The following is a 49,802-nucleotide window of genomic DNA, read 5'->3' on the forward strand; positions in this document are numbered from 1 at the left end:
ACAAACTGAACCAGCTTCGTCACGTTCGTTTCTTCAAAGATATCAACGGATTGCATGAGCATATGAAGAAACACGCAGACATCCTTCGTCCGAAATTCGAGCTTGTTCTCGCAACACTGGATAAAGAGCTTAACGGACTTGGAATCGGTGAGTGGACCAAACCTCACGGCGGATATTTCATTTCCTTTGATTCTATGGAAGGCTGTGCGAAAGCCATCGTTGCCAAAGCAAAAGAAGCAGGCGTTGTTATGACTGGAGCAGGCGCAACCTATCCATATGGAAAGGACCCGAAAGACAGCAATATCCGTATTGCACCAAGCTACCCAAGCGTTGAGGAGCTTGGCAAGGCAGCAGAGGTATTTGTTCTCTGTGTGAAGCTTGTAAGTGTGGAAAAACTTCTGGAGAAATAAATCGATCACATCAGACTGCCCGGTATTTCAGCACGCGTAATACCGGGCAGTCATAACTATTGGAGAGAGCTCATGGATGAGGAAAAAGAAAAAATGAAAACAGGCAAAAAGTTGGTCATTGCACTGATCATGATCCTGCTGATCCTTACAGCAGGGGCTTATGGATATGGTGTACACTATTTTACAGATCATTTTTTGCCGGGATCTCAGGTGAATGGTTTTAACTGCTCCTATAAAACTGCAGATGAAACAGAAAAGCTTCTTGCAAAGGAAGTGCAGGCATATGTTCTTACCGTTGATACAAGAAACAACGGAAAAGAGAGCATTACCGCAAAAGAAGCCGGCCTGGTCTACAAGCCGGATGGCGGAGCCAAAAAGCTGATCAAGAAACAGGCCCGGTACAAATGGTTCCTTGCTTTTAATCAGAAGAAAAAATATACACTGGCAACGGATACTGCTTATGAAGATCAGAACAAGCTGACAGAGGCTGTGAAGAATCTGAAATGCATGCAGAAGGACAATATGGAAAAGCCTGCAGACGCATGCATTAAGGATAATGGCGAAACCTACGAGATCCAGCCGGAAAAAGAAGGAACGACCCTGGATACAAAAAAGGTTCAGAAGGTGATCCGTGCAGCTGTTTCCGCAGGAGACAAAACAGTTAGTCTGGAAAAGAAAAACTGCTACAAAAAACCATCGATATATAAAGACGATGAAGCTCTGAAAAAAGATTGTGACCAGATGAACAAGCTTACCAGCTGCGTGATCACCTATGATTTTTCGGACCGGTCGGAACAGCTTGACCGAAATACCATCAAAGACTGGCTGGTCAGGGACGCAAACGGAGATTATATAGTAAATAAAGATCAGGTTGCAGCTTATGTGAACAGCCTGGGATATAAATATGATACCTTTGGCTGCACGAGGACATTTACCACCTACGATGGTCGCCAGAAGACTATCAAGGGCGGTGATTACGGATGGGCTATCGATCAGACCACAGAGACTGAATGGCTTTATAATGCCATTCTTGCAGGAACTACAGAAGTGAGACAGCCGGCGTATGCTTACAGTGGACTTTGCAGAGATACCAATGATATCGGAAATACATATGTAGAGATTGACCTGACCAACCAGAGAATGGTATTCTATAAAGACGGACAGCTTCTGGTAGATACACCGGTAGTTACCGGCTGTGTCCGAAAGGGCCATTCCACACCAACCGGATGCTTTGCACTGGATGCCATGCGTTCACCGGCAGTTTTGAAGGGACCTGGATATGCATCACCGGTTACATACTGGATGCCGTTTTCCGGAGGAGTCGGAATCCATGACGCAAGCTGGCGTTCACAGTATGGCGGGCAGATCTATATCACAAATGGTTCTCATGGCTGTGTAAACACCCCGAAGGATAAGGCGGCAATCATTTATAATAATATTAGTGTAGGAGTACCAATCGTAGTTTATGAATAAGAGATTAAAAGAAATATTAAAACAATACGAAAAAAGAAAACACAAGATCATCAAGGGAGATGAAAGTATGAATATCGTTGTATTGGCAGGCGGAACCAGTACAGAAAGAGAGATCTCCATCGTAACAGGAACCGGTGTCTGCAAGGCACTTCGTAAAAAAGGCCATAATGCCATTCTTGTAGATATTTTCTGCGGACTGGAGCCGGTGGACTGGGATGAGCCCTTTGGAGATAAAGATTATGAGGTAGATTCTGCGGCAGAGTATATGAGAAGCTTCGATGATGATATCGAAGAGATCAAACGAACAAGAAGAAGCTTTTTCGGACCGAATGTACTGGAATTGTGTCAGGCAGCAGACATTGTATTTATGGGACTTCACGGTTCCAACGGAGAGGATGGAAAGGTTCAGGCAACCTTCGATCTTCTGGGGATCCGTTACACAGGAACCGGATATTTAAGCAGTGCCCTTGCTATGGATAAGGGTCTCACCAAGAAGATCTTTCTCATGGATCAGGTACCGACACCGAAGGGCGTCTCCATGCTGAAAGAAAACTGTACAAGAAACATCCATAATCTTGGTATGGAATTTCCTGTTGTTGTAAAAACATGCTGCGGTGGTTCCAGCGTAGGTGTTTATATTGTAAACAACCAGAAAGAATATGAGGATGCCATTGATGGTGCTTATTCTTATGAAGATGAGGTAGTTGTTGAAGAGTATATCAGGGGCCGTGAGTTTTCCGTTGCAGTTGTAGACGGAAAGGCTTATCCAATCATCGAGATCGCACCGAAGCAGGGCTTTTATGATTATAAGAACAAATATCAGGCAGGCTCCACAGTAGAAACCTGTCCGGCTGAGATCTCACCGGAACTGACTGAGAAGATGCAGCATTATGCGGAAGCTGGCGCAAAGGCTCTCTGCATTGAGGGCTATGCACGTTTTGACTTCATGATGAAAGAAAACGGTGATATGTACTGCCTGGAGGCAAACACACTTCCGGGAATGACACCCACCAGTCTGATCCCTCAGGAAGCAAAGGTCCTGGGAATCGACTATCCGGACCTCTGTGAAGAACTGATCCGCATTTCTTTTAAGAAATACAGCAAATAAAATATCTGACCGTAACTCCTCCTGTTGACAGGAGGAGTTTCTGGCAAAAGAAAGGATTTTATTCATGAAAAATCTTACATTGGAAAATATCACAAAAGTCTGCAATGGTATTTACCACGGCCCGCAGGAAAAACTTCAGGAGGAAGTGACTGCGATCACAACGGACAGCCGTAAGGTGGAAAAAGGAGGTCTTTTTGTACCGGTAGTAGGAGAGCGTGTGGATGCTCACCGTTTTATCCCGCAGGTAATGGAAGCAGGTGCACTCGCGACCTTATCCGAGAGAACTCTTGAAGGGGCGGATCATCCGTATATCCAGGTAGGCTCCTCCCTTCAGGCAGTAAAAGACATTGCGGAGTTTTATCTGGAGCAGCTTGATATTCCGGTTGTGGGAATCACAGGAAGCGTTGGAAAGACCAGCACAAAAGAGGTGATCGCCTCTGTGCTAAAGGAAAAATACCGTACACTGAAAACCCAGGGAAATTTCAACAATGAGCTGGGACTTCCACTGACAGTATTCCGCCTTCGTGATGAAGATGAGATCGCAGTTCTGGAAATGGGAATCAGTGATTTCGGTGAGATGACCCGTCTTGCAAAGATCGCAAAACCGGACACCTGCGTGATCACAAACATCGGAACCTGCCATCTGGAAAACCTTGGGGACAGAGACGGCGTCCTGAAGGCAAAAACAGAGATTTTTCAGTATGTGAAGAGAAATATCGTACTTAACGGTGATGATGATAAGCTCTCCACAGTAAAGGAATACAACGGCATGCAGCCAGTATTTTTCGGAAACGGAGAAAATGCTTCTGTTACCTGTGAAAATGTGGAAAGCCGTGGCCTGAAGGGAATGAGCTGTGACATCTGTCTGAAAGGAAAAATGGCAGAGAACGGAGAGCTCCAGACATTTCATGTAGATATTCCAATGCCGGGACGTCATATGGTATCCAATGCATTGGCAGCAGCAGCTGTGGGCAGACTTTACGGACTGAATGCAGAGCAGATCAAAAATGGCATCGAAAGCCTGGAACCGGTCAGCGGAAGATTCAATATGATCGAGACCGATAAATTCATGATCGTAGATGACTGCTACAACGCAAATCCCATGTCCATGAAGGCTTCCCTGGATGTTCTTCAGGACGGACTTGGAAGAAAGGTTGCCATCCTTGGCGATATGGGTGAGCTTGGAACGGATGAAGCTGCACTTCATGAAGGTGTAGGCGTTCATGCAGGTCAGTGCAGGATCGATGCATGCATCTGCGTAGGACCACTTGCAGCCCATATCGCGGAAAAGGCATCTCAGACCAATCCAGACCTGACAGTCATCCGGGAAAAAGATCTGGAAAGCCTTCTTAAGAACCTGAACACATATGTGAAACCTGGAGATACCATCCTCGTAAAAGCTTCTCACTTCATGAAATTTGAAAATGTAGTCAAAGCACTGCAGGAAATGTAAAAAGACCGAAAACAGGGGCAGCATTTGACGAACGAAAATTCTTTCCAGTTAAGTTATATAGAAGTATAATATTCCTAAGGCGATGAGCAGTGCGGCTATAGAACAAAAGCACGCTCAGGCACTGTGCGGCAGTGAAAAAGGGAGGGCTTATGCTGGAGATGATCATGAAGCTGAACATCCCGCTTTACGTCATGACATCCATGGGATGTATCGGCGGTCTGGGGATGCTGGCAACAAACCTTACCTACCGAAGAATGATCCGAAATACGCAGCGATTACAGAATCTCAAAGAAAAATGGCTGAACCTGTGGAAGTCAAGGGACAGGCTCTGGCATCGGATGAACCGATTTGTGTGGTATCCGTCACTGTTTTGTACATTTCTTCTGGGACTGTCTGTTTTTCTCAACAGCAGACTGGGATACAGGGAAGGATTGTCTATGCTTTATCTTTATATAGGGGCGGCAGTGCCGGTAGTACTGCTTCTTCTTCGTCAGGCATTGGACTTTTCTTATAAGGAAGAGCTTGTGATGGCTTCTCTTGCAGATTATGTGGAACAGGTCCGTACCTGGGTGGAGGAAGTACCGGTCGCAGAAAAGCCGGATCCTGTTCTGCAGGAAGAGATCGTAGATAAGATCACCAGAAGTATCCGTCAGACGGCTGCTACCGGAAGTCACTTCAGCAAGATGCTTTCTCCGGAGGAGGAAGAGATCATGCGGGAGATCATACGGGAGTTTATGAATGCAGAGTAAAAACATATCCCGGTATATTTGAGAAAATACAGAAATGTACACAAAGGTATCCCGGAATAAGGGAACCGGATGCAGTGATTTTTGGAAATGCTGAAGATTAACTGAATCAGGTAAGTCCCCTGCTTCAATTGCGAAAAGCAATAAGCAGCGGGGGGACTTTAGGATATCCGATTGACGAAATATATACTTATAAAAAACTCTCCGGCAGATACGATTCTCTGTATCCGCCGGAGAGTTTTTTATGTATGCAGTTGTGTAAGATAAGAAATTTATCAGCTATACCTTATCAACCCATGGAGATCGGGCCGCCACGGAGCTTGCCGGCTGTGGTGATCCTCTTGATCGCAACCATGTAAGCTGCCATACGGAGCGTTACATTTTTCTCCTGGCTGAGAGCATAAACTTCATTAAAGGCAGTAAGCATGATCTTCTGAAATATACCTCCCAGATTGGGAATTTTTAAAAAAAGAGAACGCAGGATAAGCATTCGTGGCTTTCCTGCGTCCTTTTATATGTTATTCAGTCTTCCTCGATCACCTGGATCTCCAGGTAGTCGAACTCAATATGTTCAATGAAATTATCCTGATAAAAACGGGCCTTATCATGCTTTTTGAAATCCCGCACTGTGGCATCCAGCCAGATAGGATTTCCCAGATCCATCTGATAACAGATTTCCTCAAGTCCGTGAAAGATCTTGTGGGTTCTGGTATCATCGCTGTCATCACAGACAACGGTGTCCTGAAGCATGCGATTGTCTTTCCATATTTTTCCCCATAAACGAAACATAAACAGTACCTCCGTATTGAAACTGCCACAGCCGGCAGAATATGAATATCCGTCCGATATGGTCTTCAGTATAGCGGATTTTGCAGGGAAAGTAAAGCACAGGGCAATAACGCTTGTACGCAAAACAATGCACCAGGTGTGTTCACTTTTATTGACTAATGTGTAAAAATCCTCTATAATAAACGAAATTATGAAAAAAAGAATCATTACAGATTGGAGGAACCGAAATGAAACTTTACGATACCGGCGTTTATCTTCAGAACGGACAGGAAATCATTCCCGAGAACCAGGCTGATCTGCCTGTAGCGAAAGAAGAGGCTGCTAAGAATACCATCGCATATTCTATTTTCAAGGCTCATAATAAATCCGATAACATGGAGAAACTTCAGATCAAATTCGATAAACTGACTTCCCATGATATCACATTTGTGGGAATCATCCAGACTGCAAGAGCTTCAGGACTTGAGAAGTTCCCGGTACCATATGTACTGACCAACTGCCATAACTCCCTCTGTGCAGTAGGCGGAACCATCAATGAAGATGACCACATGTTTGGTCTCACCTGTGCCAAAAAGTACGGCGGAGTTTATGTACCGCCTCATCAGGCAGTTATCCATCAGTTTGCAAGAGAAATGCTTGCAGGCGGCGGAAAGATGATCCTCGGCTCCGATAGTCATACAAGATACGGAGCACTTGGAACCATGGCTATGGGAGAGGGCGGACCGGAGCTTGTAAAACAGCTTCTCTGCCAGACATACGATATTAATATGCCAGGAGTAGTTGCTATTTATCTGAAAGGTGCTCCACGTCCGGGTGTAGGACCGCAGGATGTTGCGCTTGCCATCATCGGCGAGGTTTTTGCCAACGGCTATGTGAAGAATAAGGTTATGGAGTTCGTTGGACCAGGCGTTGCCAGCTTAAGCGCAGATTTCCGTATCGGTGTTGATGTTATGACAACAGAAACCACATGTCTTTCCTCCATCTGGCAGACAGATGCGAAGATCGAGGAATTCTATGCGATCCACGGAAGACCGGAGGATTACAAAGAACTGAAACCGGGCAACGTTGCATACTATGACGGCTGTGTAGAGATCGACCTCAGTGAGATCAAACCAATGATCGCAATGCCGTTCCACCCAAGTAACACCTACACCATCGATGAGCTGAAGGCAAACCTTGACGATATCCTTGCAGATGTGGAGAAGAGAGCACAGGTAAGCCTTGACGGAAAGATTCCGTTCACATTGAGAGACAAGGTAGTTGATGGCAAGCTTTATGTTGAGCAGGGAATCATTGCCGGTTGTGCAGGCGGTGGATTCGAGAATATCTGCGCTGCAGCAGATATCCTCAAGGGCAAAAATATCGGCCATGATGCCTTCACCTTAAGTGTATACCCGGCAAGTACTCCAATCTACATGGAACTGGCTAAGAATGGTGTTCTTGCAGAACTGATCGGAACAGGCGCAGTTGTGAAAACTGCATTCTGCGGACCGTGCTTCGGCGCCGGAGATACACCTGCAAACAATGCATTCAGTATCCGTCATACAACCAGAAACTTCCCGAACCGTGAAGGCTCCAAGATCCAGAACGGTCAGATCTCTTCGGTTGCACTTATGGATGCACGTTCCATTGCAGCTACAGCAGCAAACAAGGGATTCCTTACCTCAGCAGAGGAGTTTGACGGAAGCTATTCCGAGCATAAATACTACTTTGATAAGTCTATCTACGAGAACCGTGTATTTGACAGCAAGGGCGTGGCAGATCCAAGCGTAGAGATCCAGTTTGGACCGAATATCAAAGACTGGCCGGAGATGGCTGCACTTGCAGACAACCTGATCCTGAAGGTTGTTTCCGAGATCCACGATCCGGTTACTACCACTGACGAGCTGATCCCGTCTGGTGAGACATCCTCCTACCGTTCCAATCCGCTTGGACTTGCAGAATTCACACTGTCCAGAAAGGATCCGGCTTATGTTGGCCGTGCAAAAGAGATCCAGGCAGCACAGAAGGCAATCCAGGCAGGTAACTGCCCGGCAGAGGCTGTTCCGGAACTGAAACCGGTTATTAAAACCATCAACAAGACTTATCCGGATGTAGATAAGACCAACCTTGGCGTAGGAAGTACCATCTTTGCAGTGAAACCGGGCGATGGCTCTGCCAGAGAGCAGGCTGCATCCTGCCAGAAGGTACTTGGCGGCTGGGCAAACATTGCCAATGAGTATGCAACCAAGAGGTATCGTTCCAATCTGATCAACTGGGGTATGCTTCCATTCCTGATCCCGTCCGGAGATCTTCCGTTCAAGAACGGTGATTATCTGTTCTTCCCGGGAATCCGCAAGGCGGTTGAGGAAAAAGCAGACGTGATCAAGGGATATACTGTTGAAGGTGATTCTTTGAAGGAGTTCGATGTAACTCTGGGTGAGCTGACAGATGATGAGAGAGAGATCATCCTTAAGGGTTGTCTGATCAATTATAATCGTAAATAGATGCAGGGATTGAACACATATAGAGCGTGAAGGTGATGGAAGTGTGTTCATGAATATGCTGCAGAGCGGAATATAGTAATTTAAGAATTTCCGTGTTGTTTTGCAGACTGGTGACCGTTTTAATCGAGGTTGCCGGTCTGCTTTTTTACTTTTAAGGTTATGGATACTTATTTATGGGATGTGGATGATGCGGACGCGTGAGGTGTCCTGTGGGGAGCAGAGGCTGTCGTTTCGCCTGGTCATACTAAGCGTCTGAGGCAACCTGTGAAAAGGCCGGCCAATAACTCGCCATGTACGCTGATGCGTACCTGGCTCAGACAGATGGGCCTTATTCTGCGGCCTGTATCCGCAGAATACCTTTCCACAGGTCACCTCAGCCGCCAAGTATGACCAAAGGCTCACTCCGAAGCCCCTGCTCCCCACAGGACACCTCACGCTGACATTCCCAGAGACAAATCCCAGCCCCGGTAAAAATATCAAGAAAAGCTCAACAAATGATGACCGTCTCAACACTCTTCGTTATTCAATTTTTCTTCTTCGTTCTTTCGAATAAAGTTTATCTCAATCCCCTGCAAACATTGCAAAGTACAAACATTGCAATGTTTGCAGGGCCAATACAGTCACACAGAAACTTTTCTAACTAACTTTCCATGTTCGAAAGTCAGGGCGGGAAGGACGGGAGGGGCGGGTGACTCTGCAGGAGTCGTAGTACTTCTTAGGCCGCGGGGAGGCTGCGTTGCTGGAAAAATCCCAGCTGTTTGAGCGTTAGCGAGTTCTGGGATTTTTTCAGCGGTTTTAGCAGAATCCCCGCAGCCTTAGAAGCACTAGACCTCCGAAGCCTCACCCGCCCCTCCCGTCCTTCCCGACCGTCCGTTTGCAACATACCATCCCGTTCTTCACAACTTCACAATAGCATAAATTAACAGAAAATAATAAAAAATACAAACAAATTATAAAATATAAACACATAACAAAACAAATAAATAAAAATAATAGCATAAAAACACAAAAATGTATTGACAAATACCCGCAACGATGTTATTATAAGACCATCAAAAACAACAAGAGAAAAACAAAAAAGAAAATCATTCAATTCATAGCATAGATGCACATGAAGGATGAAGAAAGGAAAAGGTGATTCCAGTGGGAACATAAACAAACACCATCATCAATATGAGAGTGACAGGAACCGGATTTCCTGCAAGAAAGACCTGATACAGATCACATATGATACACCTTAAGAAAACAGAAGTTTCTTTTATGAAATATAAATAAGATCCTCTTAAATCTTACTTATATTTTAAGAAATCAGAAACAAAAGGAAATCAGTATTTCAGGTAATATAGAATCGGTAACTCATATTGAACAACTGTCACACACCTGATACAAAGATTTCAGGAAATATGTAAAGAAATATTTCCCGAAAGAGTAAAACCCTCAACTCACCGGTTCGTTGGAAAGAAGAGATTCCAAGAACAAACGTGAAGATGAGAACGATACTTTGAAATGCATATCAGAACCATTAGGATATGGATTGAAGCTTTGCATCAGAAGAATATCTGAGAGGATATTAAAAACAGAAGAATCGGGCAGGAACTTTTTTCCAGGATACTTTAAAGAACTGCAGAGGAGAAAATCCCAATAGGTCGATTTGAATCAGCAGATCGCAAAGTACAGAGATGACAAATGGTTTTGAATTTAAGAAGTTAAGTCCAGAATTGTTTAGTGAACAGGAAAAAGTATAACCACCGAAATTCTTCAGATAAACAGGAAATCAAACATCGTAAAAAATGATTTCTGGTCTATAAAACTTTCTAAATAATCGAAGAGATATACTTACATATATCAGTCGTTTATGAGCAGGAAATAAAAAAGAAGAGAGAATCTGAAAAAGAAAAATTTCAAAATTGAATAAAGAGAATCGAAATTATTTTATAAAGTATATAAAATCAAAGATTTCGATTGATATGTATAATAAGTATAACAAGAAAACTTTATTCGAAAGAACGAAGAGGAAGAAAAATTGAATAACGAAGAGTGTTGAGACGGTCATCATTTTTGGAAACTGTAAAAGTAAAAAAAGTGATGACCGTCTCGTTGTGTATATAAGATTGCATATATTAAGTATATAACCGTTCCGAAAAGCCCTGGATAAAATAATATGATCCGAGCAGAGAGCAAAATTTTCGATCAGAGATTTTTCCGAACAGTTATATTTATCAGTTGCCATCAAAAACATCATCAGTTATACTTCTGTGAGAAAGGAAGTAAGATGAGAAAATATGTGGAATTATCAGATTGAAGAAAATATTTTATATGAAGACAAAGAGATCCTTGTGTGCAGAAAAACAGCAGGAATGCCGGTGCAGGCAGCAAAAATAGGAACAATGGATATGGAAAGTGCCCTGAAAAATTATCTGGCACAAAAAACACCGGGAAAGATCCCATATCTGGGAGTAGTACATCGCCTTGATCAGCCGGTAGAAGGCATTCTTGTATTTGCGAAAACATCCGAAGCAGCAGGAAATTTGAGTAAACAGATGATGGCAGGAGGCGCCGGAAAATATTACCTGGCAGTAACAGAGGGAAAAGCAAAGAGCTCAGAAGGGACTCTTACAGACTATCTGAAAAAAAATGGAAAAGCCAACATGTCTCAGGTGGTGTCTGCCAATACACCGGGAGCAAAAAAAGCGATCCTTCACTATAAAGTTCTGGATCAGCAGGAGATAAACGGAAAATCCCGGACACTTCTTAAGATCAGGCTGGAAACAGGCCGGCATCATCAGATCCGTGTGCAGCTTTCTCATGAGGGACTGCCCCTTCTCGGAGACCGGAAATATAATCCTTCGGGAGAAAAAGGTACATCACTGGGACTTTGTTCCAGTTGTCTGGAATTCAAACACCCCAGAACAGGAAAAATGATGAAGTTTGAAACAGAGCCACAGGGAAGCGCGTTTCTGGATTTTGTGAAAAAAGTGTAAAAACTCTGGACGGAAATACGAAAAAGTGTATAATGTAAAAAGCAAGTAACCAAATGTAAGATTTTTGTAAAGTATAAGTTACTGTGGACGGACAAGGCAGACGATAAAGAACAGTAACCAGCGAGGAAGAGGAGATTACAATGAAAAGAGCTGCAGTAGCGTCAGCAGCCTTGTTGGCTGTGGCAACCCTGCTGACAGGCTGTCAGAAAGAAGAAGTAGAAAAGCTTGTTGCACCGATTGTAGCAGATGTCCAGGAAACCCCTGAAGCAACCGAAGTGGAAGAAGAAAAAAGCCCGCTGATCCCTGAGATCGATGACACTCTTTCTATTGAAGAAGGTGCCAGAATAGCTGTTGTCAGCAAAAGCAAAAAAGGCGAGTTCTGGAATAAAGTAAAAGAAGGAATGGAAGCTGCTGTCAAGGACGTAAATGAAGCGTATGGTTTCAAAAAAGACAAGCAGATCACGATGACCTTTGAGGGTCCGGATGATGAAGAGGACGTAGAAAGTCAGATCAATACTCTTGATGCAGTGATCGCTGAGAATCCATCTGTAGTGTGTCTTTCTGCCGGAGATATGGATTCCTGTCAGGCACAGCTGGAAGCAGCGAAAGAGAACGGAATTCCGGTGGTCGCATTTGATTCCAATGTCAGTGATACGAAGCTGGTCAGAGCTTTCCGTGGAACAGACAATACACAGATCGGCAAATATGCAGCATATAAGCTTGGCAGCGCCATTGGAAAAATGGGAAATGTGGCTGTTTTTTCCGCACAGGAGAAAACACAGAGCGCGCAGGAGCGTGTAAAAGGATTTCTGGATAATATTGCAAATTATACGGATATTAAAGTGGTGGAAACCGTATATTCTGACCAGGTTGATGATATGAAGGAAGCCATGAAGGAAGTTCTGGATAAATATCCGGCATTGGATGGCGTTTTCTGCACCAATGCCGAGGTTTCTGAAATGTTTCTGGAGGTAAATAAGGACACAGGAGAAAATAAAGTTGCTATGGTAGGCGTAGATGCAACCAGCAAACAGCAGGAAGCGATCCAGAAAGGGGAAGAACTGGGAGTGCTTTCACAGAATCCTTATGCGATGGGATATCAGACCATGTGGGCGGCTATTCAGTCTACTGCACCGAAGAAGGAAACAAAGATTGATAAGAAGGTTTTACTTGATCCGGTATGGATCGATGCTGAGAATATCAAAAGCGAAGACATTGCAAATTACCTGTACAATTAACAAATAGAACAGATAGCCACTGTAGGTCGGGTGAATAGGTTAGTCCGCATTCACCGTCTGTTCATAACTGAAAGCCATCAGCCCGATGAAGATGTAAAAAACATTTTCATCGGGCTGATGGCTTTTTTGAATAAAAATAAAAAATATGAATAGAATAAACAAATAAAAAGTGTGCGAAAAAATGGCAAAAATATAACATATATGACGACTTTTTGACACAATACAAATAAATTTATCGTTAAATTGCATAATAAACATTGTTTTGAAAAAGCGATTGTGGTACAATTTGGATATGCAGAGAGGCGGTGATCAGATGATCCAGGAAACGATCAAGGCAGTGAAAGAGGCGGAGGCAAAAGCACAGCAGAAGATAAAGGATGCATCCGTCCGTGCACAGAGTATCATCAGCGAAGCTGAGAAAGAGGCAGAGAATATTATCAGAAAGGCGGAAACAGCCGCCGGCGAACAGGCGGCATCTGATATGAAAGCAGCCGAAGAACGTGCACACAGTACAGAGAACACTGTCGTTGGACAGGCGGAGGAAGAGCTTGCAGCTTTGAAAAAGAAAGCGGAGTCGAAGCACGAGCAGGCAATCCAGACAGTAATGGACAGTTTGTTCTGAGAGGGGGAGTGCGAAAATGGCAGTATTGCAGATGCAGCGAATCAGTATCTGCGCAATGAAAAAGAACCGTAAGGCCATATTGGAAGAACTGCAGTCACTTGGAGTATTGGAGATCGATGCAGCGGAATTGGATCCGGAGCTTAAGACGATGGATACTATGAATGCCCGGCTGATCTTTGAGAAGAACGCATCCCTTTGTGATCAGGCAATCGAAATACTGGATGAATTTTCGAAGGAAAAGCAATCCATGCTGGCATCCCTGGCAGGGAAACCGCTGATCGGAAGGAAGCAGGAGGAAGAAGCTATCCGGGATCAGGAAGAGATCCTGAGAACAGCCAGAGAAATCCAGGGATACCGGAAGAAGCTTACAGAGAACAATGCGGCAGCAGTTAAGATCGAGCAGCAGGAAGCAGCTCTTGCTCCATGGCTGAAGCTGGATATTCCGATGAACTTCGGCGGTACAGCGAAAGCAGCGGTACTTGTGGGAAGTATTGATGGAAATATAACTCTGGATCAGGTATACAGTCAGCTGGCAGCGGATGCACCACAGCTTGAAGCCTTTGACATTCGGGAAATCTCAAATGACGCCGGTAAGCTGAGCCTGGTGGTTGTCTGCCTGAAAGCACAGGCACAGGAACTGGAAGAAGCGCTTCGGATGCAGGGATTTGCAAGACCGGCACAGCTGGTATCAGAGGTTCCGGCACAGGAGCTGGAGAACCTTAAGAATGAAGTGGTACGCATTCAGGAAGAGTCCGAACAGATCCGGGAACAGATACGTGCTCTTCACGACAGGAAGAGCTCTCTTCAGCTTTTGTCCGATTATTTCCGGATCCGTGCACAGAAATATGAGGTATTAGGACAGCTCCGCCAGTCGGAGAGCACTTTTTTTGTGACAGGATATCTTCCGAAGAAACAGGTTTCTGCAATGGAGAAACGGCTTACGGAGAAGTACGATATTGTTTTTGAAGCAGAAGATGCTGAGGGAGAAAATGTTCCGGTTGCCCTTCAGAACGGCAAATTCGGAGCAGCAGGAGAGGGAGTTCTGGCAGCATTTGGTCTTCCCGGAAAGGGAGAGATCGATCCTTCCATGATCATGACAGCCTGCTATGTATTTCTTTTCGGACTGATGCTGTCAGACGCAGCATATGGACTGATCGTCTTTGCAGTTTGTCTGGGAGTACTTCTGAAGTTCCCCAGGATGGAGAGCGGAATGCAGAAATCCATCCGGCTTTTTATGTACTGTGGATTGTCCACTTTGTTCTGGGGCGTGATGTTTGGCGGATATTTCGGAGATTTTATCGATGTATTTTCGAAGGTATATCTGCACAGGCCGGTCACGGTGAAGCCGGTATGGTTTGCACCGTTAAATGAGCCAATGAGACTTCTGGTGTTCTCCATGCTGTTTGGTCTGATCCATATGTTTCTGGGAATGGGTCTTAAGGGCTACATGCTGTTACGTGACAGAAAATATCTCGACTTTTTCTGTGACGTAGTACTCTGGTTCCTGCTTCTTATGGGACTGATCTTGATCTTTATCCCAAGCAGCATGTTCCGTTCTATTTCTCAGATGGATCTGAACCTTTCACCGGCAGTGATACAGGTCGGAAAATGGATGGCGATCATCGGTGCGGTGGGAATTCTCTTCATGTCAGGAAGAGATAAGAAGAATCCATTCCTGAGGCTGGCGCTTGGAGCCTATGATCTTTACAATATCACGGGATGGGTCAGTGATATCCTTTCCTATTCCAGACTTCTGGCCCTGGGACTTGCCACCGGAGTTATCGCATCAGTTATGAACCAGATGGGAAGTATGCTGGGAGACAGTATTCTGGGATGGATCGTATTTATCCTTGTATTTGTGATTGGTCATATCTTTAACCTTCTGATCAATCTTCTGGGTGCATACGTGCACACCTGCCGATTACAGTACGTAGAGTTTTTCGGTAAATTCTTTGAGGGCGGAGGAAAAGAGTTCCACCCCTTCCGCGAAAATACAAAATATGTAGATATTAAGGAGGATTAATATTATGAGTGGTATCGTTTGGGCATTATTGGGAGCAGCAATTTCCGTAGCTCTTGCAGGTATAGGTTCCGCCATCGGTGTTGGTACAGCCGGCCGTGCAGCAGCAGGCGTTGTAACAGAAGACCCGGACAAATTTGCTAAGGTTCTGCTTCTTCAGCTTCTTCCCGGTACGCAGGGTATTTACGGACTGCTGGTAGCATTCCTTGCACTTTCCAAGGTTGGTATCCTGGGCGGCGGTGTTGCTGATATTTCCCTGGAAACCGGTCTTATGATCTTTGTGGCTTGTCTTCCGATTGCTATCGCAGGTCTTCTTTCTGCAATCCATCAGGGAAAAACTTCCGTAGCTTCCATCGGTATCGTAGCCAAGAAACCGGAGCAGTTCGGTAAAGCCATGCTTTTCCCTGCAATGGTTGAGACATATGCGATTCTGGCTCTTCTGATCTCCATTCTTGCAGTCAGCGGAATTCAGGTTTGATTCATCAGGAGGGGCAGAGCATGACAGGATTAGAGAAGATGGTAAGCCAGATTCTTGAAGAGGCCGATGCTTCTGCAGCCGTTACGATCAGTGATGCGGAGAAAAAAGCCGCAGAGATCCTCAGGGAAGCCGGAGAAAAGGCAGATAAGATCCGGCAGCAGAGAGAAGAACAGTCCAGGGCAAAGGTGAAAAGCTATGAAGAGCGGACAGCTTCCGCTGCAGATATGAAGAAGCGTACCGCAGTTCTTGCAGCCAAGCAGGAGCTGATCGGAAATGTGATCGCAGATGCCTGTGACCGTGTGAAGAATCTGGATGAAGAAAAATATTTTGAGATCCTTAAGAATATGGCTGAGAAATATCTTCTTCCAAGAGAAGGAGAGATCTGTTTTTCAAAAAAGGATCTGGAACGTATGCCGGCAGGTTTCCGTGAGGAAATAAAGAGCCTGGCACAGAAAAAGGGTGGTGTGCTGGAAATTTCCGGTGAAACCCGAAACATAGACGGAGGTTTTATCCTGATATACGGCGGCATTGAGGAAAACTGTTCCATTGATGCCATGTTCGCAGAGAAGCGGGATGAGCTTCTGGATCAGGTAAGAAAGATTTTGTTTGCGTAAAACACCATCGCAAAAAGGAGGGCGTGAATGATGTTTGGTGAAGATTATGCCTATGCGGTGGCGCGGATACGTGTTCTGGAGACCGGACTTCTGAATCAGGCGGCGATCGAGCAGCTTCTGGCATGTCAGGATGAGCAGCAGTGCCTTCAGATCCTTACAGAGAAGGGCTGGGGAAACGGTGATCCTGCAGCCGGTGCGGACGCCATTCTTTCCCGGGAGAGAGAAAAGATCTGGGAGATCATGGATTCGCTGGTAGCGGACCGATCTGTTTTTTCTGTTCTTTCTTATCAGGATCTTTTCCATAATATGAAAGCGGCTGTGAAGGCAAGCATCCTGCAAGGGGCAGCGCCGAATATTTTTTTCAGCGACTGTTCCATTGACGGAGAGGATATGGTGAAATTCCTGAAGGATAAGGAATATGATCGTTTTCCTGAGGATATGCGGGAAGCGGCAAGAGAAGCCTATGAGACCTTTTTGCACACAAGAGACGGACAGCTTGCGGATATTATCGTAGACAGGGCAGCACTGGATGCCATAAAAAAAGCCGGAGGACGATCAAAAGAAGAGATCGTCCGGCAGTATGCGGAATCCACGGTAGCGGTAGCAGATATCCGGATCGCAGTCCGTGCCTGCAAAACAGGAAAAAGTTCGGACTTTATGAAAAAAGCCATGGCAGAATGTGACACACTGGATAAGGAGAGACTGATCCACGCGGCAGTAAGCGGAATGGATCAGATCATGGGTTATCTGGCAGAAACGAAATATGGGGACGGAGCTCTGGCACTGGCGGAATCAGCTTCCGCTTTTGAGAGATGGTGTGATAACCAGATCATGGAGACCATCCGCCCTCAGCTGTATAATTCATTTTCACTGGGACCGCTGGTAGCCTATGTGCTTGCCCGTGAAAATGAGATCAAGACGGTGCGGATCATTCTCACCGGAAAGCGCAGCGGCCTTCCGGAAGAGTTTATCCGGGAAAGGGCAAGGGAAATGTATGTATAAGATCGCAGTTTTAGGTGATTATAACAGCATTTACGGGTTTGCGGCTCTTGGCCTTGATACTTTTCCGGTGGAGGATCCTGCAGAAGGTAAAGAGAAGCTTAACCGTCTGGCAGCCGGTGAATATGCGGTTATTTATATTACGGAACAGCTGGCGGCCCAGCTTTCCGCAGAGATCAGTAAATACAGTGAGGAGCTGATGCCTGCGATCATTCAGATTCCCGGAATTTCCGGAAATACAGGTGCAGGTATCGAAAATGTAAAGAAATCCGTGGAGACGGCAGTTGGCTCCGATATTCTTTTCAGTAATGAGTGACAAGAAAGCAGGTGATTGGTTCAGATGAGCAGAGGAACCATTAAGAAGGTGGCAGGACCGCTGGTAATTGCCAAGGGTATGCGGGATGCAAATATGTATGACGTGGTTCGTGTAAGCAGCCAGCGTCTGATCGGTGAGATCATTGAGATGCATGAAGATGAGGCTTCCATACAGGTATATGAGGAGACTTCAGGACTTCGTCCGGGAGAACCGGTAGAGTCCATGGAGGTGCCCCTTTCCGTGGAGCTTGGTCCTGGCCTTATTACAAGCATTTACGATGGAATACAGCGTCCGCTGGATGACATCATGAAGGTAGCAGGCAGCAACAACCTGAAACGAGGCGTTGAGGTTCCTGCCCTGAAGCGGGACAAAAAATGGAATTTCATTCCGGTTGCGAAGGTGGGAGATCCGCTGGAGGGCGGCGATGTTCTTGGAACCGTTCAGGAGACTATCGTTGTTACACAGAAGATCATGGTACCTCCCAATATGAAAGGTACTCTGAAGGAAATTAAATCCGGCGAGTTTACCGTGGATGAGACCGTTGCAGTTCTTTCCACAGCAGACGGCGATAAAGAGTTGACCCTGATGCAGCACTGGCCGGTACGACGTGGCCGTCCATATAAGAAGAAACTTCCGCCAGCTAAACCTCTGGTAACAGGACAGCGTGTTATTGATACCATGTTCCCTATTGCCAAGGGTGGTGTGGCAGCAGTTCCCGGCCCGTTCGGAAGCGGTAAGACGGTTATCCAGCATCAGCTTGCAAAATGGGCTGAGGCAGATATCGTGGTTTATATCGGCTGCGGTGAGCGTGGAAATGAGATGACAGATGTTCTGAACGAGTTCCCGGAGCTGAAGGATCCGAAAACAGGACAATCCCTGATGGAGCGTACGGTTCTGATCGCCAATACCTCAGATATGCCGGTTGCAGCTCGTGAGGCGTCGATCTATACAGGTATTACAATTGCGGAGTATTTCCGTGATATGGGATATTCCGTAGCATTGATGGCAGATTCTACTTCCAGATGGGCTGAGGCTCTCCGTGAGATGTCCGGACGACTGGAGGAGATGCCAGGCGAGGAAGGTTATCCTGCATATCTTGGTTCCCGTCTTGCACAGTTCTATGAGCGTGCCGGACATGTGATCTGCAGTGGAAAAGACGGAAGAGAGGGTGCCCTGACAGCGATCGGCGCCGTATCTCCTCCAGGTGGTGATATCTCCGAGCCGGTTTCCCAGGCGACACTTCGAATCGTAAAGGTATTCTGGGGACTGGATGCAAACCTTGCATACAAACGTCATTTCCCGGCGATCAACTGGCTGACCAGCTATTCTCTGTATCTGGACAGCGTTGGCGGATGGTTTGACGAAAATGTAGCGAATGACTGGATGAAGCTCCGTCAGAGAATGATGACCCTTCTTCAGGAAGAGGCAGAGCTGGAAGAAATCGTAAAGATGGTAGGTATGGATGCGCTTTCTCCGGGTGACCGACTGAAAATGGAAGCAGCCCGTTCCATCCGAGAGGATTTCCTCCACCAGAACTCTTTCCACGAGATCGATACCTACACATCTCTGGAAAAACAGCACAATATGATGCGTCTGGTACTTGCATTTTATGATGCGGGTCTGGATGCGCTGAAACAGGGCGCAGATATCAATGATATCGTAAAGCTTCCGGTACGTGAGCAGATCGGCCGTTATAAATATACAAAAGAAGATCAGCTGGCAGCAGAATATGAGAAAGTAACCCGCCAGCTGGCAGCAGAGACTGCAGAACTTCTGGGAAAGGAGGGCCTGTAAAATGCCAAAAGAATATAGGACCATACAGGAAGTTGCCGGCCCTTTGATGCTGGTACGGGGCGTTGAAGATGTAGCATTTGACGAGCTTGGTGAGATCGAGCTTGCCGATGGCGAAACAAGAAGATGCCGTGTTCTGGAGATCGACGGAAGCAATGCTCTGGTGCAGCTGTTTGAGAGCTCCACAGGTATCAATCTTTCCAACAGCAAGGTACGTTTCCTGGGACGGAGCATGGAGCTTGGTGTATCCGGCGATATGCTGGGTCGTGTTTTTGACGGACTGGGACGTCCCATTGATGACGGCCCGGAGATCCTTCCGGAGGAAAGAAGAGATATCAACGGACTTCCCATGAATCCGGCGGCCAGAAGCTATCCGGAGGAGTTTATCCAGACGGGTGTATCTGCGATTGACGGACTGAATACTCTGGTACGCGGACAGAAGCTTCCGATCTTCTCCGCATCCGGTCTTCCCCATGCACAGCTTGCGGCACAGATTGCAAGACAGGCGAAGGTTCGCGGAAAAGATGAGCAGTTTGCCGTTGTATTTGCAGCCATGGGTATCACTTTCGAGGAGTCAAACTTCTTCGTAGAGAGCTTTAAGGAAACCGGAGCTATAGATCGTACTGTTCTGTTTGTGAACCTGGCAAATGACCCGGCTGTTGAGCGTATCGCTACTCCGCGAATGGCACTGACAGCGGCTGAATATCTTGCCTTCGAAAAAGACATGCACGTATTGGTAATCCTTACGGATATCACAAACTATGCGGATGCTCTCCGTGAGGTTTCCGCGGCTCGTAAGGAGGTTCCGGGACGTCGTGGATATCCCGGATATATGTACACAGATCTTGCTTCTCTTTATGAGCGTGCAGGCCGTCAGAAAGGAAAATCAGGAAGTATCACCATGGTTCCGATCCTGACTATGCCTGAGGATGATAAGACCCATCCGATCCCGGACCTTACCGGTTACATCACAGAGGGACAGATCATCCTGAGCCGTGAGCTTTACCGTAAGGGAATCACACCGCCCATCGATGTTCTTCCGTCTCTGTCACGACTGAAGGATAAGGGTATCGGTGAAGGCAAGACAAGAGCAGACCATGCCAACACCATGAATCAGCTGTTTGCCGCATATGCCCGTGGTAAAGAGGCCAAAGAGCTGATGACCATTCTTGGTGAGGCAGCTCTCTCCGATATTGACCTGATCTATGCAAAATTTGCGGATGCTTTCGAGAAGGAATATGTTTCCCAGGGCTATCAGGCTAACCGTGATATTGAGGAAACACTGGCCATCGGCTGGAAGCTGCTTTCCATTCTTCCGAGAAGCGAGCTGAAACGTATCGATGACAAATTCCTTGATCAGTATTACGGAAAAGTATAAAGGGGGGATGATTTGTGGCATCAACACAGGTGAATCCTACCCGTATGGAGCTTACGAAGCAGAAAAAGAAGCTGGTGACTGCAGTACGTGGCCATAAGCTTCTGAAGGATAAGCGGGACGAGCTGATGAGACAGTTCCTGGATCTGGTACGGGAGAATATGGAGCTGCGAAAAAAAGTAGAAGCCGGTATCCGAAGCGCCAACACCAATTTTGTCATTGCAAAAGCAGGAATGTCGGAGGAGACGCTGAATACGGCATTGATGGCTCCCAAGCAGGAAGTTTATCTGGAAACCGGAAAAAAGAATGTCATGAGTGTGGATATTCCTGTTTTTGAATACAAAACAAGAACACCGGATGCCAACGATATTTATTCCTATGGCTTTGCTTTTACATCCAGTGATCTGGACGGAGCGGTAAAATCCCTGGCAGACATCCTGCCGGATATGCTTCGTCTGGCAGAAGTGGAAAAGGCCTGTCAGCTTATGGCTTCCGAGATCGAAAAAACAAGGCGTCGTGTAAATGCCCTGGAGCATGTCATCATACCGGAAGCACAGGCAAACATCAAATACATCACCATGAAGCTGGATGAGAACGAGAGAAGTACCCAGATCCGACTGATGAAGGTGAAAGATATGATGCTGGAGGAGGCACATCATTATAAGGAGCGGGAGGCAGAGCGCGGAGCGTAAAGCGCAGCCATCCTGAAAGAAAAAGAAAAGTTTATATAGAAAGTTTTAAGTAACGGAAAGGAGATGTCCCTGTACTGTGTGAAATTTCGGCAGTGCAGGGGCGTTTTATTTATAAAATATTTAGCTTTTGTTATCAGAAAATCAAGAAAAATACAGTATAATAGATAATAAGCAAATCAGACAGCTGCAGATGCAGAAATATAAAAGAAAGCTGCTCTGTCTGCTGAAAAATAAAGAAATGAAAAATAAAGAAAGAGGAGAAAGCTGATCTGACCAGGTAAACTGCCGGGCAGCTGCATGGCTATGAACAGCTGGCAAAGCAGATTGCGGTAGCGTCTGATCAGTAAGAGGTATATGAATATTTTACAGTCAATACAACAGCTGGACGGAGAAATCCTTCTCCTGATCCAGCGATATTTAAGAACGGATATGCTGACACCATTTATGAAATCTGTTACATTTCTGGGAAACGGAGGATGGTTCTGGATCCTCTGTGCAGTTGTTCTTCTTGCTGTTCCAAAGACGAGAAAAACAGGCTATGCGGCAGCCTTGTCCCTGATCTTCGGGGCGATCGTTACCAACCTGCTTCTTAAAAATATAGTGGCAAGACCAAGGCCTTTTGCGGAAATCGAAGCTCTCATCCCTATGATCACCAAACCGAAGGATTTCTCTTTTCCGTCAGGTCACACCACAGCATCCTTTGCCGTTGCTCTGGTAATGCTCCGGATGCTTCCGAAGAAATTCGGAATCCCGGCAGTAGTTCTGGCAGCACTGGTGGCATTTTCCAGACTGTATCTTGGTGTCCATTATCCGACAGATGTTCTGACCGGATTCGTGATCGCGCTGGTGGGAAGCATGTTGTCAGTATGGATCGTGCGAACGAAACCGGAAGACAAACAGGTACACTAGCATTGTCCATAGGAAATATGAAACACTTTACCTGGACAAAGTATTGACACGCTGAAGCAAGACGGGGTAAAATTGTAGACAGTACAACAGATTCTGGCTATGGTAGAAATAATGATATGAAACCCTGTAAAATCGGATAAAAGGAGAGAGCACAAAATGATATCAGAAAAAATGAAACCCTACGTAAAAAATAATTCCGCCATCCGTATGATGTTTGAGGAAGGAAACCGCCTCCGTGCGAAATACGGCGCAGACAAGGTTTTTGATTTCAGTCTCGGAAATCCAAGTGTACCGGCACCGGACAGCGTCCGCGAAGCAATTATCGAGCTTGTAAACACTACGGATCCGACAGTTCTTCACGGATATATGAGCAACGCAGGCTTTGAGGATGTACGCCAGACCATCGCAGAATCCCTCAACAGACGTTTCGATACGAAATTTTCCGCAAAGAATCTGATCATGACCGTCGGTGCTGCAAGCGGACTGAATGTGATCCTGAAAACAATCCTGAATCCTGGAGAAGAGGTGATCGTTTTTGCGCCATATTTTCTGGAATACGGTGCATATGTCCGCAATTATGATGGTGTCCTTGTGGAAATCTCTCCAGATACCACAACCTTCCAGCCAAATCTCGCTGAGTTTGAACAGAAGATCACACCGAAGACAAGAGCGGTTATCGTAAACACCCCACACAATCCTACCGGAGTTGTATATTCAGAAGAAACGATCAAGAAGCTTTCCGCAATCCTGGAAGCAAAACAGAAAGAGTTCGGAAGTGTGATCTACCTGATCTCCGATGAGCCATACCGTGAGCTGGCTTATGATGGCGTGGAGGTCCCATACCTGACGAAATATTATAACAATACTGTTGTGGGCTATTCCTACAGCAAATCTCTTTCCCTTCCGGGTGAACGTATCGGATATCTGGTGATCCCTGATGAGGCAGACGGAAGCGAAGAGCTGATCTCTGCAGCAACCATTGCAAACCGTACACTTGGCTGTGTAAATGCACCGTCCCTGATCCAGAAGGTAGTTGCAAAATGTGTAGACGCCAAGACGGATCTTGTAGCTTATGATAAAAATCGGCAGGCACTTTATAATGGCCTGAAAGAATGCGGATTTGAGTGTATCAAACCACAGGGTGCCTTCTATCTCTTTGTAAAATCTCCGGTTGAAGACGAAAAAGCCTTCTGTGAAGCCGGTAAGAAATATAACATTCTTATGGTACCGGGAAGCTCCTTCGCATGCCCCGGTTATGTGAGACTTGCATATTGTGTATCCTATGAGACAATTGTGAATTCTCTTCCTGAATTTAAAAAACTTGCAGCAGAGTATGGCTTGAAATAAACGGTCATTACAAAGCAGTTGAATAAAAGATCCCCGGTACAGTCTGTTTATGCAGCCCTGTATCGGGGATCTTTTGCAAGAGGGAATAAGCAAATGAAACGTAGTCGGGAGTGAATAGACTCCCGACTGTGTTTCATTAAAAGGATGTTCCACATTTATTTGGCTTTTTTCTTTTCTTTATTTGGCATTTCTCCGTAGTAAGCTTTCAGATAGATATCTTTCAGCTCGGATACAAGCGGATATCTCGGGTTGGCACCGGTACACTGGTCATTGAAGGCCTGCTCGGACATCTCATCCAGAGTTTCCAGGAAATGTTTCTCATCTACGCCGTAATCACGGATCGTCGGCAGGATCTCGATAGTTCTCATAAGCTCATCCAGTTTAGCAAGAAGTTTTTCGAATACTTCTGCATCGTTCTTGCCTGTAAGACCTACAGAACGTCCGATCTCAGCGTAGCGTGCAAGTGTCTTCGGATACTGATACTGTGGGAAAGTACCCATCTTAGTCGGAACCTCAGCACTGTTGTAACGCATAACATCCAGAAGAACAACTGCGTTTGCGATACCGTGTGGCAGGTGGTGGAAAGCACCGAGCTTGTGAGCGAGAGAGTGGTTAACGCCGAGGAATGCATTGGCGAATGCAAGACCTGCCATGCAGGAAGCGTTAGCCATGTGATCTCTGGCCTCTACGTCATTGCCATCTTTATATGCACGCGGCAGATACTCAAATACAAGCTTGATCGCTTTCAGTGCAAGACCATCGGTGTAATCGGAAGCCATCATGGAAACATAAGCCTCAATGGCATGTGTCATAACATCGATACCGGAAGCACGGGTAAGTCCCTTCGGTGCGCTCATCATGTTATTGGTATCTACGATCGCCATATCCGGGAGAAGCTCGTAATCAGCCAGTGGCCATTTAACGCCGGTATCCTGATCTGTGATGATGGCGAAAGGAGTAACCTCGGAGCCTGTACCGGAAGAGGTCGGGATCGCTACGAAGTAAGCTTTTTTACCCATCTTCGGGAATGTATAAACTCTCTTACGGATATCCAGGAAGTCCATGGACATATCGGAGAAGTCAGCGTCCGGATTCTCATAAAGCATCCACATAACCTTGCCGGCATCCATTGCGGAACCGCCGCCAAGAGCGATGATGCAGTCTGGCTCAAAGGCTGTCATAGCCTTGGCACCGGCTTTGGCGGAAGCGAGAGACGGGTCAGGAGCTACATCAGAGAAGCATGTATGAACGATGCCCATCTGATCCAGTTTATCTTCAATCGGTTTGGTGTAGCCATTCTTGTAGAGGAAGGAGTCTGTTACGATGAAGCAGCGTTTCTTGCCCATAACAGTACCGAGCTCATCAAGAGCAACCGGCATACAGCCCTTCTTAAAGTAAACCTTTTCCGGTGTTCTCATCCAGAGCATATTCTCTCTCCTTTCAGCAACAGTCTTGGTATTGAGAAGGTGTTTGACACCAACGTTCTCGGATACGGAGTTACCGCCCCAGGAACCGCAGCCAAGAGTAAGGGATGGAGCAAGCTTGAAGTTATAAAGGTCACCGATACCACCCTGGGAAGAAGGTGTATTGATAAGGATACGGCAGGTTTTCATAGTTGCTTCGAATTTATCCATCTTCTCTGTTTCATTTACGTTGATGTAGAGGGAAGAGGTATGACCATAGCCGCCGTCTGCAACGAGCTGCGCAGCCTTTGCAACAGCATCGTCAAAATTCTTGGCCTTGTACATGGCAAGTACAGGGGAAAGCTTCTCGTGTGCGAATTCTTCGCTGATATCAACGGACTCAACCTCACCGATCAGGATCTTGGTCTCAGCCGGTACAGTAACGCCTGCCATTTCAGCGATAGTAGCAGCCTTCTGTCCTACGATCTTGGCATTCAGTGCACCGTTGATAAGGATGGTCTTTCTGACTTTCTCGATCTCGTCTTTTTTAAGGAAGTAGCATCCTCTGTAAAGGAACTCTTCCTTCACTTCTTTATAAATGCTCTCCAGAACAGTTACGGACTGCTCGGAAGCACAGATCATACCATTGTCAAAGGTCTTGGAGTGGATGATGGAGTTAACTGCAAGACGGATATCTGCGCTGTCATCAATAATGGCAGGTGTATTTCCGGGTCCTACACCAACAGCCGGTTTACCGGAGGAGTAAGCTGCTTTGACCATTCCGGGACCACCGGTGGCAAGGATGATATCTGCGTTCTGCATTACCATGTTGGTAAGGTCAAGGCTTGGGATATCGATCCATCCGATGATTCCTTCCGGCGCACCTGCGGCAACAGCTGCTTCCAGAACAACTTTTGCAGCTTCAATAGTGGATTTCTTAGCACGCGGATGCGGGCTGATGATGATCGCATTACGGGTTTTCAGGGAAATAAGAGATTTATAGATTGCTGTGGAGGTCGGGTTGGTTGTAGGGATAACTGCAGCGATCAGTCCTACAGGTTCCAGGATCTTCTTGAGTCCGTATGCCTTGTCTTCTTCTACAACACCACATGTCTGAGTGTTCTTATATGCATTGTAAACATACTCTGCTGCGTAATGGTTCTTGATAACCTTGTCTTCCATGATACCCATGCCTGTTTCCTCAACAGCCATTTTGGCAAGAGGGATACGCATCTTGTCAGCAGCAGTAGCAGCTGCCTTAAAGATCTTGTCAACCTGCTCCTGTGTGTAGGTAGCAAAGATCTTCTGTGCTTCTTTCATTGCAGCCATTTTCGCGGTCAGGGCTTCTGGAGTGTCGATGATGGTAGGGATAGTTTCTTTCTTTGCCATGTGGAATCCTCCTGTTTTCATATGATAATGGTCTGTGGTCCTGCGGGCTTATCCTTTTTTCGCCGGCAGATGCTGCAGAGTTTTTGTAAGTCCCCGCGCTGCGTTTCGTTGTTGATTCAATCTGATTGAATTTTCAGTTTCGATACTGATATAGTATCAAAATTCTGAAAAAAACGCAAATTCTGAATTTTGTCGCTATGTGCAAAATGACGAACAGAAAAATCGGGGAAAATACTGTAAATTTTACTTTGCAGAACGCTGAATTATTGGAAAAATCTTAAAAAAAATTTTTGAAATTCAGCACTGTGCACAAAAAACATGTTAAAAAATTGTCAGCACTGACAAAAAACATGCACACATATGAAGGGTGGGCAAAAGATAAAACGCAGCATGTAGTTAAAATATTAACGTTAAACTTTTGTCAAACGATCATGTACACATTATAATTCAAGTGATTCCAGACGTCAATAGAGAATTCGATAAATAATTAACAAAAATACGGAATAATTTTGATGAAAAAATCACAAAAATATTGTGGCAAAGTAAAGCGTGATAACATAAGAAACCAAAAAACTTGAAATTATTTAAATTTTCAGAATAATTAGGCGGAAATTATCGGGATTTTTTTCAGAAATGCAGAAAAAAACTGCCATACAGGAAATGCTTCCCATATGGCAGTTTATATAAATATAGGTCAGGCGGATAAAAGCATCCGCATTCACTATGCGGCTTTGCGCCGAATTACTGTAAAAGGTTTCTGCTCAACAGTAAATGATAGCCAGGTTCGATCAGCTCTTGCGGAATGCGGCACGTTTTCTGTCTCTGGAGTCCAGAATACGTTTACGGATACGAAGGCTTGTCGGTGTTACCTCAAGAAGCTCATCCTGGTCGATGAATTCAATGGCCTGCTCAAGACTTAAGATCTTTGGCGGAACAAGCTTCAGTGCATCGTCAGCGGAAGAGGAACGAGTATTGGTAAGGTGCTTGGTCTTGCAGACATTCAGTTCGATATCCTCGGCCTTTCCGTTCTGTCCGATGACCATACCGCTGTACACCTTCTCGCCAGGTCCGACAAAGAGAGTACCACGCTCCTGAGCAGAGAAAAGACCGTAGGTAACAGTCTCGCCTGCCTCGAAAGCGATGAGGGAACCCTGTTTACGGTAAGGGAAGTCTCCCTTGTATGGTGCGTATCCGTCAAACATGGTGTTCAGGATACCGGTACCCTTGGTGGAGGTAAGGAATTCGTTACGGAATCCGATTAGTCCACGGGAGGGGATGGAGAACTCGAGACGTACAGTTCCGTCGCTTGCTGTGCTCATACCCTGAAGCTCACCTTTACGCTCGCTGAGTTTCTGGATGATAGTACCGGAAAATTCTTCCGGAACGTCAACGTATGCGATTTCGATCGGCTCCAGTTTACGTCCACGCTCGTCTGTGTGATAGAGAACCTCCGGTTTGCTGACTGCAAACTCGTATCCCTCACGGCGCATGTTCTCAATAAGAACGGAGAGGTGAAGCTCACCACGGCCGGAAACCTTGAAGCACTCGGTTGTATCGGTGTCTTCTACACGAAGGCTGACGTCTGTGTTCAGCTCACGGTAGAGACGGTCACGAAGGTGACGGGAAGTGATGTATTTACCTTCCTGTCCTGCAAGAGGACTGTCGTTTACAAGGAAGTTCATGGAGATTGTTGGCTCGGAAATCTTCTGGAACGGAATGGACTCCGGGTTGTCTCCTGCACAGAGGGTATCTCCAATGTGGATATCCGCGATACCGGAGATTGCAACAATAGCTCCGATGGTAGCGCTTTTAACTTCAACTTTGTTCAGTCCGTCAAATTCGTAGAGTTTGCTGATCTTTACGCGCTCGTGTTTGTCAGGGTCATGATGGTTCAGAAGCATCAGCTCCTGGTTCACGGAAATGGTTCCGCGCTCAACCTTACCGACACCGATACGGCCTACATACTCATTGTAGTCGATGGTGCTGATAAGAACCTGTGTATCTCCGTCCGGATCTCCCTCCGGAGCAGGGATCGCATCAAGGATGGTCTCAAAAAGAGGAGCCATATTCTCAGGCTTATCATCGAGGTTACGAACTGCGTAGCCGGCCTTTGCGGAGGCATACAGGAACGGGCAGTCCAGCTGTTCGTCAGATGCGTCCAGATCCATGAGAAGCTCCAGAACCTCGTCGACAACCTCCTCCGGACGTGCTTCCGGACGGTCGATCTTATTGATGCAGACAATAACATGCAGGTTCAGTTCGAGAGCTTTACGAAGTACAAATTTAGTCTGAGGCATGGCACCCTCGAAGGCGTCCACAAGAAGAATAACGCCGTCTACCATCTTCAGCACACGCTCTACCTCGCCGCCGAAGTCCGCATGACCTGGAGTATCGATGATATTGATTTTTACATCCTTATAATGAACTGCGGTGTTTTTGGAGAGAATCGTAATGCCGCGCTCACGCTCAATATCGTTGGAGTCCATGACACGTTCCTGGACTTCCTGGTTCTCACGGAAAACACCGCTCTGTTTCAAAAGCTCGTCAACAAGTGTTGTTTTACCGTGATCGACATGGGCGATAATGGCCACGTTACGAACATCTTCACGCTTGGTCTTCATATAATCCAAATCCTTTCTTTCCATATATAAGTAATCTTTTTTGTTAAAAATGATGTCCAAATTTATAGTCTATCACATTTTTGTGAGATTACAAGACATAAAAAAATATTTTTGGTTTTTCATTTTTCAGGCATATTATACCGTAAATACACATAGATTGATATAGACGAAATACACGAAGAGGAAGGAGAGCTACTTATTATGGCAGATAAAATTATTGAAAACAATCAGGTATCCGTTATGGGACGGATCGCTACGGGGTTTACTTTCAGCCATCAGGTCTTTGGAGAAGGATTTTACATGATGGATATCCTGGTAAAACGTCTCAGCGATTCGGAGGACAGGATCCCGGTGATGGTGTCTGAGCGGCTGATCGATATCACACAGGATTATGTGGGAGAATATATCGAGATCCACGGACAGTTCCGATCCTATAACCGTCATGAAGAAAAGAGAAACCGGCTTGTGCTTTCAGTCTTTGCCCGGGAAGTGAAGTTTGTGGGGGAGGAAGAAGAAACTGTGCCGGTCAATCAGATCTTTCTGGACGGATATATCTGTAAACCGCCTGTATACAGAAAAACACCGTTGGGAAGAGAGATCGCAGATCTTCTGATGGCAGTTAATCGACCTTACGGAAAATCCGATTACATACCATGTATATGCTGGGGAAGAAATGCCAGATATGCTTCTGCTTTTGAAGTAGGCGGGCATGTACTGATCTGGGGCAGGATCCAGAGCAGGGAGTACATGAAACGGATTAGTGAAAACGAAACAGAAAAAAGGATTGCCTATGAAGTTTCGGTGAGTAAATTGGAATATGTTGAGTAACATTGGATATATTTTGGAATAGTGGTGAGAACATTAAGGTAACACTTGCATTTCCAGCCAATCTGCGGTAATATTAAAAAAATCAGAAAAATGGGGGAATTACCGGTTTCACTAACAGTAAGAGGAAAAATCATGGAAAGAGAAATAACAGAGGTTTATTGCGGGAACGGGAAAGGAAAGACAACTCTGGCTGTAGGCCAGGGGCTGCGCTTTGCTACACAGGGAAAAAGTGTGATCATCATACAGTTCCTCAAGGGCAGGGAACGCAGAGAACTGGATTTCCTTGAGGAACTGGATAATTTTGATTTCAAGATTTTCCGTTTCGAAAAAATGGACACCTGCTATAATGACCTAAGTGAGCAGGAAAAGGCAGAAGAGAGAACCAATATTCTCAATGGCCTTAATTTCGCACGGAAGGTAATTGCTACCAGAGAGTGTGATTTTCTGCTGCTGGATGAGATCCTCGGGCTTATGGATAAAGGAATCGCTCCAGTTGAGACGATCATCGATATGCTTAAGCAGAAGGATGAAAGTATGCATATAATTATGACCGGACGCTGGCTTCCGGATGCTTTGAAGCCCTATGTGGATAGTATTACCACGATAACAACAGAGCTGACTGACCAGGAACGGGAATAAGCAATATTTCACAGAAGAAAGAAGGAGGAAGACAAATGGCAATTTTTAAAGGAACAGGCGTTGCAATCGTAACACCTATGTATGAAGACGGTAAAGTGAATTTTGAGAAACTTGAGGAGATCCTTGAGGATCAGATCGCGAACAGCACAGACGCCATCGTTATCTGTGGAACAACAGGAGAATCTTCTACTCTGACACACGGAGAGCATCTTCAGACAATTAAGTTCACAATTGATAAAGTTAACAAACGTGTGCCTGTTATCGCAGGAACAGGTTCCAATTGTACAGAGACAGCGATCATGATGTCCAAGGAAGCAGCTTCCTATGGCGCAGACGCTCTTCTTATTGTAACACCTTACTATAACAAGGCTACACAGAAGGGTCTTATCGCTCACTACACAGCAATTGCCAATGCAGTTCCGGAAACTCCGCTCATCATGTACAACGTACCGAGCCGTACAGGCTGCAACATCCAGCCGGCTACAGCAGCTTACCTTGCGAAGAATGTAAAGAACATTGTCGGAATCAAGGAAGCAACAGGAGATCTTTCCCAGATCGCCAAGATGATGTCTCTGGCAGACGGACAGCTTGAGCTTTACTCCGGAAATGATGATCAGGTACTTCCGATTCTTTCTCTTGGCGGACTTGGAGTTATTTCCGTACTTTCCAACGTTGCACCGAAGTTTACACATGACATGGTCATGAAATATTTCGACGGCGACACCAAGGGAGCAACAGAGGATCAGCTGAAAGCTCTTCCGCTGATCAATGCGCTGTTCAGCGAAGTAAACCCGATTCCTGTTAAGACGGCTATGAACCTTATGGGAATGAACGTAGGGCCGCTTCGTATGCCGCTCTGCGAGATGGAAGAGGACACAAAGGCAGCTCTTGCAAAAGAGATCGAGAAATTCGGCCTTAAGCTTGCTAAATGATCTGACTGTAAGCGAAAGGTAAAGGAGAATATACTATGGTAAAAATCATCATGCACGGCTGCAACGGACATATGGGCCAGGTCATCAGCGGCATTGTGGAGAAAGATCCGGATGCTGAGATCGTAGCAGGTATTGATATTGCAGATCAGGGAAAAAACAGCTATCCGGTATTCACCGATATTGACGCATGTCAGGTAGAGGCAGATGCGATCATTGATTTTTCTTCCGCAAAGGCAACAGACAAGCTTCTTGAGTACAGCGCGGCACGCCAGATCCCGGTTGTTCTGTGCAGTACCGGTTTAAGCCAGGAGCAGCTTGCAAAAGTGGAAGAAACATCCCGAAAGGTAGCAGTGCTGAAATCCGCAAACATGTCTCTTGGTATCAACACACTTCTGAAGCTGGTTCAGGACGCAGCCAGGGTTCTTGCAGCTGCAGGCTTTGATATGGAGATCGTAGAGAAGCATCACCGCCTGAAATTAGACGCACCAAGTGGTACTGCACTTGCGCTGGCAGACAGCATTAATGAAGCTATGGATAATCAGTATCATTATGTATATGACCGCAGCCAGAAACGTGAAAAACGCGATGATAAGGAGATCGGTATCTCCGCAGTTCGCGGCGGAACTATCGTAGGTGAGCATGAGATAATTTTTGCAGGTCAGGACGAAGTGATCGAGTTCAAGCATACTGCATATTCCAAGGCTATTTTTGGAAAAGGTGCTGTAGAAGCAGCCAAATTCCTTGCAGGCAAACCGGCAGGACGTTATGATATGAGTGACGTGATCGGCTGATCCTGACAGATTGAGCCGCAACAGAATAAAATTACAGGTAATACAGATGGGGTTCGTGTAAGATCGGACCCCGTCTTTTTTTGATGAAATTGCGGTTTTTGAAATTTTTCCCAGAATAGGATAGCGGAAAAAGTGCCATATTAGGAATACAGAATTTTTTAGAAAAAGGAGAAGATCATATGAAAAAATGGAAGGCGATTCTTTTTGGTACTTTGCTTACCCTGTCTCTGTGTACATTTACAGCCTGCGGCACAGAGGTAAACAATGCGGATGAAACAGTGGATGAAAAAGATAAAAATACGAAGGATAAGGAAAAAGATACAAACGAAAATACTGCCGCAGAAGATGAAACTATGGAAGAAAAAGCAGACAATGACGGTGTGAAGGACAATGGAGAGAGCATTAAGGATTCCGGCACGGATAACAATGAGATGTCCGATGGAAATATTACCGTGACGCCTGCAGGAAATGGAAATAACGGGACAGCAGCACCCGGAGCTGCGGATGCTGACAGAAACGAAAATGACGGAACTGTATCCGGTGAGCTGGGTGACAGTGTAAAGGACCTTGGCGACGGCGTAGGTAATGCAGTGGATGATATCGGAAACGCAGTGGGAAATGCGGTAGAAGGAAGGTAACAGATATTTTACCACAGCATTGCATAAAACTGTTTCAGATGCTATTATCAGTGCATGGAAAGAAGATGGAGGATAGGATTATGAAATTCAGACCATGCATTGATATACATAACGGAAAAGTAAAACAGATCGTAGGAGGAAGCCTGAAGGATCAGGGGGATCAGGCGGCAGAAAATTTTGTGTCAGAGCAGGATGCGGCATTCTATGCAGAGCTTTATAAGAAGGCAGGATTAAAGGGTGGTCATGTGATCCTTCTGAACGGAAAGGATTCCCCGAACTATGAAGCAACGAAAGTCCAGGCACTTCAGGCTCTGGGAAAATATCCCGGAGGGCTTCAGATCGGAGGCGGCATCTGCCCGGAGAATGCGGCAGAATATCTGGGGGCTGGCGCCAGCCATGTGATCGTAACCTCCTATGTGTTTAAAAACGGAGTGATCTCCTGGGAAAATCTGGAGAAGATCCGTGATGCTGCAGGGAAAGAACATCTTGTACTTGACCTGAGCTGTCGCAAAAAAGATGGCAAATATTATATTGTCACAGACCGATGGCAGAAATTTACAGAAGAGATCGTGACACCGGAGCTGATGGAAAGGCTTGGAAGCTTCTGCGACGAATTTCTGGTCCATGCAGTGGATGTGGAAGGAAAGGCCCGAGGTGTGGAAACAGAGCTTGCAAAGCTTCTGGGACAGTATACAGCTCATCCGGTGACCTATGCAGGCGGTGTGGGTTCTATGGCAGATATTGAAGAGCTTCGAAAAGCAGGTCAGGGCAGACTGGATGTGACTGTTGGCAGTGCTTTGGATATTTTTGGCGGAAGTATACCCTTTGAAGCTCTGGCTAAAATGAAATAGTATATACAAATAGTGAAGTAGATGCTTTTGTCCCATCAATCTTCTGGCACTGGTGTGCAGATATACATTTGTAATGAATTAATTAGATGAAATACTCTAATAGTTGCGCATTCACGACAAAAAAAACATTTTGAAGGAATATATCGAATAAATTTGGAAAAAATTTATGAAATTTTTGAAAAGTGATGTTAAAATTCAATTTAATATGTTATAATAGCAACATAAAACAGCAAAGGGGATGGAAGTCATGAAATTTATTATTAGTGGAAAGAATATAGCAGTAACCGAAGGACTTAAAACAGCTGTTGAGGACAAGCTTGGTAAACTTGAAAGGTATTTCACTCCTGAAACTGAGATTTCAGTAACCTTAAGCGTTGAGAAGGATCGCCAGAAGATCGAGGTAACGATCCCTGTGAAAGGTAACATTATTCGTTCCGAGCAGGTAAGCAATGATATGTATGTATCCATCGATCTGGTTGAAGAGGTAATTGAGCGTCAGCTTCGTAAATACAAGAACAAGATCGTTGACAAGCAGCAGGAATCCACAAACTTCCAGAAGGCATACCTTGATAAGGATTATGAAGAGGATGAGGAAGTTAAGATCATCCGTACCAAGAAATTCGGGATCAAACCAATGTATCCGGAAGATGCATGCGTACAGATGGAGCTTCTCGGACATAATTTCTTTGTATTCTTTAATGCTGAGACAGAGCAGGTTAACGTAGTTTATAAACGTAAAGGAAATACTTACGGACTGATCGAACCAGAGTTCTGATAGGGAATTTTATTATCACAACTGAATATTGAATGGAAGGCTCCGGGAATCTGTGTGAGAAATCGGCAGGTTTCCGGAGCCTTTTATGTCACAGCAAAATCAGGCTTCTTTTCTGTTGCAAGCAATAGGGGAGAATTATATAATGAAGACATATGCGAAAGGAGAAAGGAAAAAGAAGCTTCCTGTGGTGATCTTAAGTGTAGCTCTTGGTATGACCATGATACCGGCTACCTGTATGGCAGCGGAATTTAACAGTGGTGACACCATAAAAGAACAGACTGTGGAGGACCTGGAACTGAGTTCCGGAGAAAACAATACAAAGGATTCCCAAAAGTCAGAAATACAATGGACAGGATTTAAATGGGACAGCTATTCCCAGGCAGAGATAACGCTTACGTCAGCCGTTAACGGCGTCTGCTATTATAAATGGGCAGAGCGAGGGGAAGACGGAAATCCCCAGGTGCCTCAGATCGAGACCGGAAATACCGTGAATGATGAGGTTTTGATCAGTGAGGATGAAGAGTTCGGGATCACACTTGCAGACCTGGATACAGACCAGGCAGTTGATCTGTATATCCAGATTGAGGATGAGAATGGGAAATTAAGTGATCTGAAGCGGATGGAGCTGGATCAGGACAGCCGCCCGGCGAAAAAAACAGATTCTGCAAAAAAACATAAAGCATCCAAACCAAAGGCAGAGGACAGTACGGTAGAGGGGCTGGATTCTCCTCTGGAATTCTACCCGGATACATTTTATGATTTTAAGGTTATCGGTGCCGGTACCGATAATGAGGATCCGGAAAACGGAGACATTAAGTGGGTGCCTGTTTATTGGAGTACATCTGCGAATCCGAATTCCAACCGGATCCGAAGCACCTGGAAGATCGGTTCCAAGGAAGGAATCGACCAGGAGGGAACTTTTAATCTGTATGTTTTCTTCCGCAAATATACCTGCAGGGATTCCAAATGGCAGTCTACGGATAAGATACAGTCTGTACAGTACAAGTTTCAGTCAGCCCCACTTTCTGAAAAATAATACTGTGTGGAGTGCGAATATCTCCTTGACATAACAAATATGTAACTCACGGAGAAAAGGAGGAAGGTAAATGAAGAAAAAAGTTCTGGCACTTTTTTTAAGTGCCGCGCTTTGTGTGACGGTGTTTCCGGCAACCGGTATGGCTGCAGAGTTTGGCAGCGGTGATGCAGAAATCACAGAAAATGCTGGGGACAGCCAGGAGATGTTTTCCGCAGAGGAAACTACAGAGTCTATGGGAGAGACTGAGCAGCCTGCAGAAGACAGTGAGGATATTTCTGAGGAAATGGTGGATAACTCTTCCGATGCAACCATGGAAGATGTGGAAAACGAGGAAAATGCGGAGAACAGCGAGGATGCTTTCGGCGGAGCTGAGGAAGGAGTTTCAGAAGAGATCTCCAGTGAGGATGATCCGGAAGTATTATTGACAGAACTGATACCTGAAGAAGCAGGAGACAGTATAGAAGAAAACGCAGAAGCTATGTCAGCGTCAGCTCCAGAGCTGACAGTGACACCGACAGCGGGTCCGGAACCGACAGTGACACCGACAGCGGGTCCGGAGCTGACAGTGACACCGACAGTGGATCCTGAACTGACAGTGACACCAACACCGGTGCCAAAAATAAACGTAAAATGGACCGGAGAAAAATGGGTAAGCCGCAGTTCTGTAAATGTGACACTTAAAGTTGATGCAAACGGAGCCTGCTACTACAAAGCTGTAGCGAGAAAAAAGGACGGAACATCTGATGTTCCGAGGGTCGACACGGGAAACTCTCGTGTGGCGGTTACTGCAAACAGAAGCTTTGTGATATATCTTAAGAATCTGGATACAGAGAAAGAATTTGATCTGTATCTTAAGGTATTGGGTTCAGACGGAAGAACCAGCAATCTGAAAAAATTAAAGTTGAATTACAGGGGAACCCGCCCGAGATATGATGTGACGCCGACACCAGCCTATACACCTTATATACCGGATGTTAAAGATAGTTTTGTAAGAGGTTTGGATTCTCCGCTGAAATTTACTCCGAATAAATATTATAATTTTACCGTGACCGGTGCGGGAACTACAAATTCAAATCCCGGGCCTGGAGATGTGAAGTGGATGCCGGTTTACTGGAGTACTTCACCAAATCCAACCGATAACAGGAAGAATACTACTTGGCGGATCGGATCTGCCAAAGGAATAAACAAAGCCGCAACTTATAACATGTATATCTTTTTCCAGAAGTATGTTTATCAGAAATCTGAATGGAAAAAGACTGATGAAGTACAGTCAGCCGTATACCAGTTCCGGTCCGCGGCCTTAACAACTGTAAAGCTCACCACTCCCGGGCTATCCGGCACTTCCAACAGCCCTGCCGGCATCGTCTTCAAATGGAAAAAAGCTGCAAATGCTTCCGGCTATAAGATCTATCGAAGGACCGGAAACAGCAGCAAGTGGGTCAATATCGCTACCGTAAGCGGAAGCAATACGCTGGTCTACACAGACGGATCAGTAAAAGCAGGAACCATGTATACTTATACAGTCCGCGCATACAAGGGCTCTGCTTTAAGTGCTTACAACAAAAACGGCAGCCGGATCGTCCGCCTGACAGCTCCTGTGCAGTACAAACCGTCCAGCAAGGCTTCCGGGAAGCTGACTGTCCGCTGGAAAAAAGCAGCTGGCGCTTCCGGCTATCAGATCCAGTATGCGGCCTCAAGGTCCATGAGAGGGTCCAGGACAGTGTCCGCCAGTGCACTGACCCGAACACTTTCCGGTTTGAAAAAGGGAAGCACTTATTATGTTCGTATCCGTGCATACAAAAAAGTGAGCGGAAAGACATATTACGGTGCCTGGAGCAGTGTGAAAAATGTAAAAGTAAGAAAATAAGATCTGTAATATCCCGCGGGATCCTCGAAAACAGGATCCTATGCGGGATATTTTCTGTTGTTCCTGACATGATTTGTTAAATAATTGTTCATTGTTTTTATAACAGGAAAGTGGTAGAATATATACCATATGTGATCCAGTATAACGGATATCAACAGAGAACTGGAATGATCCAAAATTGGACAGATCAGAGACAGCAGTCTTATTCGAATAAAATGATTGGAGCAGAAACATGAATGTTTTTTCAAAAGTATTTGGAACCCGCAGCCAGCGTGAGGTAAAACGTATCATGCCGCTGGTTGAAAAAACCGAGAGCTATCAGTCTCAGATGCAGCAGCTTACGGATGAGCAGTTACGAGACAAGACAAGAGAATATAAGAAACGTCTTGCAGAAGGTGCAACACTGGATGATCTTCTTCCGGAGGCATTTGCCACCGTACGTGAGGCAGCCAAGCGTGTACTTGGAATGGAGCATTACCGTGTACAGATCATCGGTGGTATCATCCTTCACCAGGGCCGTATCGCCGAGATGAAAACAGGTGAAGGTAAAACTCTTGTTTCCACACTTCCTGCATATCTGAATGCCCTTGAGGGAAAAGGTGTCCACATCGTAACCGTCAACGACTACCTGGCAAAACGAGATGCTGAGTGGATGGGTAAGGTTCACGAGTTCCTTGGCCTGACTGTAGGCGTGGTACTTAACGACATGAAGCCGGAAGAGCGTCGTGCGGCATACGGATGTGACATCACATACGTAACAAACAACGAACTTGGATTTGATTATCTTCGTGACAACATGGTCATCTATAAAGAACAGCTTGTTCAGAGAGATCTTCACTACTGTATCATTGATGAGATCGACTCTGTCCTGATCGATGAGGCACGTACACCTCTGATCATTTCCGGACAGAGCGGCAAGTCCACCAAGCTTTATGAGGTGTGCGATATCCTTGCACAGCAGCTGGAGCGTGGTGAGGCCAGCCATGAGATGACCAAGATGGCAGCCATCATGGGTGAGGAGGTTATCGAGACCGGTGACTTCGTTGTAAATGAGAAAGATAAGATCGTCAACCTTACCGAGCAGGGTATCAAGAAGGTTGAGAAATTCTTTAATATCGAGAACCTGGCAGATCCGGAAAACCTGGAGATCCAGCACAACATCATCCTTGCACTTCGTGCACATAATCTGATGCACAAGGATCAGGATTATGTTGTAAAAGATGACGAGATCCTGATCGTTGATGAGTTTACCGGTCGTATCATGCCGGGCCGTCGTTACTCCGATGGTCTTCATCAGGCGATCGAGGCGAAAGAGCATGTGAAGGTTAAGAGAGAGAGCAAGACTCTTGCAACCATTACCTTCCAGAACTTTTTCAACAAATATGACAAAAAAGGCGGTATGACAGGTACAGCCCTCACCGAGGAAAAAGAGTTCCGTGATATCTACGGCATGGACGTTGTAGAGATCCCGACCAACCGTGTAGTACAGCGTAAAGACCTTGACGATGCTGTTTACATGACAAAGAAAGAGAAATTCAACGCCGTTGTAGAGGCAGTTAAGGAAGCTCACGCAAAACATCAGCCGGTACTGGTTGGTACGATCACCATCGAGACTTCCGAGCTTCTCAGCAGAATGCTGAAGAGAGAGGGAATCCCCCACAATGTATTGAATGCCAAGTTCCATGAGCTTGAGGCTGAGATCGTAGCTCAGGCAGGACAGGCAGATGCCGTTACCATCGCGACCAACATGGCAGGCCGTGGTACCGATATCAAGCTTGACGATGTGGCAAGAGAGGCCGGCGGTCTGAAGATCATCGGTACCGAGCGTCATGAGTCAAGACGTATCGATAACCAGCTCCGTGGACGTTCCGGACGACAGGGAGATCCGGGTGAATCCCGTTTCTACATTTCCCTTGAGGATGACCTGATGCGTCTGTTCGGTTCCGAGAGACTGATGAAGGTGTTCACATCCCTTGGTGTTGAGGAGAATGAGCAGATCGAGCACAAGATGCTTTCCAATGCCATCGAGAAAGCCCAGGAGAAGATCGAGTTCAACAACTTCGGTATCCGTAAAAACCTTCTCGACTATGACCAGGTTAACAATGAGCAGAGAGAGATCATCTATGAGGAGCGCCGCCAGGTACTTGACGGTGAGAATATGCGTGATGCCATCTATAAGATGATCACAGATATCGTAGACAGCATGACAGACATGTGCTTTTCCGATGACATGGATTCTTCTGAGTGGGATCTTAATGAGTTCAACACTGCGATCACTCCGATCATCCCGATCCACCCGCTGACCGCAGAGAAGGTAAAAGGCCATAAGAAAGATGAGATTAAGCACATTGTGAAGGAAGAGGCTGTGAAGCTTTATGAAGCGAAGGAGGCTGAGTTCCCGGAACCGGAACAGCTTCGTGAGCTTGAGCGAGTTGTCCTTCTGAAATGCATCGACAGCAAATGGATGGATCACATCGATGATATGGAAATGCTCCGTCAGGGTATCGGTCTGATGGCATACGGCCAGAGAGATCCGGTTGTTGAGTACAAGATGAACGCATTCGAGATGTTTAACAGCATGATCAGCTCCATTCAGGAAGACACTGTACGTATGCTGTATCATGTTCATGTGGAGCAGAAGATCGAGCGTGAGCAGGTTGCTAAGGTAACCGGCACAAACAAAGATGACAGCGCAGGCCCGAAGAAACCGGTTCAGCGAAAAGAAGATAAAGTATACCCGAATGATCCATGCCCATGCGGAAGCGGCAAGAAATACAAACAGTGCTGCGGACGTAAGGCTGCCAAGATCTGAGAATAAAGATAAAAATAGTCTCACCCGGATGATGCGGTGGGGCTATTTTTGTATAAGAACAGAGAAAGGATGTGGTTGTATGGCAGTTATAAAAACAGCAATTCTTCAAACACACGTATATAAGGAAAAGTCCCGTAACATCACTCAGGCAGCAGAAATTCTTTTCCGCCCGGAGCTGCAGGGAACCGACCTGGCAGTCCTGCCCGAAATGTTCTGTTGTCCCTACGAGAACAAATACTTCCCGGAGTACGCGGAACCAGAGAGAGGAGACACCTGGAAAAAATGTTCTAGGCTGGCAGCAGAACGTGGGATTTATCTTGTAGCCGGAAGCATGCCGGAACGGGACGAAGCCGGTCATATTTACAACACATCCTATGTTTTTGATAGAAACGGGCATCAGATCGGGAAACACCGGAAGATGCATCTTTTTGACATTGATGTAAAAGGCGGCCAGTATTTTAAAGAATCCGATACTCTGACACCGGGAGATCAGGTGACAGTTTTTGACACAGAATTCGGAAAGATGGGCCTTTGCATCTGCTACGATTTCCGTTTCCCGGAACTTGCCAGGCTGATGGTGGACCAGGGCGCAGAGGTGATCATCGTGCCGGCAGCTTTTAACATGACAACAGGCCCGCTTCACTGGGAGCTGATGTTCCGCCAGAGAGCCGTGGATAATCAGGTATACACCATCGGGGCCGCCCCCGCCAGAGATCTGAACGCCGGATACCATTCCTGGGGCCATTCCATTACCACAGACCCCTGGGGAAAAGTCCTCATGGAAATGGAAGAAAAGCCGGATGTGAAGATAGTGGAACTGGATCTGAACGAGGTAAAAAAGGTCCGAGAGCAGCTACCGCTTCTGAAGCACAGACGGCGGGATATTTATTAAACAGGATATTAACAGTAGAAAATTCCCAGTGCCTATGATACTATTTGGATAAGAAAGTATATCAGACAATAGCTGCTTATGTAAAAGGAGGAAGAAGGCGTATGAAATATTTTCATATTAAGAGAAATCTGGCACTTTTTATGACGGCTGCGATGGTTATGACAGGAACGCCGGTTATTGCAGGTGCGCAGGAATATGAAGGAGGGGAAGCTTTTGCGGAGACTGCAGATGCAGACTTCACAGGAGAAGCAAAAAGTTCAGAAGAGGTGGCAGATTTTTCGGAGGGCCCAGAAACTGCCGAGGAGCCTGAAAGCGCAGAGAAACCAGAAACTATAGAGGAGCCTGAAAGCACAGAGATGCCAGAAAACGCAGAGGGACTGGAGCAGCAGGAAGCAGGAAGTGAAGAAACCGATACTTACGATCAGCAGGAAACAGAAGCTGTAGATACGCTGGAAGAAGCGGATACAGAGAAACCTGAAGAATTTACGAAAAGATTGGAAACAGATTTTGACTCCGGGGAGGAGGACTCCGCAGCTGGATCGGATCTGGACAGTGCTTTGGAGAACATAAAAGAGATTTCAGCGGATACGGAGATCACGATACCGGCAGTCCAGGATCCTACTATGAGGGACTTTTTTTTCACTTTTACTCCTTCCCAAAGTGGTTTTTATCATGCAGAAACACCTCTGGGGGTATATGGACCGGATATTGTCAGACCGTATATGCTTAATGGATATCATGTATATGAAACTATTGGTTCCCTTCAGAGCTATCAGCCATATCTCAAAAAGGGACAGAAATATACGTTAGAAGTATCAAGCTTTTTGGACGGTGGAGGTACATTTAGTATCCATCTCACCAAGACAGGAAATTATGATGCGTATCTGTATGCAGGCAGATCGCAGAGTGGGGATGTTACCTGGACTTTTGACGGAACCAGACTGACTGTTTCAACAACAGAAAGAAAAATTTCCTATACAGGACCTTTTATTGGAAGTTACTGTTTTGGACAGAATGCAAAAGTGAAGGAAGTTGTCATTGAAGAAGGACCGGTGGAAATCGAGGATGAGAGCAAATTTTTTGCCGGAGACTATTTCACAGAACTGGAAAAGATAGAGCTTCCGGCATCGCTTGCCGTGATCGGAAGTGAATTTTTAAAAGATGCTGCGAATCTTAAAACCGTTACCGTGCCGGCCAGCTCTTCCCTGAAAAATATTAAAGAGGGTGCTTTTGCAAACACGCCATATTATGCTTCTCTGACAGGGGAATACGGCATGCTTGGAAATGTAGTCCTGAAATATCAGGGGAAAAATGCCTCCACAACAGTTCCATCAAATACAAAAGCCATCGCAGGAAAAGCCATGGCTTCCTGCAAAACCCTGAAGAGTGTTATCATTCCGAAATCCGTAGAGAATATCGGAGATTATGCATTTCAATCAGATACAGCGCTGGAGAAGGTGGTTTTAAATGAAGGACTGAAAACTATCGGGGGTGCTGCATTTATAGGCTGTGATTCTCTCCACGAGATCACGATCCCAAAAAGCGTCACACTGATCCAGCCATATGCCATTGGTTATTCTCATTATAATTATGTGGATTCCGATGAAAAAGATCCATATGCGATCGGGCAGAAATACGATGATCCAAACCATATCGTGATCAACTGCTGGTATAATTCACAGGGATATGTGTATGCAAAAAGTGATGGATTTCCGTATAAGCTGCTGGACAAGAAAGATATTGGAAATTCCGAGATCGCATGGGCAGATTTTGCACAGTCTCCAACCACTGGAAATACGAAGGTTACTGCCACGGTATATTTCGCTGGCAATAAACTGAAAGCAGGCACCGATTACACCTGTAAGGTGGAATATCTTTCAAACAGAAGAATTAAAGTTACGATAACCGGAAAAGGAAGTTATTCCGGAACCATGAGCGAGACGATCTATGATGAATATTATCATGAAACAAAACCGGTTCCGCTGGCAAAAGGGAAAACATTCACATCAGGAACATCTAAATATAAAGTAACCGGTAATCGTGTTGTAACATATATAGGAACCACAAATAAAAATGCAACAAAGATCACAATTGGAAACACAGTCACATACAAGAAGGTAACATACAAAATTACCTCCGTTTACACAAAATCTCTCAGAAAGAATACAAAAGTAAGCCAGATTTCCATTGGAAATAATGTTACAGCCATTGGAACTTCCGCATTTGAAGGATGTACAGCACTGAAAAGCGTTACCATTGGAACCGGTGTTACTTCCATTGGAAAAGATGCGTTCAGAGGATGCAAAAAAGCTTCGGCGATCACGATCAGATCAACAAAACTGAAAGCTGTAGGAGCAAACGCATTCAGAGGAATCTACGCAAAAGCAAAGATCAGAGTACCTTCCTCAAAATTAAAAGCTTATCAGAAGCTTCTGAAAAACAAAGGCCAGGGATCAAAAGTGAAGATCAGCAGGTAAACAGCTTTTCATTGTAATTTCCATGCCCATATGGTATTGTATAAGACAGGCAGGAAATCCTGTATCAATATATAGAAAGAAGGTGAAGCTGTGGTTGAGTTAGATCAGTTCAAGAGTATTCTTGCAACATACACAGAGCCATTAGTGGAAGTGAGGGATTCACTTTGACCTCGCTAACAAAGAGCAGAAGGTCGAAGAATTAGAGCGCGAGATGGAGGCGCCTGATTTCTGGGATAATGCGGAAGCATCCCAGATGAAGATGAAACAGTTAAAGAGTCTCAAGGACGATATTGAGACATACCATAATCTGGAAACGCAGATGGAAGATATGGAAACCATGATCGAGATGGGATATGAGGAGAATGATCCTGAGATCGTCCCTGAGATCCAGGAAATGCTGGACGAGTTCCAAGCAAGCTTTGACAGCATCCGTGTGAAGACACTTCTTTCCGGAGAGTACGACGGAGAGAACGCCATCATTAAGCTGAACGCAGGAGCCGGCGGAACAGAGGCCTGCGACTGGTGCGGAATGCTTTATCGTATGTACAGCAGATGGGCGGAGAAGAAAGGCTTTGCGCTGGAGGTCCTGGATTACCTTGACGGTGATGAGGCCGGTGTGAAATCCGTAACCTTCCAGGTGAACGGAGAGAACGCCTACGGTTATCTGAAATCCGAGAAGGGTGTTCATCGTCTTGTACGTATTTCTCCGTTTAATGCAGCAGGAAAGAGACAGACCTCTTTTGTATCCTGCGATGTTATGCCGGATATCAAGAAGGATCTGGATGTTGAGATCAATGATGACGATATCCGTATCGATACCTACCGAAGCAGTGGTGCCGGTGGACAGCATATCAACAAGACATCCTCTGCGATCCGTATCACCCATTTCCCGACAGGAATCGTGGTACAGTGCCAGAATGAACGTTCTCAGCACATGAACAAGGACAAGGCCATGCAGATGCTGAAGGCCAAGCTGTATCTGCTGAAACAGCAGGAAGCCGAGGAGAAGCTTTCCGGCATTCGAGGCGAAGTGACAGATATCGGCTGGGGAAACCAGATCCGTTCCTATGTCCTGCAGCCATACACCATGGTAAAAGACCATAGAACCAATGAAGAAACCGGTAATGTTGACGCAGTTCTGGACGGTGGTATTGACATTTTTATCAATGCATACCTGAAATGGATCGCGCTGGCGAAAAAGAAAGAATAACATTACTGTCACGGAACCCCATAAAGACAGAGAAAAGGACTCCGCAGGCAAAAAAGCGCTTGTGGAGTTTCTTTTATTATGATAATATATCTCTTGTACAAAAACAGTTGTCTTTATGAAACGGACAGGAGGCTGCTGGCCACAATGTGAACAGCAGTTAGAGAGGTTGCTATGCAGAAACAGGTTGAAAAGAAAAAATACTATGTAGTAAGAGAACGGGCAGTGCCGGAGGTACTTCTCAAGGTGGTTGAGGCCAAGAGACTGCTGGAATCCAAACGGGTGGCTACTGTTCAGGAAGCTGCTGAAAGGACCGGGATCAGCCGCAGTTCTTTTTACAAATATAAGGACGATATTTTTCCTTTCCACGAGGAGACCAAGGGAAAGACCATCACCTTTATCATTCAGATGGACGATGAGCCGGGGCTTTTATCAATGGTGCTGCAGACGATTGCCCGTTTTCACGGTAATATCCTGACCATACATCAGAGTATTCCCATTAACGGAGTCGCAACGCTGACGCTGAGCGTTGACATCCTTCCGGGAGAAGGCGACGCAGAGGCTATGGTGGAGGATATTGAGCAGAGAGACGGTATACACTATTTGAAAATTTTAGGCAGGGAGTAAGCATATGATAAACATAGCAGTATTAGGCTACGGTACAGTAGGAAGCGGAGTTGTTGAAGTCATCAACACCAATCATGAGAGCATTAACAAGAGAGCTGGAGATGAGATTAACATCAAGTACGTTCTTGATTTAAGAGATTTTCCGGGAGATCCGGTTGAGAAAGTTCTGGTTCATGATTATGAAGTGATCGTAAACGATCCGGAGGTAGATATTGTTGTTGAGGTTATGGGCGGGATCGAGCCGGCTTATACCTTTGTAAAAAGAGCGCTTCAGGCAGGAAAGAGCGTAAGCACATCCAATAAGGCTCTGGTAGCCAAGCATGGTTCCGAGCTCATGGAGATCGCAAAAGAAAAAAATATCAACTTCCTTTTTGAGGCAAGCTGCGGCGGCGGTATCCCGATCATCCGCGCACTGAATTCTTCACTGACAGCAGATGAGATCGATGAGATCACAGGAATCCTTAACGGAACCACCAACTACATGCTTTACAAGATGAGCACAGAGAACTGTGATTTTGATACGGTTCTGAAGGAAGCTCAGGCAAAGGGCTATGCAGAGGCAGATCCGACTGCAGACGTAGGAGGTGCTGACGCATGCCGTAAGATCGCCATCCTTTCTTCACTTGCATACGGAAAATTCCTGAATTACGAGGATATTTATACAGAAGGAATCACAAAGATCACACCGGCAGATATGGAATATGCAAAAGAGCTTGGCATGACTATCAAGCTTCTTGCCACAAGCCGCAGGATCGGAGATTCTTTCTATGCAATGGTAGCGCCGTTCCTGGTAGGCCAGAGTAGCCCGCTTTACAGTGTAAATGATGTGTTTAATGCAGTATTTGTGCATGGAAATGTTCTCGGAGATGCCATGTTCTACGGAAGCGGAGCAGGTAAGCTTCCGACTGCAAGTGCAGTAGTTGCAGATGTTGTGGATGAAGCAAAGCATCTCCACAGAAATATCATGACAAACTGGAGCAGCTATGCCCTGAAGCTTATGGATATGGATGAAGTTGAGGGACGTTTCTTCGTACGTGTGTCTGATACTACTATGGATGAAGTGGAAAAAGCTTTTGGTGATGTACAGACCATCGAGCCGGATGACCTTCCGGACGAATTCGGATTTATCACACCGGTGATGAAGCAGGCTGAATATTATGAGAAGATCAGCAAGCTCACCGGAAAAGTACTGGCAATGATCCGTGTAAAGGATTGATGCCGAAGGGAAGAAAAGAACATGTTGATTGTAAAAAAATTCGGCGGTACTTCTGTGGCAAACAAAGAGCGTATCTTTAATGTTGCCAGAAGATGTATCGAAGATTACAAAAAAGGAAACGACGTGGTGGTCGTGCTTTCTGCAATGGGTAAGTATACCGATGAGCTGATCACCATGGCAAAGGATATCAATGATAAACCTCCGAAACGTGAGATGGATATGCTTTTTACCATCGGAGAGCAGATGTCAGTGGCACTGATGTCCATGGCTATGGACAGTCTGGGAGTACCGGCTGTTTCTCTGAACGCTTTTCAGGTAGCTATGCACACAACAAGTGCACATGGCAGCGCACGCCTGAAAAAGATCGAGGCGGCACGTATCCGCAGAGAGCTGGATAACCGCAGGATCGTTGTGGTCACAGGCTTCCAGGGCATTGATAAATATAATGACTATACCACACTTGGACGTGGCGGTTCTGATACCACAGCCGTAGCTCTTGCGGCAGCGCTTCATGCAGATGCCTGTGAGATCTATACCGATGTGGACGGTGTTTATACCGCTGACCCGCGTAAAGTTCCGAATGCCCGCAAGCTTAAGGAGATCACTTACGATGAAATGCTGGATCTGGCAACTCTGGGTGCGGGAGTGCTTCATAACCGTTCTGTGGAGATGGCAAAGAAATACGGCGTGCCGCTGGTGGTACGTTCCAGTCTCAACAACAGCGAAGGAACTGTGGTAAAGGAGGAAGTAACAGTGGAGAGAATGCTGATCAGCGGTGTTGCTCTGGATACAGATGCAGTACGTATTGCTGTGATCGGACTTAAAGATTCACCAGGAGTGGCATTTAAGCTTTTTGATACCCTGGCTAAGAAAAATATCAATGTGGATATGATCCTTCAGTCTATCGGCCGTGCCGGAACCAAGGACATTTCCTTTACTGTTGATAAAAATGATCTGGACGATGCAATGGGTGTTCTGGAAGCTAACCAGGCACGCATCGCCTATTCTGAGCTTCATGCGGAGAAAAACATTGCCAAGCTTTCTATTGTAGGAGCAGGTATGATGAGCAATCCGGGTGTTGCTGCAAAAATGTTCGAAAGCCTTTACAATGAGGGTGTGAACATCAATATGATCGCAACATCTGAGATCCGTGTGACGGTTCTCATTAACGAGAAAGATGGCGTACGTGCCATGAATGCGGTACATGATGCGTTTAATCTTGCAGACTAAACAGATGTGAAATATGAGAATATGATATATCTGAAGTAAAAAATGACGGGGCGGAGGCTTGGATGAGTCTCCGCCTTCTATAACGAAGGGATACAGAATTATGAGAAAAAATCTGAAGGGCTGTAAGAAGCTGGCAGGGGAAACTCTGGCCGGTAATTTTACGGTCCCTGTGATCGGGAGTATTGCGGTTGCGGCGATGAGCGCAGTTTCAAGCTATATTTCCACAGCACTTTTTCCGGGAGATTCCCTGTATGCGATCATTGGAGGAGAGGTATTCAGCTTTGTCCTTTCTCTGGTGATTTGTATTTTTTCTGCAGGACTTTACCGGATCTATCTGAATATTTCCAGAAGGGAAGCCTACTCTTTCGGAGACCTTCTGTACTTTTTCAGCCATCAGCCGGATCATGTGATCGTGGCATCCTTTGTGCTGGCATTGATCAATCTGGTGACATCACTTCCACTGGCGTGGTTTTCTTTTACAAGCAATATGGGAAATACAACGGAGGAGCAGATGAACTGGGCAGTAACTTACATGCTGCTCACACTTCTCGGGTTCGCGCTGAACCTGCTGGCAGCTATGCCGTTCACCATGAGCTATTACATCCTGTCCGATAATTCGGACATAAAAGGAGTGCAGGCACTGAAAGCCAGTGCAAAGCTTATGAAGGGACATTACTGGGAATATATGAAAATGCTCTTAAGTTTTGTTCCGTGGATCATTTTTTCCATATTTACATTGTATCTGGCACTGATCTGGCTGGTGCCTTATATAGAAACCTGTATGGCAGTTTTCTATCGGAATATTTCCGGAGAGTTTGATGAACCTCCGGTGGATCATTATCCTCCGGTAACTCCGATCCCGCAGTTCCCTGATGAAACCGAAGCCTGATCACCTTCCGGAGGATGTTTTCCCTTTCCGGGAGGATGCTTGAAACGCAGGTGATGCCCTTTCCGGGGGGATGCTTGAAACGCAGGTGATGCCCTTTCCGGGGGATGCTTGAGACGCAGGTACTTTCCCTTTCAGGGGGACCATTTTGGCATGGGCAGGTACGAGGGGGAAAGCACTCAAAGTTGCGAAGCCCGCTTTTCCCCCTCGAGCTCCCCCCTTTCCGGGCACGCAGCAGCTGCAGGCTGTGGGAATATGTGAAGATATTGGAGGGGCGATGGATTCTACTACGTTGGCTGTGGAAGGTTGAGCCGATTTATGCTGACGTAAATATATTGGCGAAGCCTGTTCCTGAATAACAGCAATACACCACAATCCAGAGAACAGGCCCGCTACGCAGTCCACTTTCCCATTCATCCAGAAGCAACAAACAGTGCAGAAGTAATAATCAGCGCCGAAGCAATAAACAGTGCAGAAGCAATAATCGGCTCAGCCTGTTACTGCCAGTGCAGCAGAATACAGTGCCGAAGCAATAATCGGCTCAGCCTGCTACTGCCAGTGCAGCAGAATACAGTGCAGAAGCAATAATCGGCTCAGTCTGCTACTGCCAGTGCAGCAGAATACAAGACAGAAGCAATAATCGGCTCAGCCTGTCACTGCCGATACAGCAGAATACAGGACTGAGCCGATACACTTACACATTCCACAACGCATCACAGCGGCGTGGCCAGGAGGGGAAGAGCGCGAGAAGGGGAGACGGCCCAATGCCATTTAGTTAGAACATAGTATTCCAAAAGATTGCAATGTATGGTAAAAAAGAATTATACATTGCAATCTT

The 49,802-nt window shown here is 45.8% G+C and carries 40 protein-coding genes (1 of these 40 only partly in view); 36 read left to right on the forward strand and 4 right to left on the reverse strand.

Features of this window, described 5'->3' with window-relative positions:
- The 5 genes from ABCM67_RS07600 to ABCM67_RS07620 form a co-directional block, all read left to right on the forward strand.
- A protein-coding gene (locus tag ABCM67_RS07600) for a hypothetical protein (RefSeq protein ID WP_021651427.1) crosses the window boundary here: on the forward strand, window positions 1–410 show its end. It extends 874 nt beyond the left edge of the window; the window shows 410 of its 1,284 coding nt (coding positions 875–1,284); its start codon lies off the left edge, out of view; its stop codon occupies window positions 408–410.
- A 72-nt stretch (window positions 411–482) separates the two neighbouring features.
- Window positions 483–1,883, forward strand: coding sequence for a L,D-transpeptidase family protein (locus tag ABCM67_RS07605; protein WP_147602683.1), 1,401 nt, complete (start codon window positions 483–485; stop codon window positions 1,881–1,883).
- A 67-nt stretch (window positions 1,884–1,950) separates the two neighbouring features.
- On the forward strand, window positions 1,951–2,991 hold the full coding sequence (locus tag ABCM67_RS07610) for a D-alanine--D-alanine ligase (RefSeq protein WP_147602796.1): 1,041 nt from the start codon (window positions 1,951–1,953) through the stop codon (window positions 2,989–2,991).
- Between the two features lie 64 nt (window positions 2,992–3,055).
- Complete coding sequence (gene murF, locus ABCM67_RS07615; protein ID WP_147602682.1) at window positions 3,056–4,444, forward strand: UDP-N-acetylmuramoyl-tripeptide--D-alanyl-D-alanine ligase; 1,389 nt, start codon at window positions 3,056–3,058, stop codon at window positions 4,442–4,444.
- 149 nt (window positions 4,445–4,593) lie between these two features.
- The gene (locus ABCM67_RS07620; protein ID WP_022427348.1) at window positions 4,594–5,193 is read left to right on the forward strand and encodes a hypothetical protein; all 600 of its coding nucleotides are present in this window, start codon (window positions 4,594–4,596) and stop codon (window positions 5,191–5,193) included.
- A 286-nt stretch (window positions 5,194–5,479) separates the two neighbouring features.
- Here the strand turns inward: ABCM67_RS07620 and ABCM67_RS07625 are convergent, their stop codons facing one another.
- Both ABCM67_RS07625 and ABCM67_RS07630 read right to left on the reverse strand, forming a co-directional pair.
- A complete protein-coding gene (locus ABCM67_RS07625) occupies window positions 5,480–5,680 on the reverse strand; it encodes a hypothetical protein (protein WP_021651433.1) in 201 nt (66 codons plus the stop codon).
- A 32-nt stretch (window positions 5,681–5,712) separates the two neighbouring features.
- Window positions 5,713–5,979, reverse strand: a complete 267-nt coding sequence (locus ABCM67_RS07630) for a hypothetical protein (RefSeq protein ID WP_015526267.1) — start codon at window positions 5,977–5,979, stop codon at window positions 5,713–5,715.
- A gap of 227 nt (window positions 5,980–6,206) precedes the next feature.
- On the opposite strand from ABCM67_RS07630, the gene ABCM67_RS07635 reads away from it, so the two are divergent.
- The 14 genes from ABCM67_RS07635 (at window position 6,207) to ABCM67_RS07700 (ending at window position 23,847) form a co-directional block, all read left to right on the forward strand.
- Complete coding sequence (locus ABCM67_RS07635) at window positions 6,207–8,465, forward strand: hydratase (protein ID WP_342992710.1); 2,259 nt, start codon at window positions 6,207–6,209, stop codon at window positions 8,463–8,465.
- 2,282 nt (window positions 8,466–10,747) lie between these two features.
- Window positions 10,748–11,446 carry an RluA family pseudouridine synthase gene (locus ABCM67_RS07640; RefSeq protein WP_092069748.1) on the forward strand — a complete coding sequence of 233 codons (699 nt, stop codon included), beginning with the start codon at window positions 10,748–10,750 and terminating at the stop codon, window positions 11,444–11,446.
- Between the two features lie 140 nt (window positions 11,447–11,586).
- Window positions 11,587–12,684 (forward strand): substrate-binding domain-containing protein, encoded by a 1,098-nt coding sequence (locus ABCM67_RS07645; protein ID WP_021652672.1) that lies wholly within the window; start codon window positions 11,587–11,589, stop codon window positions 12,682–12,684.
- A 313-nt stretch (window positions 12,685–12,997) separates the two neighbouring features.
- Window positions 12,998–13,306, forward strand: coding sequence for a V-type ATPase subunit subunit G family protein (locus tag ABCM67_RS07650; protein ID WP_022427344.1), 309 nt, complete (start codon window positions 12,998–13,000; stop codon window positions 13,304–13,306).
- Window positions 13,307–13,322: 16 nt separating this feature from the next.
- The gene (locus ABCM67_RS07655) at window positions 13,323–15,329 is read left to right on the forward strand and encodes a V-type ATP synthase subunit I (protein WP_147602680.1); all 2,007 of its coding nucleotides are present in this window, start codon (window positions 13,323–13,325) and stop codon (window positions 15,327–15,329) included.
- A 4-nt stretch (window positions 15,330–15,333) separates the two neighbouring features.
- The gene (locus ABCM67_RS07660; RefSeq protein WP_015526259.1) at window positions 15,334–15,804 is read left to right on the forward strand and encodes a V-type ATP synthase subunit K; all 471 of its coding nucleotides are present in this window, start codon (window positions 15,334–15,336) and stop codon (window positions 15,802–15,804) included.
- Window positions 15,805–15,824: 20 nt separating this feature from the next.
- Entirely contained in the window at window positions 15,825–16,418 is a 594-nt protein-coding gene (locus ABCM67_RS07665) for a V-type ATP synthase subunit E family protein (protein ID WP_147602679.1), read from the forward strand.
- Window positions 16,419–16,448: 30 nt separating this feature from the next.
- On the forward strand, window positions 16,449–17,420 hold the full coding sequence (locus tag ABCM67_RS07670; RefSeq protein WP_044962242.1) for a V-type ATPase subunit: 972 nt from the start codon (window positions 16,449–16,451) through the stop codon (window positions 17,418–17,420).
- On the forward strand, window positions 17,413–17,733 hold the full coding sequence (locus ABCM67_RS07675; protein WP_021652678.1) for a V-type ATP synthase subunit F: 321 nt from the start codon (window positions 17,413–17,415) through the stop codon (window positions 17,731–17,733). The genes ABCM67_RS07670 and ABCM67_RS07675 overlap by 8 nt, the downstream gene beginning before the upstream one ends.
- Window positions 17,734–17,757: 24 nt before the next feature.
- On the forward strand, window positions 17,758–19,527 hold the full coding sequence (locus ABCM67_RS07680; RefSeq protein ID WP_021652679.1) for a V-type ATP synthase subunit A: 1,770 nt from the start codon (window positions 17,758–17,760) through the stop codon (window positions 19,525–19,527).
- A gap of 1 nt (window position 19,528) precedes the next feature.
- Window positions 19,529–20,902 carry a V-type ATP synthase subunit B gene (locus ABCM67_RS07685; RefSeq protein ID WP_015526254.1) on the forward strand — a complete coding sequence of 458 codons (1,374 nt, stop codon included), beginning with the start codon at window positions 19,529–19,531 and terminating at the stop codon, window positions 20,900–20,902.
- A gap of 14 nt (window positions 20,903–20,916) precedes the next feature.
- On the forward strand, window positions 20,917–21,591 hold the full coding sequence (locus ABCM67_RS07690; protein ID WP_021975777.1) for a V-type ATP synthase subunit D: 675 nt from the start codon (window positions 20,917–20,919) through the stop codon (window positions 21,589–21,591).
- A gap of 354 nt (window positions 21,592–21,945) precedes the next feature.
- Window positions 21,946–22,500: a phosphatase PAP2 family protein gene (locus ABCM67_RS07695; protein ID WP_015526252.1), complete on the forward strand. Its 555-nt coding sequence runs from the start codon at window positions 21,946–21,948 to the stop codon at window positions 22,498–22,500.
- A gap of 156 nt (window positions 22,501–22,656) precedes the next feature.
- Window positions 22,657–23,847: a pyridoxal phosphate-dependent aminotransferase gene (locus tag ABCM67_RS07700; RefSeq protein WP_059086685.1), complete on the forward strand. Its 1,191-nt coding sequence runs from the start codon at window positions 22,657–22,659 to the stop codon at window positions 23,845–23,847.
- A 155-nt stretch (window positions 23,848–24,002) separates the two neighbouring features.
- Here the strand turns inward: ABCM67_RS07700 and adhE are convergent, their stop codons facing one another.
- Both adhE and typA read right to left on the reverse strand, forming a co-directional pair.
- Window positions 24,003–26,639: a bifunctional acetaldehyde-CoA/alcohol dehydrogenase gene (gene adhE / locus ABCM67_RS07705; protein ID WP_022427337.1), complete on the reverse strand. Its 2,637-nt coding sequence runs from the start codon at window positions 26,637–26,639 to the stop codon at window positions 24,003–24,005.
- Window positions 26,640–27,427: 788 nt separating this feature from the next.
- Complete coding sequence (typA, locus tag ABCM67_RS07710) at window positions 27,428–29,260, reverse strand: translational GTPase TypA (RefSeq protein ID WP_059086972.1); 1,833 nt, start codon at window positions 29,258–29,260, stop codon at window positions 27,428–27,430.
- Between the two features lie 201 nt (window positions 29,261–29,461).
- On the opposite strand from typA, the gene ABCM67_RS07715 reads away from it, so the two are divergent.
- The 17 genes from ABCM67_RS07715 (at window position 29,462) to ABCM67_RS07795 (ending at window position 48,967) form a co-directional block, all read left to right on the forward strand.
- A complete protein-coding gene (locus tag ABCM67_RS07715) occupies window positions 29,462–30,088 on the forward strand; it encodes a single-stranded DNA-binding protein (protein WP_015526248.1) in 627 nt (208 codons plus the stop codon).
- Window positions 30,089–30,220: 132 nt separating this feature from the next.
- Window positions 30,221–30,727, forward strand: a complete 507-nt coding sequence (locus tag ABCM67_RS07720) for a cob(I)yrinic acid a,c-diamide adenosyltransferase (protein WP_022427335.1) — start codon at window positions 30,221–30,223, stop codon at window positions 30,725–30,727.
- A gap of 35 nt (window positions 30,728–30,762) precedes the next feature.
- A complete protein-coding gene (dapA, locus tag ABCM67_RS07725; RefSeq protein WP_147602677.1) occupies window positions 30,763–31,659 on the forward strand; it encodes a 4-hydroxy-tetrahydrodipicolinate synthase in 897 nt (298 codons plus the stop codon).
- A gap of 35 nt (window positions 31,660–31,694) precedes the next feature.
- Window positions 31,695–32,450, forward strand: coding sequence for a 4-hydroxy-tetrahydrodipicolinate reductase (gene dapB / locus ABCM67_RS07730; protein WP_021652686.1), 756 nt, complete (start codon window positions 31,695–31,697; stop codon window positions 32,448–32,450).
- A 179-nt stretch (window positions 32,451–32,629) separates the two neighbouring features.
- The gene (locus tag ABCM67_RS07735; protein WP_021652687.1) at window positions 32,630–33,088 is read left to right on the forward strand and encodes a hypothetical protein; all 459 of its coding nucleotides are present in this window, start codon (window positions 32,630–32,632) and stop codon (window positions 33,086–33,088) included.
- An 80-nt stretch (window positions 33,089–33,168) separates the two neighbouring features.
- Window positions 33,169–33,939 carry a phosphoribosylformimino-5-aminoimidazole carboxamide ribotide isomerase gene (gene hisA / locus ABCM67_RS07740; protein ID WP_173758936.1) on the forward strand — a complete coding sequence of 257 codons (771 nt, stop codon included), beginning with the start codon at window positions 33,169–33,171 and terminating at the stop codon, window positions 33,937–33,939.
- 247 nt (window positions 33,940–34,186) lie between these two features.
- Window positions 34,187–34,714 carry a ribosome-associated translation inhibitor RaiA gene (gene raiA / locus ABCM67_RS07745; RefSeq protein ID WP_015526242.1) on the forward strand — a complete coding sequence of 176 codons (528 nt, stop codon included), beginning with the start codon at window positions 34,187–34,189 and terminating at the stop codon, window positions 34,712–34,714.
- A 142-nt stretch (window positions 34,715–34,856) separates the two neighbouring features.
- Window positions 34,857–35,750, forward strand: a complete 894-nt coding sequence (locus tag ABCM67_RS07750; RefSeq protein ID WP_147602674.1) for a hypothetical protein — start codon at window positions 34,857–34,859, stop codon at window positions 35,748–35,750.
- 70 nt (window positions 35,751–35,820) lie between these two features.
- The gene (locus tag ABCM67_RS07755; RefSeq protein ID WP_147602673.1) at window positions 35,821–37,617 is read left to right on the forward strand and encodes a fibronectin type III domain-containing protein; all 1,797 of its coding nucleotides are present in this window, start codon (window positions 35,821–35,823) and stop codon (window positions 37,615–37,617) included.
- A 232-nt stretch (window positions 37,618–37,849) separates the two neighbouring features.
- Complete coding sequence (gene secA, locus ABCM67_RS07760) at window positions 37,850–40,429, forward strand: preprotein translocase subunit SecA (protein WP_021652694.1); 2,580 nt, start codon at window positions 37,850–37,852, stop codon at window positions 40,427–40,429.
- Between the two features lie 79 nt (window positions 40,430–40,508).
- Window positions 40,509–41,321: a carbon-nitrogen hydrolase family protein gene (locus ABCM67_RS07765; RefSeq protein ID WP_147602672.1), complete on the forward strand. Its 813-nt coding sequence runs from the start codon at window positions 40,509–40,511 to the stop codon at window positions 41,319–41,321.
- Between the two features lie 101 nt (window positions 41,322–41,422).
- Window positions 41,423–43,798, forward strand: a complete 2,376-nt coding sequence (locus tag ABCM67_RS07770) for a leucine-rich repeat protein (RefSeq protein WP_342992713.1) — start codon at window positions 41,423–41,425, stop codon at window positions 43,796–43,798.
- Between the two features lie 90 nt (window positions 43,799–43,888).
- A protein-coding gene (gene prfB, locus ABCM67_RS07775; protein WP_110104007.1) for a peptide chain release factor 2 occupies window positions 43,889–45,008 on the forward strand; the annotation gives its coding sequence in 2 pieces (ribosomal slippage) (window positions 43,889–43,963 and window positions 43,965–45,008; 1,119 coding nt in all).
- Between the two features lie 171 nt (window positions 45,009–45,179).
- On the forward strand, window positions 45,180–45,632 hold the full coding sequence (locus ABCM67_RS07780; protein WP_059086691.1) for an ACT domain-containing protein: 453 nt from the start codon (window positions 45,180–45,182) through the stop codon (window positions 45,630–45,632).
- Window positions 45,633–45,636: 4 nt separating this feature from the next.
- Window positions 45,637–46,848: a homoserine dehydrogenase gene (locus ABCM67_RS07785; protein ID WP_021652697.1), complete on the forward strand. Its 1,212-nt coding sequence runs from the start codon at window positions 45,637–45,639 to the stop codon at window positions 46,846–46,848.
- A 21-nt stretch (window positions 46,849–46,869) separates the two neighbouring features.
- Window positions 46,870–48,078, forward strand: a complete 1,209-nt coding sequence (locus ABCM67_RS07790) for an aspartate kinase (protein ID WP_022427327.1) — start codon at window positions 46,870–46,872, stop codon at window positions 48,076–48,078.
- A gap of 100 nt (window positions 48,079–48,178) precedes the next feature.
- Window positions 48,179–48,967, forward strand: coding sequence for a DUF975 family protein (locus ABCM67_RS07795; RefSeq protein WP_147602669.1), 789 nt, complete (start codon window positions 48,179–48,181; stop codon window positions 48,965–48,967).
- Window positions 48,968–49,802 lie beyond the last annotated feature (835 nt).

This window comes from Blautia sp. 2227st1_G12_2227SCRN_220401, from assembly GCF_039062885.1.
Taxonomy (GTDB): Bacteria; Bacillota; Clostridia; order Lachnospirales; family Lachnospiraceae; genus Blautia_A; species Blautia_A fusiformis.

What these genes read in the sequence shown, in the direction of transcription:
- ABCM67_RS07670 (WP_044962242.1), top strand. Translation starts at nt 16,449, where the DNA reads ATGTTTGGTGAAGATTATGCCTATGCGGTGGCGCGGATACGTGTTCTG.
- ABCM67_RS07620 (WP_022427348.1), top strand. Translation starts at nt 4,594, where the DNA reads ATGCTGGAGATGATCATGAAGCTGAACATCCCGCTTTACGTCATGACA.
- ABCM67_RS07780 (WP_059086691.1), top strand. Translation starts at nt 45,180, where the DNA reads ATGCAGAAACAGGTTGAAAAGAAAAAATACTATGTAGTAAGAGAACGG.
- ABCM67_RS07680 (WP_021652679.1), top strand. Translation starts at nt 17,758, where the DNA reads ATGAGCAGAGGAACCATTAAGAAGGTGGCAGGACCGCTGGTAATTGCC.
- ABCM67_RS07605 (WP_147602683.1), top strand. Translation starts at nt 483, where the DNA reads ATGGATGAGGAAAAAGAAAAAATGAAAACAGGCAAAAAGTTGGTCATT.
- ABCM67_RS07635 (WP_342992710.1), top strand. Translation starts at nt 6,207, where the DNA reads ATGAAACTTTACGATACCGGCGTTTATCTTCAGAACGGACAGGAAATC.
- ABCM67_RS07770 (WP_342992713.1), top strand. Translation starts at nt 41,423, where the DNA reads ATGAAATATTTTCATATTAAGAGAAATCTGGCACTTTTTATGACGGCT.
- ABCM67_RS07765 (WP_147602672.1), top strand. Translation starts at nt 40,509, where the DNA reads ATGGCAGTTATAAAAACAGCAATTCTTCAAACACACGTATATAAGGAA.
- ABCM67_RS07650 (WP_022427344.1), top strand. Translation starts at nt 12,998, where the DNA reads ATGATCCAGGAAACGATCAAGGCAGTGAAAGAGGCGGAGGCAAAAGCA.
- ABCM67_RS07720 (WP_022427335.1), top strand. Translation starts at nt 30,221, where the DNA reads ATGGAAAGAGAAATAACAGAGGTTTATTGCGGGAACGGGAAAGGAAAG.
- ABCM67_RS07750 (WP_147602674.1), top strand. Translation starts at nt 34,857, where the DNA reads ATGAAGACATATGCGAAAGGAGAAAGGAAAAAGAAGCTTCCTGTGGTG.
- ABCM67_RS07665 (WP_147602679.1), top strand. Translation starts at nt 15,825, where the DNA reads ATGACAGGATTAGAGAAGATGGTAAGCCAGATTCTTGAAGAGGCCGAT.
- ABCM67_RS07715 (WP_015526248.1), top strand. Translation starts at nt 29,462, where the DNA reads ATGGCAGATAAAATTATTGAAAACAATCAGGTATCCGTTATGGGACGG.
- typA (WP_059086972.1), bottom strand. Translation starts at nt 29,260, where the DNA reads ATGAAGACCAAGCGTGAAGATGTTCGTAACGTGGCCATTATCGCCCAT.
- ABCM67_RS07790 (WP_022427327.1), top strand. Translation starts at nt 46,870, where the DNA reads ATGTTGATTGTAAAAAAATTCGGCGGTACTTCTGTGGCAAACAAAGAG.
- ABCM67_RS07660 (WP_015526259.1), top strand. Translation starts at nt 15,334, where the DNA reads ATGAGTGGTATCGTTTGGGCATTATTGGGAGCAGCAATTTCCGTAGCT.
- ABCM67_RS07640 (WP_092069748.1), top strand. Translation starts at nt 10,748, where the DNA reads ATGTGGAATTATCAGATTGAAGAAAATATTTTATATGAAGACAAAGAG.
- hisA (WP_173758936.1), top strand. Translation starts at nt 33,169, where the DNA reads ATGAAATTCAGACCATGCATTGATATACATAACGGAAAAGTAAAACAG.
- ABCM67_RS07685 (WP_015526254.1), top strand. Translation starts at nt 19,529, where the DNA reads ATGCCAAAAGAATATAGGACCATACAGGAAGTTGCCGGCCCTTTGATG.
- adhE (WP_022427337.1), bottom strand. Translation starts at nt 26,639, where the DNA reads ATGGCAAAGAAAGAAACTATCCCTACCATCATCGACACTCCAGAAGCC.
- murF (WP_147602682.1), top strand. Translation starts at nt 3,056, where the DNA reads ATGAAAAATCTTACATTGGAAAATATCACAAAAGTCTGCAATGGTATT.
- ABCM67_RS07655 (WP_147602680.1), top strand. Translation starts at nt 13,323, where the DNA reads ATGGCAGTATTGCAGATGCAGCGAATCAGTATCTGCGCAATGAAAAAG.
- dapA (WP_147602677.1), top strand. Translation starts at nt 30,763, where the DNA reads ATGGCAATTTTTAAAGGAACAGGCGTTGCAATCGTAACACCTATGTAT.
- ABCM67_RS07630 (WP_015526267.1), bottom strand. Translation starts at nt 5,979, where the DNA reads ATGTTTCGTTTATGGGGAAAAATATGGAAAGACAATCGCATGCTTCAG.
- dapB (WP_021652686.1), top strand. Translation starts at nt 31,695, where the DNA reads ATGGTAAAAATCATCATGCACGGCTGCAACGGACATATGGGCCAGGTC.
- ABCM67_RS07785 (WP_021652697.1), top strand. Translation starts at nt 45,637, where the DNA reads ATGATAAACATAGCAGTATTAGGCTACGGTACAGTAGGAAGCGGAGTT.
- ABCM67_RS07645 (WP_021652672.1), top strand. Translation starts at nt 11,587, where the DNA reads ATGAAAAGAGCTGCAGTAGCGTCAGCAGCCTTGTTGGCTGTGGCAACC.
- ABCM67_RS07625 (WP_021651433.1), bottom strand. Translation starts at nt 5,680, where the DNA reads ATGCTTATCCTGCGTTCTCTTTTTTTAAAAATTCCCAATCTGGGAGGT.
- raiA (WP_015526242.1), top strand. Translation starts at nt 34,187, where the DNA reads ATGAAATTTATTATTAGTGGAAAGAATATAGCAGTAACCGAAGGACTT.
- ABCM67_RS07795 (WP_147602669.1), top strand. Translation starts at nt 48,179, where the DNA reads ATGAGAAAAAATCTGAAGGGCTGTAAGAAGCTGGCAGGGGAAACTCTG.
- ABCM67_RS07695 (WP_015526252.1), top strand. Translation starts at nt 21,946, where the DNA reads ATGAATATTTTACAGTCAATACAACAGCTGGACGGAGAAATCCTTCTC.
- ABCM67_RS07675 (WP_021652678.1), top strand. Translation starts at nt 17,413, where the DNA reads ATGTATAAGATCGCAGTTTTAGGTGATTATAACAGCATTTACGGGTTT.
- ABCM67_RS07735 (WP_021652687.1), top strand. Translation starts at nt 32,630, where the DNA reads ATGAAAAAATGGAAGGCGATTCTTTTTGGTACTTTGCTTACCCTGTCT.
- ABCM67_RS07700 (WP_059086685.1), top strand. Translation starts at nt 22,657, where the DNA reads ATGATATCAGAAAAAATGAAACCCTACGTAAAAAATAATTCCGCCATC.
- secA (WP_021652694.1), top strand. Translation starts at nt 37,850, where the DNA reads ATGAATGTTTTTTCAAAAGTATTTGGAACCCGCAGCCAGCGTGAGGTA.
- ABCM67_RS07755 (WP_147602673.1), top strand. Translation starts at nt 35,821, where the DNA reads ATGAAGAAAAAAGTTCTGGCACTTTTTTTAAGTGCCGCGCTTTGTGTG.
- ABCM67_RS07610 (WP_147602796.1), top strand. Translation starts at nt 1,951, where the DNA reads ATGAATATCGTTGTATTGGCAGGCGGAACCAGTACAGAAAGAGAGATC.